Genomic DNA, 56,978 nt, shown 5'->3' on the forward strand with positions numbered 1-56,978 from the left:
CGACTGACCCTCGCCGCCAGCCCGCCCGGCGCCCCCACACCCCGCCACCCCCCCCCCCCCGACTCTGCGGTGCAGAAGTGCGAGACTGCGCGCATGCGTGACGACGAGTGGTCCCGGCAGCGCGCCGAGGCGGTCCGGGTGCAGGCGGAGCGCCTGGCGGCGCGGCAGGACGCCGAGCACACCCGCGCGGAGGCGATGCTGCGCGAGTTCGTGGCCGCCGCGCGCACCGCCGGGCTTGCCCCCGAGGACCTCCAGGTCCAGGGCTACGGCGGGCGCGGGACGGCGCGCACCGGGCTGCAGGGCTGGTACCTGCGCGTCGACCGGAGCGCGGGGGTCAGCACCGACGGCGACTTCTACGTGCTCACCGCGCCCATCGGCCTGCTCGACCGCCTGCGCGGGATCCACCCCGAGACGCGCCGTCCGCCCCTGGTCCTCGGCGCCGGCGGGAAGGACGGCGAGTCCATGCCCCTGGCCGACGTCCTGGAGCGCCTGCTGCCGGGCTGGCGCACGCGCTGACCGGCGCCGCCGTCAGCCCGCCGAACGCCCCAGGTCCTCCCAGCGCCGCCACGCGGCGACCCGCTCCTCGGTGATCGGCAGCACGGCGTCCACGGCGAGGTCGCCGACCAGGATGCGCAGCGGCGGCTCGTCGGCGTCGACCACGGCGAGGACCACGCGGGCGACGTCGGCCGGGGACGACGAACCCGGCGGGTGCCAGGCGGCCGCGCGCAGCGGGTCGTAGGCGGGCAGGTGCGCGGCGCGCACCGCCGACTCCTCGCGCCACCCGGTGTCCACGGGCCCCGGCTCGACGAGCGTCACGTGGATGCCGAACCCGGCGACCTCCTGGGCGAGCGCCTCCGAGAGCCCTTCGAGCGCCCACTTCGACGCGCTGTAGCCGCCGAGCCCCGGCCAGGCCGCGACCCCGCTGGAGCTGGAGACCTGCACCACGTGCCCGCTGCCCTGCGCACGGAGCACCGGCAGGGCCGCCTGGGTCACGTGCAGCACGCCGAAGAGGTTGACGTCGAGCTGGTCACGGAGCTGCTCGGGCGTGATCTCCTCGATGGTGCCGAACAGACCGTAGCCCGCGTTGTTCACCACCACGTCGATCCGGCCGAGCGCCCGCGCCGCCGTCCGCACCGCGTCCCGCGCCTGCTCCGGGTCCGTCACGTCCAGGTGCAGCGGCACGACGGCGTCGCCGTGCGCGTCCACGAGGTCGTCGAACGCGGCCAGGTCGCGTGCGGTGGCCGCCACGCGGTCGCCGCGCTCCAGGGCCGCGACCGCGATCGCCCGGCCGAGCCCGCGGCCCGCGCCGGTGACGAACCAGGTCCGGGTCATGACGCACCGGCCGGGGTGGACGCAGGGATGCGCAGCCGTGTGCGCACGGAGTCAGCCGCCATGCGCGTCATCGTGCCAGGTAAGCCCGCGGCGTGTCGCAGCGGTCTCCGCTCCCCTGCCCCAGGCAGGCTCCAGCCCCCGGAGTTGGCACTAGGCTCGCGGCATGCCCGTGGACGACGTCGACACCCGGCCCGCACCGCCGCGGACCCGGACCCGCCGCGAGCGCCTGCGGCGGCAGACCGTCGACGAGATCGTGGAGCGGGCGCTCGAGCTCGTCGACTCGGGCGGGGCGCACGGCCTGTCGATCGCGTCGGTCAGCAAGGCGATGGGCATGACGCCGCCCGCGCTGTACCACTACTTCGCCTCCCGGGACGCGCTGCTCGACGCGCTGGTCCTGGCCGGGTACACGGACCTCGGCACCGCGGTGGAGGACGCCGCGCGCGCGGCGTCGGACCGGCCGGCTCGGGAGCGGGTGGCGGCGATCGCCCACGCGTGGCGGCGCTGGGCGCTGGACCACCCGCGGCGCTACGCGATGCTCTTCACGGGCAGCCGGCGCGAGGCCGTGGACCCGCTGGAGCACGTCGGCCCGATCACCGCGAGCATGCTCGCGCTGGTCACGGCCCTCCAGGAGCTCGTCCGGGACGGCGGGGGCGTCCCGGACGAGGAACGCGCACCGGACGGCGGGGGCCGCGCCGGCGACGAACCCGGCGCGCGGCGAGAGTCCGGTCCGCGACAGGGCCTCGACGCGGAGCTGTCCCGGTGGGGCCGGTCGCTCGGTGCCCCGGCGGACACCGCGCCCGGCGCGCTGCGGCTGGCGCTGTCGACCTGGTACCGCGTGCACGGGCTGGTGTCGCTGGAGCTGGTCGGCGGTTTCGACATGATGGGACTCGACGGTGCGGACCTGCTGACGGCGGAGATCGAGGGCCTGATCCACGAGGCTGCCGGAGCCTGACCTTCAGGAGCGAAGCCGAGATTTCCCGCCCAGCCTGAACAAACCAGTAACTCAGCGAGTCCGTTTGTGGGTCAGCCGACCCCGACCGACTCACCGGACTTCGTACCGAAATGTCGTCTGAGAGCCGCCAGTCCAGTGGCCCAGTCTGCGACAAAACGCCTCATCATTTGCTCTGCGAATCAGGCTTTTCTGGCGACGAGAGTGCCAGCATTCGAGTGGCCGAGTCCAACAGCATTTCGTAGGTGATCACTTCAAGTCGGGCCAGGTGCGAGTTGTAGGTGCGGAGTGTGTCCGCGACTTCATCGCTCGAATAGTTCGCATGCAAATACTTTGGATGCCCGATCACCACGGTTGCAGAAGCACGCCGAGTCTCGATCCCGTGTTCCGCCAGGATCCGCCCATGGGCCTCGTCAAGTGTTCGTAGATAGTTCTCTGCCTGCGATACAGCGTGATGGACCGACGCACCAAGCATGACATGACCGCTACGACGAACGAGCAGGTCCTTGATATTGGCCCTCTTCAGTTCGATCACGTGCAAGGAGCCATCACCACGCAGGAGCGGGATGTCGAGGATGGCGTCAGGCGCGTACTGGCGACGCACAAGCTCACCAACATAGGCGCCGCCGAAAATCCAATCCTGGCTCTTCAGACAGGCATGCAGGGCACCTTCTGAACTGGTCGGTTCGTCGACCACGGCTCTTAATGCATCGAGGCTTACCCGTCGAGATCTCAGCTCAACAAGTTGGGCCAGTGCACCTGCCTCTGGGTTGGTTAGCAGGTCATCCAGGAGATCCGCCGTTTCCGAGGACACAGGAGATTGCAGGTCGCGCACCACCAGTTCCATGCGGCCGATCCACAACAGCCGATCGGCGTCCTGCGGTGAGAGTCTTACTCCTCCGTCACCGGATCCGATCGAGACGCTGTCCATCGACCGTGCGATTCCGCGAAAGAACTCACGGGCGTCCGATGCAGTAGCATCCGGATGTCCCTCGCAAAGCACATCCAATGCACTCACTGCTTGTTGCGCGCCCAGGCTCGCCATGGAGCGCATGAACTGCTCTTGCCGGGACCGCGCGCCATTGTCGTAGTGCATCTCAAGGATACTGAGCGGGAGTTCCCCCGCCGCGTAATCAGCGAAACGCTGGACACGGTCGACGATTTCCCATTCCTCGTGCCGGAATGCAATCCGACCGACCTGCTCAAGCGCCAGCACAAGCGGCTTGCCTCTGCCATAACGGACGCTGGATGGTTCGTCAATTATCTTCAGTGCCGCGTCGATTTGGTGCCCGACGTCCTCGTGCACAGTCAGCTCACGTGTCTCTTCGAGCAGCCGCCGAAGTGTGAAGCTCGACCGATACGTTGTCATGGCCAGAGCGTAGGGACGACCACTGACACTGCACTCGGCCCACGACGCGAAAGTCAGGAAGCCGCGACGGCAAACGCAACACTGGGGAACGAGCCGGAGGCCAACTCAGGCGAGACCCACTGCACACCCAGCGCGCTTCTACCCAGTGATCAGGCGCGTCCAGCACCACGTTTCCGGGCCCGATCGCAGGGTAGAAGTGCACTTCGCACGCCACACACGGCGAGCGGTCAGCGTTCAGCCGGCCTCGCGGTGTCCGTCAGGAACTCCCGGACCAGCGCCACCACCCGGTCCGGCTGGTCCAGCGTGGAGAGGTGGCCCGCGCCGGGCAGCACCGCCGTCCGCGCGCCGGGCGTGGCGGCGACCGCGGCGTCGAGCTCGGGCCGCAGCACCAGCGGGTCCTCCGAACCACGCACCCAGAGCGTCGGCACCGACAGCCGGTGCAGCTCCGGGAGAAAGTCGGTGCGCATCGCGAACGGCCCGAACGACAGGGCCTGCCAGTCGTCGAGGGCCGGCTCGCGGTGCCGGGCCTTCTGCTCGGCCTCCCGCTGCGCGAGCTCGACCGCCCGCTCGAAGCCCGGCGTGTCCGCGCCGTGCTGCAGGTTGTCGGCGAGCGAGCGGCGCACCGCGCGCGGGCTCCGCGCCAGCCACGCCGTCGTCGCGCGGAGCAGGCCGGGCGTGCGCGTGGACAGCCAGGTGACCAGCTGTGCCGGACGTCGCGCGCCCAGCCCGCCCGGCGCCAGCAGCACCGCGGCGCTGACCCGGTCCGGGTGGTCGAGCGCCGTGCCGATCGACACGCCGCTGCCCATCGACAGCCCGACGAGCGCCGTCCGTTCGATGCCGAGCTGGTCGAGCAGCCCGATCACGACCCGCTGGAGCAGGGGCTGGTCCACGGGCCCCCGCCAGGGTCGGCTGCCGCCGTGTCGCGGCAGGTCGATCGCCAGGACCCGGAAGTGTTCCGCGAGCGCCGGCGCCACGTGCATCCAGTCCAGCTCCGCCGTGTCCAGCATCGCGCCGTGCAGCAGCAGGACCGGCGGCGCGTCGGGGCGGCCGCTCGTGTAGAGGCGGACCGGTCCGCCCGCCACGGTGAGGTCGCGGACGTCGTCGAAGTTGGTGGTCGCCGTGGTCATGGCCGGGTTCCTTCGTCCGGGCCGACGTCGATGCCCTCGCGCACCAGCCCCTCGACCACCCCGAGCGCCGCCCGCAGCTGGTCCGCCGTCAGCGGCCCGATCAGCGCCGAGGCGGAGAGCAGCCCGATCGTGACGCTGGACAACGCGAGCGAGACCGCCTCGGGGTCGACGTCGGGCCGCACGCGGCCGGCGGCCCGCAGCTCCTCGACGTGCGCCGTGATCCAGCGGAACCGGGCACGGTACCGCTCGGGGTCGACGGCGCGCACGTGCTCGCCGAGCACCGCGCGGTCGTCGAGAAACGCGGCCGACATCAGCGGGTCCGCCAGCAGCGCCTCGACCCCGGCGCGGTAGAGCGCGCTCAGCGGGACCGGGGGCGGCAGGTACGCCGTCAGTGCATCGACGCGCTCGCCGAGCCGGGCGGTCGAGCGCAGCAGGACGGCGTCGAGCAGCTCGTGCTTGCCCGCGAACTCGCGGTAGACGCCGCCCTTGCTCACGCCGGCGGCCTCCGCCACGGACTGCATCGACATGGCGTCGAAGCCGCGGTCGAGCACGAGCCGTTCGGCGACGTCGAGCAGCGTCTCCCGGCGGTCCGGGATGGTCGGTCTGGGCATGCGCACCTCCGTAGTGACCCAAACTACCGCATCAGTCACTACGGGTGAACCACCCGATCAGGGCACGAGCACGACCTTGCCGCCGGGGTGCCCGCCGTCGACCAGGCCCTGCCCGCGTGCCGCCTCCGCGAGCGGCAGCACGTGCGCGACCGGCACCGACACCTCGCCACGCAGCACGAGGCCGATCAGATCGGCGAGCTCGGCGGCCGAGGGCGTGGACCGCTCGTCGAACTCCACCCCCAGGTCGTGGGCCGCCGGGTCGGTGAGGGTCAGCACGCGGTCGGTGCCGCCCCGCAGCTCGATGCTGTCCGGCAGCACACCGGCGCCGGACGTGTCCAGCACGGCGTCGACGACGGGCGTGAGCGCGCGGACCCGCTCGACGAGCCCGGCGCCGTACGTCGTGGGCGTCGCCCCGTACGCCGCGACCCGACCCTGGTTGGCGGGCGACGCCGTGCCGATCACGCGCACGCCCGCCGCGACGGCGAGCTGGGTCACCAGCCCGCCGATGCCGCCGCTGGCGCCGTGCACCAGCAGGGTCTCCCCCGGCTGCGGGCCGAGGAGGCGCAGCGACCGCCGGGCGGCCTCGCCCACCACGGGCAGCGCGGCCGCCTGCGTCACGGCGAGCCCGTAGGGCACCGGGGCCCAGCGTCTCAGGACGGCGAGCTCCGCGGCTCCGCGGCTCGTCCACCCGGTGACCCGGTCGCCCGGGGCGACCCCGGCGACGTCCGCCCCCACCTGGTCGACGACGCCCGCGACCTCCAGCCCCGGCACCGCCGGGAGGCGCGTGCGGAACGCGGACTCCATGGCCCCCGAACGGACCTTGCCGTCGAAGGCGTTGAGGCCCACCGCCTCGACGCGGACTCGGACCCGCCCCGGCCCGGCCTCCGGCTCCGGGACCTCACCGAGGTGCAGCACCTCGGGCCCGCCGAACTGGTCGTACACCACTGCGCGCATCATGCGTCCTCTCCCTCAGGGACAGTCTGCCCGCCGCGCACGACCCCGCAGTCCAGGACTCCGAAGTTCAGGCCTCCGAAGTTCAGGACTCCGCGGTTCAGGACTCCGACGCCCGGGCCTGCGCGGCCCATGCCTCCGACACGGGCGCCATCAGCTCCGGGTCCGACGACGGTTCGGGGCCGGCGTCGACCACGAGGTCCGTCGTCGGCCCCGGGACGGTGAGGGTCGCGATCGCCGTGGTCACGGGGATGGCGAGCACGAGGCCGATCGAGCCCACGAGGGTGCGCACCACCTCCTCGGCGATCTCGCCCGAGGTCAGGGCCGTGAGCGGCGACTGGTCCACGAGCCAGACGATCATGAGCAGCGGCAGGGCGGCGCCCACGTAGGCGAACGCGATCGTGTAGACGGTCGAGGCGATGTGGTCGCGACCGATCCGCATGGCGCTCGTGAACAGCTCGGCCCGGGTCGCCGTCGGCGCGACGGCGCGCAGCTCCCAGACCGCCGAGGCCTGCGTGATGGTCACGTCGTTCAGCACGCCCAGGCCCGCCAGGACGATGCCGCACAGCGCGATCCCGCGCAGGTCGGCGAGGGGCGCGCTGGACGGCAGGAAGGCCGAGGCCTCGTCGGAGGTGCCGGTGATCTGCGCGGCGCCCGACGCCCAGGCGGCGATCCCCGCCGTCAGCGCGAGGCCCACCAGCGTGCCCAGCAGCGCCGTCGAGGTGCGCGCCGACAGCCCGTGCGCCAGGTACAGGGTGACGAACATGATGAGCGACGACGTCACCAGCGCCACGCCGAACGCGTCCTGCCCCGCGAGCAGGGCCGGCATCGTGAACCCGAGGAGCACCACGAACGCGATCCCCAGCCCGGCCATCGCCGCCAGCCCCCGCCACCGCGCCACGAGCAGCACCACCAGCGCGTAGCCGACGGCAAGCAGCGCGATCGGCAGCTCACGCTGGAAGTCCATGAACACGAGCGGGTCGACGCCGGGCTGCGCGACCCCGGAGATGTCCACGGCGGTGATGCGGTCGCCCTCGGCGAGCGGGACCGACGGGCCGGGCGACTGCATCCGCGAGGTGCCGCCGTCGGCGAGCTCGACCGGGATGCTCCCCGTGGCCGGGTCCGCGGGGCCCGCGATCGTGACGTCCACGAAGGACGTGCCCTCGGCCCGGTTCGGCACCCGGTCGGGCACGTCGCCGGCGTTCGGCCACAGCAGCCACAGCCCGGCCAGCGTGGCGAGCAGCGCCGAGACCAGGATCATGACCAGGAAGAACGTGGTCTTCGGCGCGGCAGGGCCCGCCGAGCCGTGCGAGGGAGCGTGCGCCATGCCGACATCCTGGCTCACGAGTGCGCCGCGGGCACGGCGAGCCAGAGCAAGGTCCGAGATCGGCAGTTTGCACCGCCCGACCGGCGCGTGGGCCCCTCGGTCAGCCGCGCGGCCCAAAGGCCGCCAGGAACGTGTCGACGCCGGCGTTGACCGGCCCCACGGCCTCGGCCGGGTCGATCGGGCGGGCACCGTAGGCGCTTCGCGTGAGCACCTCGTCCTGGACCAGCGCCATGAAGTGCCGGGCGGCCCGCGCCGGGTTGTCGGTATGCAGCCGCCCCGTCGCGGCGAACTGGCCGAACTTGCCCGCCAGCCGGTCCAGGGTGCGGTCCCGCCCGGCGTCGCGGATGGAGTCCACGGCGTCGCCGAACCGTGGCGACTCGGCGAACTGCAGCCGGATCACCGCCGCCCCCTCGGCGTCCGTGACGCACGCGATGATCGACGCCCCGAGCCGCTCCAGCTCGGCGCGCAGGTCGTCGGTGTCGACGTCGATCGAGTCGACGATTCGCGACACCCGCTCCCCCGAACGCGCGGCGTACTCGGTGATCACCTCGAGGAAGAGCGTGCGCTTGTCGCCGAAGTGGTTGTAGACCGTCGGCTTGGCCACACCCGCGTCGCGGGCGATCTCGTCGACGGACGCGTCGGCGAAGCCGTCCCGGGCGAAGACCAGGAGCGCCGCGTCGAGGATCGCGCGGCGCTTGTCCGGCCGCGCCCCGCCGCGCCGCCGGGCGGCCCTCGTCTCGTCCAGGTGGGTGCTCATCACGACGATCCTACCTTGACCGCTGTACCGGCGGGGTGCATATAGTGAACTCGTGAGTTCAATTCAGCGAACTGCCGAGTCAACGTCCACGCCCGCACCCCGGCTGGGTGCCCTCGCGACGGCCCTCGTGGCGGGCGGCGTCCTCGCCCTGCTGTCCACCACGGTCGTGGGCGTCGCCGTGCCCGACCTCGCGGACGACCTGCGGGTCTCCGAGGCCGACGCGTCCTGGGTCGCCACGGTCGCGCTGCTCGCCGCGGGTGTAGCGATCCCCCTGTCCGGCTGGGCCACCATCCGGTTCGGGACGCGCGCCACCTGGCTGGTCGCGCTCGGCCTGTTCGCCGTGGGCCTGGCCGCCTCCGCGCTCGCCCCGACGTTCCCGGTGCTCGTGGTCGCCCGCGTCGTGCAGGGTCTGGGTGCCGGCGCCCTGGAGCCGATCATGCTGACGGCCCTGGCGCGCGCCGTCGACCCGGCCCGGATGGGCCGCGTCATGGGCTCGGCGGCAGCGGCCATGTCGATCGGGCCGCTGCTCGGCCCCGTGACCGGCGGCTTCCTGGTCGGAGCGGTCGGCTGGCGTGCGGTGTTCGGCGTGCTCGCCGTGGTCGCGGCGGTCCTGTGGGTCGTGTCGCTGCTCGTGGTCCGGGACGACGAGCGCGCCCCGGCCGCCCTGGACCTCGTGGGGCTCCTGCTGCTCTCGGCCGCCACCACGGCGCTGCTCGCCGGATTCTCCCGCGCGGCCGCGCCGGACGGCGTCGACCCGCTCGCGATCGCGCTCGTCGTGAGCGGCGCCGTCGCCCTGCTCGCCTTCGTGCGCTGGGCCCGACGCCGCGGCACGGCGGCGGTCGTCGACCTCGGCACGTTCTCCGCTCGGGGCTACGGCGCCGCCGTCGCCGTCATGGCCCTGCTCGGCGCAGCCGTGTACCCCGCGTTCTTCGGGCTGCCCCAGCTCTTCCAGTCGGTCGGCGACCTCTCGCCCGCGGCGGCGGGCCTGCTGGTGGCGCCGTACGGCCTCGGCACCCTGATCGCGATGCCGCTCACGGGCCGGCTCTCGGACTCGGTCAGCACCGGCCTGCTCGTGCGGGTCGGGGCCGGCGTGGCCGCCGTCGGCTTCGCGGGCTACCCGCTGGCGGGGCTGCTCGACGGCGGCGCCCGGCTCGCCCTCTACGCCCTGCTCGGCCTGGTCGTGGGGCTGGGCATCGGCTCGGTGGGCAGTCCGACCGTCTCGTCGATCTACCGCGCGCTGCCGCCCGAGCGCATCGCGCCGGGCACCACGATCCTGTTCGTCACCAACCAGCTCGGCGGCGCGCTCGGCGTGGCGGTCCTGGCCGGGATCGTCGGAATCCTGGGCGGCGGGCGCTGGGACGCCGACGTCGCGGGCTGGCCCCTGACCGTCCCTGTCGTGGCCTGCCTCGCGGTCGCGGGGCTCTCGGCCCGGCTGGCCAGCGCGGACGGTGCTCCGGCCAACCGCGCTACAGCAACAGCGTGACCGCCGCGAACACCAGGGCCGCCACCGCCACACCGACGGCGATCATGAGCAGCGGGGAGACGCGGGAGCCGCCCGCACCGCCGCCGGCGCCGGTGGTCCGGCCGGCGCGTGCTGCCGCCCGGTCGCCCTGGGCACCCCGGGGCAGGATGGACACCGGCTGCGCCGGGGCACCAGCGGCGGCGGTGCCTGTCGCGGCAGCACCGGCGGAGGCAGCGGTGTCGGCGGCAGTGGTGTCGGCGGCAGTGGTGTCGGCGTCGCCGCGCGGGACGTCCAGCCGGGCCGTGTCGAGCTGCTTCGTCAGCGCCGAGGTCTGGGCCGGGTCCGGCCCCACCCCCGGCGCGAGCCGCGCCGTCGGCTCCGCGGGGATCGCGGGCGCCAGCGGCGCCGACCGGCCCCGGCCCAGCACCGCCCACTGCGCGAGCTCGCCGGTCAGTCCGGCGGGCAGCACCCACGAACCCGCAGGCCCGGCCGCCAGCCGCCGGCGCAGCGCCGCGAGGGTGGGCCGCTCCCCGGGGTTGGCGCGGACGGCGGCGGCCACCGGCTCGACCAGGTCGTCCGGCAGGCCCGCGAGGTCGGGCTCGTCGTCCCGCACGCGGCGTGCCAGCTCCCCGGAGGCGCCGGAGCCGAACGGTCCGCGCCCCGTCGCGGCGTACGTGAGCACCGCGCCCAGGCCGAAGACGTCGGCGGGCGACCCGGGCTCCAGGCCGCGCGCCACCTCCGGGGCCAGGTAGGCGACGGCGTCCGGCACGAGGCGCGGGAGCGTGACCGTGACGGCCTCCAGGGCGCGGGCGAGACCCAGCCCGGTCGCCACCGGGCCGTCCGCGGTGAGGACCACCGTGGACGGGTCGAGGCCGCGGTGCACCTGGCCCGAGCTGTGGACGGCGTCCAGGGCGTCCGCGAGCGCCACGGCCAGGCGCCGCACGGCGGCGGGCGGGAGCGGGCCGTGCGCCTCGACGGCCTCGCGCAGGGAGGGCCCGGGGAGGAAGTCGGCGGCGATCCACGGTGTGCGCGCGGCCAGGTCGGCGTCGCGCACGCGCTGCACGTGGGCGGCGCGGAGCCGCCGCGCGCCGTCCGCGCCCTCGGTCAGGAGGGCGAGCACCTGCGGGTCCCACGCGATCTGCTCGCCGACCACGGTCACCTCGGCGAACAGCCCGTCCGGCGACCGGCCGAGGTGGACCGTGCCCAGCCGGCCCACCCGCAGGCGGCCCCGCAGGTGGTACGGGCCCAGCTCGCGGGGGTCACGGTCGCCCAGCGGTTCCAGTTCCATGGTCGGTGTCCTCTCGGTGGTCCGGAACGGCTGGGGTCTGGTCGGCGCCGCGTCAGAACAGCCCGTCCAGGATGTTCGACGTGTCGACCGGTACCCCGCACGCCACACCGCGGGAGTCGGTCGCCTCGGCGGCCGGCTCGCCGTCCAGCCCGATCCGGCAGGTGATGTCGTCCACGTCGTCGCCCTCGGCGGCGACGGTCAGGGACAGGAGCTGCGAGTCGACGGGGATGGTGCCCGTCCACGGCGTCACCACCGTGAAGCCGTCATCGTTGCCCTGCTGCCCCTGCTGGGTGCCCTCGCCGTCCGAGGTGACGACGGTGGCGTTGTAGGTCACGATGAGCACCTCACCCTCCCGGGGCGTCACGATCTCCAGCTCCACGCTGTGCGGCGCGTCCACGGGTCCGGCGCCCAGGTGCTCGCCCGACAGGCTGTAGGCGCCGCTCGCCACGGCGTCGGCCGGCGCGCCGCCCTGCGCCGCGAACCACCACGCACCGGCGGCGACCGCGACGGTCCCCGCCGCCGCCAACGCCCACCACTGCCACCGCCGGCCCGCGCCGCGCCCACCGGCTCGGGCACCGCCGGGCCCTGCCCCCGCGCTCGTGTCCGTGCGGTCGCGCTCGGCGACGGCGTCCTCGACGCCCTCGGGGACCGGCGCCCGCACCACCTCGGTGACCGCGGGCACGTCCCGCGCCTGCAGGTCCTTGAGCTCCTGCGCGCGCTCCGCGACCAGCGGGCCGACGCCGGGCGGCAGCCGCCACGGCACCACCGCCGCCCCGGCGCCCGCCGCCCCGGTATCGGAGGCGGGCCGGAGCCGGTCGAGCACCTGCGCCGTCGTCGGGCGGGCGGCCGCGTCCTTGGCGAGGCAGTCCGCGATCAGCCCGCGCAGCTCCTCGGGCACCTCGCCGAGGTCGACGTCCTCGTGCACCACGCGGTAGACGACGGCCTCGGTGGGGCCGCCGCCGAACGGCGAGCGCCCCGTGGCCGCGAAGTGCAGCACGCACCCCAGGGCGAACACGTCCGACGGCGGCTCGGCCTCCCGTCCGCGCACCTGCTCGGGCGACATGTAGGCGGCGGTGCCGAGCACGTCGCCCGCCGTCGTCACCGACGTCGCGTCGACGGCACGCGCGATGCCGAAGTCGATGACGCGCGGGCCGTCGGCCGTCAGGAGCACGTTGGCGGGCTTGAGGTCCCGGTGCACCAGGCCCGCGGCGTGGATCGCCTCCAGGCCGCCCACCAGCCCCGCGCCGAGCGCCCGGACCGCCTCGACGTCGAGCACGCCGCCGCGCTGCACCACCTCGTGGAGCGACGGGCCGGGCACGTAGGCGGTGGCCATCCAGGGCTGGTCGGCGTACGCGTCGGCGTCGACCACCTCGGCCGTGTGGTAGCCGCCGACCGCCCGGGCGGCCGCGACCTCCCGGGCGAACCGGACGCGGAACTCGTCGCCCTCGGCCAGGCCCGGGTGGATCACCTTGACCGCGACGACGCGCCCGCCGCGCGAGCGGCCCACGTACACCTGGCCCATGCCGCCGGCCGCCAGCCGGCCCAGGAGGCGGTACGGGCCCGCCTGGGCGGGGTCCTCCGCACGGAGTGCCTCCATCACGGGCGCACCCCGGATCGCCGTGCGACGCGAGGCATCAGCCGTTGCCGTCCTGGGCCTGGCCGGCCTTGTCCAGCAGGTTCTCCACGTACTCCTGGAACTCGGGGGTGCCCGGCTCCGGCAGGTTCTCCTGCTGCTCCTGCTGCTTCTCGGTCTGCTCCTGGGCCAGCTTCTCGCTCTCCTCGCGCATCTTGTCCATCTGTTCTTGCAGCTCCGGGGGCAGCAGCATGCAGCCCACGTTGACCTGCCCCGCCTCGTCCACGACCACCTTGCCGTCGATCAGGATGCGGCAGGAGACCGCGATGTCCGTGTCGCCGGTCAGCATGGCCATCCGGTCGCGCCAGCCGGCCTCGGCGGACAGCGTGATGTTCGCCCCGTCGACCGTGCCCTGGGCGGTGATCGTCCTGCTCCACGGGAGCTCGACCTCGGTGTACAGCTTGTCGGGGTCCATCTCCATGACGTCCTCGGCGCTGCGGAACGAGTCCGCGAGGCCGGACGGGCCGAGGCGCCCGTCGTAGCGCACGCCCACCTCCGTGGTGGCCGCGTCCTTGCCCGTGGCCGTCACCTCGAGCGTGACCTCGTGCGTCTCGTCCGGCACGGTGAGCTGCATGTTGCCGACCGACGGCGACGGACCCGCGTCCGGCGTCCCGCCGTCGGGGGTCAGCACTCCCGCGACGGCGACGGCGGCGACCGTGCCGACGGCGACGGCCGCGACGCCGATCCCGGCCCACCGGGCCGCCGGGGTCCGCCACCAGGGCCGAGCAGCCGCGTCGTCGGGACCGGCGGCCGGCACGCCGCCGGCGGCCGGCACGTCCCCGCGCCGCGTGCCCGGGTCGCCGACGCGCTCGGTGGCCGCGGGGTCGTGCCGGGACACCGACACCACGCCCGCCTCGGCCCCGCCCACCTCGGCGCTGCGTTCGGCGATCATCGCGACCACCCCGGCGGGCAGCTCCCAGCCGCCCGTACCGGTGGCGAGCCGGTCCACGACGTCGGACAGCGCGGGGCGCTCCCCCGGCTCCTTCGCGAGGCAGGACCCCACCAGGTCGCGGATGCCCGACGGCACACCGGTCAGGTCCGGCTCGTCGTGCACCACGCGCCGGGCGACGTCCTCGGCCGCGCCACCGCCGAACGGGCTGCGGCCCGTGCAGGCGAAGCCCAGCACCGAACCCAGCGCGAAGACGTCGGACGCCGGGGTCACGTCCAGGCCGCGCACCTGCTCCGGCGACATGTAGGGCGCCGTGCCGATCGAGCCCTGGCGGGTCAGCGAGGTCGCGTCCCGCTCCAGCGCGATGCCGAAGTCCACGACCCGGGGGCCGTCGTCGGCCAGGAGGATGTTGGACGGCTTGAGGTCGCGGTGCACCAGGCCCTGGGTGTGGATCGCGCTCAGCCCCTCGGCCAGCGTGGCGCCCAGGGTGCGGACCACCGACAGGGGCAGCGCCCCCTCCTGGTCCACCGCGTCCTGCAGCGAGGGGCCCGCCACGTAGGCGGTGGCCATCCACGGCAGCTCGGCGTCGGGGTCGGCGTCGACCACCTGCGCCGCCCAGAACCCGCCGACCCGCCGCGCCGCGGCGACCTCGCGCCGGAACCGCGTGCGAAACTCGGCGTCGCCCGCCAGGTCGGGGTGGACGATCTTGACCGCGACGGGCCGCCCGGTCCGCGGGCGGCCCAGGTACACGCTCCCCATGCCGCCCGCGCCGAGGCGCCCCTCGATCACGTACGGACCGACCTCGCGCGGATCCCCGCTGCTGAGCGCTGCGACTGGCACTGTGCCCCCGACTCCCCTGACCGCCCCGGACCGGCTTCCGTGCCGGGCTGCTGGCCTGATGGTAGAGGGCCTAACGTTTTGGTTCAATCGATCGCCGGACGGGCCGGGCCACCGACGGGTCGGCGTGGTGGTGCGCCGGGAAGATCCGGCCGTTCGGGCAGGTCAGGCCGTCGACAGCAGGAGCGCGTCGCGCAGGGCGGACGCCGCGCCGTCCTGCTCCAGGGTGCCCGTGACGCGGTGCGCGGCGGCGCGGACGCCGGCGGGCGCGTGCCCCATGGCGATCGACACGGCCGCCCAGGCGAACATCTCCAGGTCGTTCTCCCCGTCGCCGACCGCCAGGGTCCGCGACGGCGCGACGCCCAGCTCGACGCGGATGCTCTCCAGCGCGACCGCCGTGCTGACGCCGGGGGCGGTGACGTCCACCCAGTCCACGCGGGCGGGGATCGCGGTGACCCCGGTCGCGCGCAGCGCCGGGGCGAGGCGCTGGGCCCACTGCCCGTACACGACCAGGCGCGGCGTCGGCCGCGCCCAGAGGTCCTCGACCTGGCGCAGCACCTCCTGGTGCCCGTGGAGCTGCCGCTCGGGGAACCGCCTGGTGACGCGGTAGCCGGTGCCGACCACCTCGGCGGCGAGCCGCAGGTCCGGCCGGGTGCGCGTGACCAGCCGGACCACGGGCTCGGCCGCCACGGCCCGCACCTCGACCACCGAGTAGCCGTCCGGGTCCAGGCGCGCCGTCACGGCCCCGTTCGCCGCGACCACCCAGCCGTCACGGACCCCGAGCTGCCGCACCACCTGCACCGCGCCCGACAGCGACCGGCCGGTGGCGATCACCAGGTGGTGCCCGGCGGCACGCACCGCCGCGAGCGCCTCGACGACGGCGGGGGTGGCGCGGCGGCCGGCACGGACAAGGGTCCCGTCGACGTCGCAGGCGACGAGGACGGGCGTGGACGTGGGTACGTCGGGCGGTGCTGCGGTGGCCCCGGAGGCGGTCGCGGTCACGGTATTCCCCTGGTGATAGGCGGCGGGCCCATCATCCCTCATAATAGGACATTTTGGAACTCGCGTTCTTGCGGCGAGATCGGTGTCGTCCCAGGTCAGAAGCCTGCGGCGGCCGAAACGATACACGCCGGGGCGGGTGAATGACGCACCCGTCCGGTCAGCGCTCGCGGACGGCGATGCCCGGGTACTCCAGCACCAGCCCGGAGGCGTCGCAGGTGAGCACGCAGGCGAAGTCGAAGGTCGCCGCGGTGTAGTCGAGGCTGAGCACGTCGGGGGTGTGCTCCCGGAGTCGGTACTCCTGCTCGATCGGCTCGACGGAGAGGTCGCCGGCCCGGACGAACAGCGCGGGCGCGGCGCAGGCCCGCCCGGGCCGCAGGTCGAGCCGGTGGACCGGCAGCGTGTTGGTCACGGCGGACGACTCGAGGTCCACGTCGACGCAGTCGTCGAACCGGTCGTCGGGCTCTCCGTCGACCAGCCAGCGCGTGCCACCGGGGTCGTCGACCCGTTCGAGGGTGACGCGAAGGGTCTCGGCGGCCGTCAACGCCTCGACCCGGACCTCGCGGGTGCGCCACCGGTGGTCGACGTCGATCCGGTACCCGACCGACCACGCCTCGGCGCCCTCGGCGGCGGTGGTGTGCCCGCGCAGCACCAGCCCGTCCGCCGTCGGCCCGGCGAACAGCACCTCGAAGCCGGCCCGGACCCCGGTGTGGGTCCAGGCCGACACCGGGGGCATCGGTCGAAACCCCATGGTTCGACCCTAGCCACAGCCGCCCCGCCCGCACGCCGCACAGCACCGCACCGCGCCGCGCCGCGCCGTCTACAGGTTGAAGCCGCCGGTCACCTCGATGTCCTGCGCGGTGATCCAGCGCGCGCCGTCGGACAGGAGGAACGCGATGGCGGAGCCGGCGTCGTCCGGCTCGCCGAGCCGGCCCAGCACGGTGCGGCCGACGAGCTCGGCCGTGATCTCGGGGTACTCCTCGAACGCGCCGCCGGCGAACGGGGTGCGCGTAGGCCCCGGGGACACCGAGTTGACGCGGATGCCGCGTGCGCCCAGCTCCTTGGCGAGGTACCGGGTCAGCACCACGACGGCGCCCTTCAGGGACCCGTAGGCCGAGTACCCCTCGGACAGCCCGGCGGTGCCCGCGGAGCTGCTGGCCGTGTTGACGATCGCGCCGCCGTCCTCGATCAGCGGCAGCAGGGCCTGGGTCACCAGGTAGGGACCCTTGAAGATGACCCGGTAGAAGTCGTCGAGCTGCTTCTCGGTGGTGTCCGCGAACAGGGTGCCGCCGCCGTAGCCCGCGTTGTTGACCAGGCCGGTGATGGTCCGCGCGCCCCAGGTCTCGGCGAGCGCCTGCTCGACGGCGGCTCGGAACGCGGGGAACGTGGCGCTGTCGCCCACGTCGAGCGGGAGCGCGACGGCGGTGCCGCCGGCCTCCTCGATGCGTGCGACGGTCTCCAGGGCCCCGTCCCGGTTCGCGTTGTAGGTGACGACGACGCCGGAGCCGCCCTCCGCGGCGCGGATCGCGGCGGCCTGCCCGATGCCGGAGCTGGCCCCGACGACGATGGTGATCGACATGTCTTCCTCGTTCTCTGGTTGTCTCGACTGCTTGCCGGATAGTGCTTGCGGTGGAAGCCTCGGAGGCGGGACCGTGAGGCCCCGGCTCCTCGACAAGTCAAGGCGATGACCGGCCGCGACGGTGAGAGCGTTCCTCGCGCGTTCTTGCCTGATCCTGCTCGCAGGGGCGTTGCGCGGGGACGGACCGGAGCCGGAGGAGGAAGGTGGGCGGCATGGACCTCGACGGGCTGCGCGCGCTCATGGACCGGCGGGCGCCCGCGGGCACGAGCGAGCCACTGCCCGGGGTGTTCCTGTCGCGCGAGACGCGGCCGGGCGACCCGGAGGCCGCCACGACCGGCACCACCTTCGCGCTCATCACCCAGGGCACCAAGGAGCTGCGGCTGGGCGCCGAGACCGTCGTGTACGGACCCGGCGAGTACCTGGTCACCTCGATCGACCTGCCGGTCATCGGCCGGTTCACGGAGGCGAGCGACCGGGCCCCGGCGCTGGGCTTCGGGATGACGTTGACCGCCCCCGCCATCGCCGAGCTGCTGCTGTCGGCGGAGTCCCGGCCGACGGGGTCCTCGCCGGCGGGAAGCGCGCCGGCCGACTCCCCGTCGACGGGGACCGCGTCGGCCGGAACCGCGCGCGGGGCGAGCGCGCCGGGCCCGGGGCACGGCCCCGCCGTCCCCGCCCTGGCGACGAACCGGGCGCCGGCCGAGCTGCTGGACGCCGTCGGGCGGCTGATCCGCCTGCTCGACCGGCCGCGCGACCTGCCGGTGCTCGGGCCGATGGTGCGGCGGGAGATCCTGTGGCTGCTGGTCACGGGACCGCAGGGCGACACCGTGCGGCAGCTCGGGCTGGCCGGCAGCAAGCTCACCCGGGTCAGCGCGGTGGTGCAGTGGATCCGGGACAACGCCGCCGAGCCGCTCCGCGTCGAGGACCTCGCCCGGCGCGCAGGCCTGAGCGTCTCTGCGTTCCACCGCACGTTCCGCGCGGTGACCGGGTCGAGCCCGCTCCAGTTCCAGAAGCAGCTCCGGCTGGCCACCGCGCGCCAGATGCTCGCGTCGCGAGACACCAGCGTCACACGGGTCGCGTTCGACGTCGGCTACGAGAGCGCGGCCCAGTTCAACCGGGAGTACCGCCGCCTGTTCGGCGCCCCGCCGGGCCGCGACCGCAGCAGACCGGCGGGCGCCGCGGTCGTCGGCTGATCGCCGCTGCCGGAGGGGGCCTCTTCGCCGGACGGCCCGCTGTCAGACGACCAGGCAGTTGCTGCCGGGCGGGCGACCCTGCCGGCAGCAGGTGCATGGTCCTCGGCGACGCCCGGCGCACTCGGCGCCCGCGTCGTCCCGCGCCCCTCAGGCGTCCGGGACCAGCCGGCGCAGCACGGGTTCGGCGGCCGCGACGACGTCGGGCCCCTCGAGGGCGCCGGAGAGCCAGAGGCTCGCGAAGCCGTGGGCGACGGACCAGGCCGCGCGCGCCCCGTCGGCGTCGGGCGCCAGGCCCGCGAGCGCCCCGGAGGCCGTCTGCTCGGCGGCGCGCAGGTCCGCGTCGTCGCCGTGCAGCAGGCTGCGGTCGAACATGACGGCGAAGTGCCCGGGGTGGTCCACCGCGAACCGTACGTAGGCGACGCCGGCGGCGAGCAGGTCGTCCCCGACCTCGTCCAGGGCCGCAGCGAGCAGCGTGAAGCCCTCGGTCGCGACGGCCGTGAGCACGCCCGCCTTGTCGCCGAAGTGGTGGGCCGGCGCCGCGTGCGACACCCCCGCGAGCCGGGCCAGCTCGCGCAGGCTCAGGCCGGCGGGCCCGTGCTCGGCGACGGCGGTCGCGGCGGCGGCGGTCATCGTCCTGCGCAGGTCTCCGTGGTGGTAGCTCATGGAGCTCCGTCTCTCGCGGTGTTCTCGTGCTCGGTGTTCTCGTCCTCGGCGCCGATCTTGCCATTGACAAGATAGCACCGCGAGTGGTGAGGTGTCGCTCGAACTTGTCGCCGTCAAGATTGGACACGGTCATGCCCGTCCCCCTTCCCGTGCTGCTGCTCGCGGTCACGGCGCTCGCGCGCCTGCTCGGCCTGCTCGCGGTACCGGCCCTCGACTCCTGGCACGACGCCGCGCGGGTCGGCGTCGCCGCCGTCTACCTGCTGGCGTCGTCCGGACGGCTCATCCCGCACGTCCGCCAGGACCTCGTACGGATGGTGCCGCCGGGCCTGCCCCGCCCCGACCTGCTCGTCGCCGGCACGGGGGTGCTGGAGCTGGCGGGCGCGATCGGCCTGCTGGTGCCCGCGACGGCGTCCGCCGCGGCGATCTGCCTCGGGCTGCTCACCCTGGCCATGACCCCGGCGAACATCTCCGCGGCGCGCCGCCGCGTCCTGTTCGGCGGCAAGCCGGCCACCCCGGTCGGACGCCGCCTCGCGGAGCAGGCCCTGTACCTGACGGCCCTGGCGTCGATCGTCTGGCTCCCCTTCTGACACCGCCGGCCGCGCCCGCGACGCCGCCCGCCAGCCGCCCGCCGCCCGCCGCCCGCCAACCCACCGGCCGGTGTTGACCACAGCAGTTGCTGCCAAGAATGGCGATCTCGTGGCAGCAACCGCTGTGATCGACACCGTGGGGTCGACGTCAACACCGTGGGGGTCGACGTCGACGGCCGGGCGTGGTCAGCGGGTCTTGCGGGGGACTCGCTCCTGGCGGGTCCAGCCCGACCAGCCGCGCTCCTCCAGCAGCTCCTCCAGACGGCGGCCCGCCGGGATGGAGTCGAGGGCGAGCGAGTCGAACTGCTCGACGAGCCCCCGCTCCACCCCGCGCCCGCCGTCGCCGGTCCACCCGGCGTGCCGGTCCAGGACGGCCGCCACCTTGTCGGCCAGGCCGGGCAGCCGCGGGTCGTCCGGGTCCCAGCCGATCCCCTCGCCGATCGACCGCAGCACACCGACGAACTCGGCGTCCTCCAGAAGGCGGCCCTTGTTCACCATCGCCGCGGCGATCTGCTCGCGCGAGTACACGGCCAGCGACAGGATCCAGCTGTCCCGCTCGATCTCGACGACCCGCTCGGGCACACCCAGCTCGCGCCACCGGTCGAGGTAGGCCGCACCCTCCGGCGGCAGGGCCAGGCTGTCCCCCGCGGCGAGCCGCGCGATGCGCTCGCGGTGCCGCTCCCGCTCCTCGATCTCCGACCTGAGGCGCGCGTCGATCTCGGCGACGGCCGCCGCGAGCTCCTCCTCGTCGGCGCGCAGGAGCTCCTGGACCCGGGCCAGCGGCACGCCGGCCTCGGCCAGCGTCCGGATCCGGATGAGGTCCACCACGGCCTGCGCGCCGTACCGGCGGTACCCGGAGTGGTCGCGCTCCGGCTCCGGCAGCAGCCCCACGGCGTGGTAGTGCCGCACGGTGCGCGCCGTCACCCCCGCGTAGGACGCCACCTGCCCGATCGTCAACATGAAACCATCCTCCCGTCTTGTCGTCGGAGTGCCGGGTCAGCGGGCCGGCGCCGTCGTCCTGCCGAAGGCGTGGCGGGACCAGGCGAGGCCCACACCGGCGATCAGCACGCACCAGCCGACGGCGAGCCAGCCGTCCGACCCCACGGGCGTGCCGGACGTCAGGGCCCGCAGGGTCTCGATCACCGGCGTGAACGGCTGGTGCTCGGCGAACTGCCGCAGCCCGGCCGGCATCTGCTCGGTGGGCACGAACCCGCTGCTCACGACCGGCAGCACCATCAGCACCAGCGGCGTGTTGCTCGCTGTCTCGACGCTGCCCGCGGCCAGCCCCATGGCGACGGTCAGCCAGGTGAACGAGAACGCCAGGAGCAGCACCAGACCGGCGGCCCCGAGCCAGCCCACGACCCCGGCCTCCGAACGGAACCCGAGCAGCACCGCGAACCCGACCATCACCGTCAGGGCGAGCACGGTCCGGACCACCGCGCCGAGCACGTGCCCGGTCAGCACCGAGACGCGTGCGATGTCCATGGTCCGGAACCGGTCGAACATCCCGCCGGTGCGGTCGATCGCGACGGCGACGGCGGTCCCGTTCGCCACGCTGGACACGGTCATGACCCAGATGCCGGGGACCAGGTAGTTCAGGTAGTCGGCGCGGCTGCCGCCGCCGTCGACCGGGAGGCCCGCGCCCAGCGTGCCGCCGAACACGTACACGAACAGCAGCAGGAACACGACGGGGATGGCGATCAGCATGACCGCCAGGGACGGGTAGCGGCTGAGGTGCCGCAGGTTGCGGCGCAGCATGGTGATCGAGTCGCGGACGGCGTAGGTCGTGCTCATCGTGCGGTCACCTCCGGGGTGTCGGCGGGCGCGGCAGGGTCGGCAGGGTCGGCAGGGTCGGCGGGGTCGGCGGCGTGCCCCGTCAGCGCCAGGAACACGTCGTCGAGGCTGGTGGCGCCGCCGGGCACCTGCGCCTTGAGCTCGCCCGGCGTCCCCTCGGCCACCAGCGTGCCGGCGTCGAGCACGCCGACCCGGTCGGCCAGGGCGTCGGCCTCCTCGAGGTACTGGGTGGTCAGCAGCACGGTGACGCCGTCGGCCACCTGCTCCCGGACCACCTGCCAGACGGCGCGGCGGCTGCGCGGGTCGAGCCCCGTCGTCGGCTCGTCCAGGAAGATCAGGCGCGGCCGGGTGATCAGCGTCATCGCCAGGTCGAGGCGGCGCCGCATGCCGCCCGACCAGGTCAGGGCGCGGCGGTCGGCGGCGTCGGCCAGGTCGAACCGGTCGAGCAGCGCCGCGACGTCCCGGACGGCGGTCGGCCGGTCGAGATGGGTCAGGTCGGCCATGAGGCGCAGGTTCTCGCGGCCGGTCAGGAACATGTCGATCGCCGAGAACTGCCCGGTCACGCCGATCGCCGCCCGCACCCGCGCCGGCTCGCGGCGCACGTCGTGGCCCGCGACGCGCACCTCGCCGGCGTCGGCCGTCAGCAGCGTGGACAGGATGTTCACCATGGTGGTCTTGCCCGCGCCGTTCGGCCCCAGCAGGGCGTAGACGGAGCCGGCGGGGACGGTGAGGTCCACGCCGTCGAGCACGTGGTGGTCGCCGTAGGACTTGTGCAGGCCGGCGACCTCGATCGCGGTGCCTGGTGCGGCCGCGGCCGCACTGTCTGGTGTGGTCATGACCGCAGCGTGCAGGGTTGCCGCTACGGCAAGGTCAAGCCCGTCAGTCGGTGTAGCCCCCGCCGGGCACGTCGAAGACCTCCTCCAGCGTCGTGACGCCAACGTCCCGCATGTACGCCGCCAGGTCGCGGCCCACCCAGCGCAGGTGCCAGGCCTCGGGGGCATACCCCGTCACCGCGCTGTTCTCGGGCGTGTACCGCACCAGGAAGCCGTACGTCGCGGCGTGCTCCGCGACCCACCGCCCCTCGGCGGTCTCCCCGAAGCACGGCTCGAAGTCGCACCCCGGCTGTGTCGTGCCACCCACGTCCACCGCCAGGCCCGTCTGGTGCTCGCTGTGCCCCGGGCGCGCCGAGACGGCGTCCGCCTGCTGCGCGCCGAGCTGCGCCACCCAGCCCCCGTAGACCGCGGCCTGCTTCGGGTACCCGCGGTAGGCGCTGCGGAGCGTCAGCCGCACGCCGTCGGCGTCGGCCGCCGCCAAGAGGGCCGTGAGGTCCGGCGCGACGTCGGGCCGCACGAGGTAGCCGCGCACCGTGGTGAGGTCGGGCTCGTGGTCGACCGGGTCGAGCGGCGTGTGCTTGTTGACCACGACCCAGGGGCTCGCCGGGTCGGTGGTCGACCGGGCGGTCAGGTCGATGCCCGGGTCGTCCCCGGGGCCGCCGTCCGGGCCGCCGTCCGGTTCCTCGCCCGGCTCGGCATCGACGGGCGCTCCCTTCGGCCCGACGGCGCTCGCGGCGCTCGTCCCGCCGCCGGCTCGCGGCGGCCCGACCGGACCGGCGACCGACCCCGCCGCGGGCCCGGCCGCGCAGCCGGCGAGCAGCAGCGCGGCGGCGAGCAGCGCCGCGGGGACGGCCCCGGTGCGCGGCACGGACAAACGGTTCGAAAAGGTAGGCACACCGGGGTCGTGTGCGGCGCGCGGCCCCCGATGTCAGCGGCGCGCTGTGACGTGGGCAACACCGGGGTCGTGTCATGGGCGGTTCCCTGCCGGACACACTGTGTCGGAAGCACTCACCCCCGGAACGTTCACCCCGGAGACCGACGGAGACCCCGGAGACCGCCCTGACCACGAACACCGAGCCGCACCGCGTCGCGCCGGGCCCGCTCACGGCCGCGCGTACGGAGGAGCTCTTCGCGACGCACGCGCGTGCCGTCCACCGCTATGCCCGCGCGCGGCTCCCGGCCGCCGAGGCGGAGGACGTCGTGGCCGAGGTCTTCGCGATCGTGTGGCGCAAGGGCGAGCTGCCCGACAACCCGCGGGCGTGGCTCCTGGCCGTCGCCCGCCGGGTGATGGCCAACCAGGCGCGCGCCCGGCAGCGGCGCACGGCCCTGGTCGAGCGGGTGCGCACGCACCCGGCCCCGGCGGGCGCCGACGACGTCCGCCTGGTCGGCGAGCTCGACGAGCTCCGCCGCGCGATGGACCTGCTGCGCCCCGCCGACCGGGAGGTCATCGCGCTGCTCGCGGCCGCGGAGCTCTCCACGGCGGAGGTGGCCCAGGTGCTGGGCTGCACGACGGCGGTCGCCGCCACCCGGGTGCACCGCGCCCGACGCCGCCTGCGCGCGGCGTACGAACGGCTGACCGACGAACGGCTGACCGAGGAAGGTGCCTGACGTGGACGACGACGAGCTGACCCGCGCCCGCCGTGCGTTGCGCGGTGCCGATCCCGAGCTCGACCTGGCGCGCGCGTACGCCGAGTCCCGCGCACGGGCGGAGTCAGACCCGCGCGACACCGGCCCCGGCGACTGGGCCGCCCCCTGGTCCGACAGCGGCTCCGACGACCGGGCCGACACCGGTAACAACGACTGGGCCGACACCGGCGACGTCGAGGTGCTGCTCCGCGGCCCCGACACACCCGGGCTCGTCCCGGCCGCGCTCCGGCGCGCGCCGTCGGGCCGCCGCGGGCCGGTGCTCGCGTGGGCGGGTGCGGCAGCCGCGGCAGCGGCCGCCGTCCTCGTGCTGAGCCTCACCGGCGCTCCGGGACCGGGCGCCCTCCCGGGCTCGGCCCCGGGCACCGGCGCGTCGGCGGCCGGGACCCCCCGTCCGGGCGCGTCGCCGTCCCCCACGACCTGGCACACGCCGGGCGAGGTCGTCACCCTCGCGGGCAAGGCGATGTCCGGCGCGAGCTGCGGCGTGAAGATCCGCTCGACGCTCGGGGACGAGCCGATCATGCGCTTCGACCAGGTCGACGAGCCGGACGTGGCCGTGCCGAAGCCCCTGCTGGACCAGCAGCCTCTCCAGGTGCTGCAGGCGGCGTCGGCCCGCGTGCTGCTCGGCCTGCCGGGCTACGACGGCACGAACCAGCGGCTCGACGACGACCTTGCGGTCGAGGAGCTGGCCGGGCAGACGGTCGCGCGGATCCGGGTCATCCCGTCGGACGACCAGGTCCAGGGCGGCGACGTGACCCGCGTCGAGGTACTGGTCGACACCACGACCTGGCTGCCGCGGGCCCAGGAGATCTGGGCCACGTCCGACGGCGGCAAGCAGTTCCGCGTGCACAGCGACCTGAGCTGGTCGGGGTGCGACGAGCCCAGCATGGCCCCGACGAACGGCGCCGACCGGCCCTGACCCGGCCCCGCCGACCCGCCGACCCGTCGACCCGCCACGATAGGCTCCCCGGCGTGCTCCACCCCGCCGCCTCCGCCGACCTCGACGACCTGGCCGCGTTCCTCCGCACGGCCGACCTGACGGTCGCCGCCCTCGCGGAGCCCGCCGTCCGCCTCTGGCTCGAGCGCGACGAGGCCGGGGCGGTCACCGCGACCACGGGGTTCGAGCTCGGCGCGGACGGCGAGCACGCGCTGATCCGCAGCGTCGCCGTCCGGCCCGACCTGCGCGGCGCCGGGGACGGCCTGCGCCTGGCCCGCTTCGCCCTGGACCGCGCCGCCGACGCCGGGGCGCGCGAGGCCTGGCTGTTCTCCCGCCGGTCGGGCGGCTTCTGGCAGAAGCTCGGCTTCGGCCCGACGACGACGCGGGCGCTCGCCGCCGCCCTGCCCGACGCCCACCAGGTGGAGCTCTTCCGCTCGACGGGCCAGCTCGACCACGAGGTCGCGTGGCGCCGTCCGCTGCCGGAGCCCGCGCCGGCGCCGCCGCGTGCTAGCTTCACCGCATGAGGTCTCCAGAAGCATCCAGGTCAGGGCTGCCGGTACTCCGGTAGCCCGAGATGCCCCTGTAGAGAACACCCGCATCCGAAGGGCCCGTAGTGCCGTCCCGGCCTACCCGTCTCCCTCCACCCTTCGGAGTTCCTCATGCCTGTCCTGCTCTACGTGCTCGCTGTCGCGGTCTTCGCGCAAGGCACGTCGGAATTCGTCCTCGCCGGGCTCGTGCCCGGCATCTCTCTCGGCCTCGGCGTCTCGATCGCCCAGGCCGGCTACCTGACCTCGGGCTTCGCGGTCGGGATGGTCGTCGGCGCGCCGCTCACCGCCGCCGTCGGACGCCGCCTGCCGCCCCGCTGGACCCTGTCCGCCTGCCTGCTGGTGTTCGTCGCCACGCACGTCGCGGGGGCACTGACCGACAGCTTCGCCGTGCTGCTCGGCACGAGATTCGTCGCCGCGGTGGCGAACGCCGGGTTCCTGGCGGTCGCGCTGTCGACGGTGCAGCACGTCGTCCCCGCCGGACGGCGGGCCCGGGCGCTGGCCATGATCCTCGGCGGCACGACGCTCGCCCTGGTGGCCGGCGTCCCCGCCGGCGCCCTGCTGGGCGAGCTCTGGGGCTGGCGCTCCGCCCTGTGGGCGATCGCCGGGGTCTCGGCCGCGGCCCTGGTCGCCGTGGCCTGCCTGACGCCGGTCCGGCTCGACGGCGGTACGCCGCGCGCCCGCCTGGACCTGCGCACCGAGCTCGGCGCGCTGCGCTCACCGCGCCTGCTGCACCACCTCGTGCTCGGGGTGCTGGTCAACGGCGCGACATTCTGCGCGTTCACCTACCTGGCGGTCGTCGCCACCGACGGTGCGGGCCTCGGGTCCGCGCTGGTGCCGGTGGTACTGGCCCTGTTCGGTCTCGGCGCCTTCGCCGGGGTCTCGGCCGCGGGCCGGCTCGCCGACGCCCACGGCGGGCGCCTGCTCGCAGTCGCCGGCCCCGCCCTGCTCACGGGATGGGTCCTGTGGGCCGCGCTCGCCCCGAGCCCCGCGGCGGTGTGGGTGCTCGCGCCGGTGCAGGGCGCGCTGTCGTTCGCCATGGGCGGCACACTGATCGCCCGCACCATGGCGGCGGCCCACGGCGCGCCGACCATGGGCGGCGCGTTCTCGACGGTCGCCCTCAACCTCGGCGCGCTCGCCGGCCCGGTGCTCGGCGGGAGCGCCGTCGCGGCGCTCGGGCCCGCCGGGCCCCTGGCGGTGAGCGCGGCGCTGACAGCGGTGGCCGTCACGCTCCGGGCGGTACGGCGCGCACACCCGGGACGGCGCCCGGGAGACGTCACGCGTCGGGGGACGTAACGCTGGGGTAGCAGTGCTATCTGAGCGTTACCTCCTCGGCGGTGCAGCCCTTTCCCGGAGGGCGCCGGGAGACGTCCCGCGCCCGAGCACTTCACGCCGAGATCTCGACCACGCCGCCGTCGTGCCTGGTAGCGTCCCCGGCACGACGGCGGCGAGCACGAGCGAGGAGACGGATGCGGTCCCTGTTCCCAGCACTGGCACGGTTCCCGGCACGGACACGGTTCCCGGCACGGGCGCGGTTCCCCGCACGGGCGCGGTTCCCCGCACGGGCGCGACGGACCCGCGGCGCGGCCGGGCTGGCCCTCGCCGTGCTGATCCCGGGCGTGCTGACGTCCTGCTCCGCGGGCCCCGCCGACACCCCGGCCGGACCCGCGGAGCCGGCCCCCGCGCGTGAGGCCGCGACGGAGCAGTACGCGGCGGTGCTGGACGACGTCCTCGTCGCGCTCGACCGATCCGTCCCGGACGTGGGGTGGACCGCCAAGGACCGCTTCCCGTTCGTCACCGAGCAGCCGGACGGCGAGTGCGTGCTCTTCCTCGCCGAGAGCCTGGGCGAGGGCGACCTGTACGAGCCCAGCGGCGGCCTCGCCGACCTCGCCGCCGGGCTCGACCCGGTGCTCGAGGAGCACGGGTTCGACCCGCTGTCGGACGTGACCCACGCCGAGCACGGCGGCGACGCGTACGTGACGGCCACCGACCCCGCCGGCTGGGAGCTCCGGGTCTCGGCGTACCCGCCGCTCGTGGGCATCTCGGGTCCGGTGGCGGACGACGGGTGCGCCGGGTCGTGACCGGAACCCGGCAGTCGGCCGGGTAGCGGCACGCCTCAGAGGCTCCCCCACTCCGCGGCGGCCCCGGTCAGCCGCGCCCGGACGGCGGAGACCGCCGGCCCGTGCGGCACGCCGCGGCGCCCCGCGAGGTACAGCGTGTTCAGCGGCGGCGCCTCGGGGTGGTGGAGCTCGACCACCTGCCCGGACTCCAGCGCGGGCGCAACCAGGTACCGCGGCAGGACGGAGACGCCCGCGCCGCCGGTGACGGAGGCGAGCACGGCCCGCAGGTCGGGCACCACGAGCGCCGTCGCGTTGGGCGGCCGCCGGCCGAACTCGCTGCGCCAGTACCGGCGCACGATCGGGAGGTCCTCCGCGTACGCGACCAGCGGCAGGTGCGCGAGGGCAGCCACGGGGTCGGCCGCCAGGCGCACCTGGTCGACGGTGTGGGCCAGGGCCGGCGGCCCGACGAGCAGGAACTCCTCGTCGACCAGCGGCGTCGCCACCACGGCGTCCTGCCGCGGGCGCACCGAGGACACGACGAGGTCGAGGTGGCCGGCCGCCAGCGCGGCCAGCAGCTCGTCGCCGAGCCCGAGCGTCGCACGGAGCTGGAGCCCCTGCGCGACGAGCGGCGCGAGCGCGGGCAGCACACGCACCGTCATGAGCTCGGCGGCTCCGCCGATCCGGACGAGCCCGCGCACCGCCGGCTCGACGTCGCGAGGACCGAGGGCCGACCGGAGCCCGTCCACGTGGAGCCCCACCTCGGCGGCCAGCGCCACGGCGCGCTCCGTGGGCTCGGCGCCCCGGCGGGACCGCACGAACAGGCGGGTGCCGAGCTGCTCCTCCAGGCGGGCGAGCTGCCCGGTGACGGCGGGCTGGCTCACGCCCAGCCGCTCGGCCGCCGCCGACAGCGACCCGGTGCGGTAGACCTCCAGGAACGTGGCGAGGAGGTCGAGGCCCGGCACCGGCACCACCCTCCGTCGTCGTCCTGCCCACAGGCTAGCCCGGCTCAGCGCGCCGCGAGCGCCTTGAGCACCGCCTCGGCGGCGGCCGCGCTGGACTGCGGGTTCTGGCCGGTGATCAGGTTGCCGTCCTGGACCACGGTGCTGCTCCAGGGCGCGCCGACCTGGACGACGGCGCCGCGCTCGCGCAGCCGCGACTCGACGAGGTACGGCGCGGCGTCGCCGAGGCCGCCCTGGCGCTCCTCCTCGTCGGTGAACGACGTGAGCGCCCGGCCCGCGTAGGCGAAGGTGCCGTCCGGCTCCTGGGCGCTGAGCAACGCGGCGACGCCGTGGCACAGCGCGCCCACGGTCGTGCCCCGGTCGTTCGCGTCGAGCAGCAGGCGGCCGAGGTCGGCATCGTGCGCGAGGTCGGCCATCGGGGCGTGGCCACCCGGGATGTAGACGGCGTCGTAGTCGTCGGCGCGCACGTCGGCCAGCGTGAGCGGGTGGGCGAGCTGGTCGGCGATGCCGTCGAGGTAGGCGCGGAACTCCGCCGCGTCGGCGGCGGGCACCCCGCCGCGCTCGTCGAGGCTGACCGCGTCGACCGTCGGCGCCACGCCGCCCGGCGTCGCGACGTCGACCTGCGCGCCGGCCGCGGTGAGCACCCGGTGGGAGGCGGCGACCTCCTCGGCCCAGTAACCGGTGGGGTGCTCGGTGCCGTCGGCCAGGCGCAGGCTGTTCGCGGCGGAGACGACCATCAGGATCTTCGACATGGTGTGGTTCCGATCTGTTCGGGGAGCTTCCCGCTGAGGTGCGGTCCTCGGGGAACGTCAGAATCCATCACCGGATGCCGAGACAGACAGTCGGAGCCATAACCAGACTTATGGCTCGGATTTGTCCGAGGCGTGGACGGTTTGCCGACCACATCCCGGGCATGCCTACGATCAAGTCTCATCATCCAGAGCGGTCGAGAGTCCTGGCTCCACGACACCGCAGCAACCTACCTCCGAGGCGCCAATCTCGGGGCAAGGTGCTAACGCCAGGTCCGATGGAGCTGATACGCATGGCAGTCACGAACCCGCACCTTTCCACCGCCACGATCCTGGGCTACCCCCGCATCGGCCGGAGGCGCGAGCTCAAGCGCGCCGTCGAGTCCTTCTGGGCCGGCCGCACCACCGCCGACGAGCTGGAGGCGACCGCCCGCGACCTGCGGCAGACCACCGCGCGCCGCCTCGTCGACCTGGGCCTGGACGCCGGCAACGCTGCCGTCCCCGGCTCGTTCTCGTACTACGACCAGGTGCTCGACGCCGTCGCCCTGCTGGGCGCCGTGCCCGACCGGTTCGCCGGGCTCACCACGGACGGGGGCCGCCTGCCCCTGGAGGCCTACTTCACGGTGGCCCGCGGCGAGGGCGACAACGCGCCGCTCGAGATGACCAAGTGGTTCGACACGAACTACCACTACCTGGTCCCGGAGATCGGGCCGGACACCCCGATCGGCTTCGTCGACGACCGCGCGGTGCGCGAGTTCACCGAGCTGGCACACCCGGCCGACGGCGGCCAGGCGGTCGTGACCCGCCCCGCGTTCGTGGGCCCGGTGACGTTCCTGCTGCTGAGCAAGGCCGCCGACGGCGCAGTACCCGCTGCCGCGGCTCTGCGGGGCTCGCAAGCTCACTCCTCAGCCGCAGGCGACGGCTTCCGCCCCCTGGACCGGCTGGACGACGTCGTCGCCGCCTACGCCGACCTGCTGCGCGCGCTGGCCGCCGCGGGCGCGCCCTGGGTGCAGCTCGACGAGCCCGCCCTGGTCACCGACCTGCTGGACGTCCCGTTCGACGAGGTGGCCGACGCCGTCCGCCGGGCCTACGCCGCGCTCGCGACCGAGCTCTCCCCCGCGGCCGCGGGCGACGCCCCGGCGCAGCGCCCCGCGATCCTGGTCACCGCGCCGTACGGCGACCTGCGCAGCGAGGCCGGCGACGGGCTCGCCCTGCTGGCCGGCACCGACGTCGAGGCGATCGCGATCGACCTGGTGCGCGGCGCCGTACCGACCGGACCGGTCCCCGGCCTGGAGACCAAGACCCTGGTCGCGGGCGCGATCGACGGCCACAACATCTGGCGCGCCGACCTCGACGCCCGTCTGACCACCCTGGAGGGTCTGGCGGCGACCGGCACCGGGCTCGGCGCCGGGACCGTCGCCGTCGGCACCTCGACGTCGCTGCTGCACGTGCCGCACGACGTCGCCGACGAGCCCCGCCTGGACGCGGACCTGAAGTCGTGGCTCGCGTTCGCCGACCAGAAGGTCGCCGAGGTCGTCACGCTGGCCACCGCGCTGACCGACGGCCGCGGGGCGGTCGCCGACCGGCTCGCCGAGTCGACGGCGGCGGTGCGCTCCCGCGCCGCGGCACCCGGCGTCGTCGTCCCGGTGGTGCGCGAGCGGACCGCCGCGCTGACCGCCGCCGACGTCGAGCGCGCGCCGTACGCGGAGCGGGCGGCCGCGCAGCAGGCGCGGCTGAACCTGCCACCGCTGCCGACCACGACCATCGGGTCGTTCCCGCAGACCGCCGAGATCCGCAGCACGCGCGCCGCGTGGGTGCGGGGCGAGCTGTCGGACGCCGACTACACGGCGGCGATGCGCGCCGAGATCGCGAGCACGGTCGCGCTCCAGGAGGAGCTGGGCCTGGACGTGCTGGTGCACGGCGAGCCCGAGCGCAACGACATGGTGCAGTACTTCGCGGAGCAGCTCGACGGCTTCGCGACGACCGTCAACGGCTGGGTCCAGTCGTACGGCTCGCGCTGTGTGCGGCCGCCGATCCTGTGGGGCGACGTGTCCCGGCCCGCGCCCCTGACGGTCGAGTGGACGGCGTACGCGGCGTCCCTGACCGACAAGCCGGTCAAGGGCATGCTCACGGGTCCGGTCACGATCCTGGCCTGGTCGTTCGTGCGCGACGACCTGCCGCTGGGCGACACCGCCGACCAGGTGGCCCTGGCGCTGCGCGACGAGGTGACCGACCTGGAGGCGGCCGGCATCGGCGTCGTCCAGGTGGACGAGCCGGCGCTGCGCGAGCTGCTGCCGCTGCGCCGCTCGGCGCACCCGGGCTACCTCGACTGGTCGGTGCGCTCCTTCCGGCTGTCGACCGCCGGGGCGGAGACCGCCACGCAGGTGCACACGCACCTGTGCTACTCGGAGTTCGGGCAGGTCATCGGCGCGATCGACGGCCTGGACGCCGACGTCACGTCGGTGGAGGCGGCCCGGTCCCGCATGGAGATCGTGCCCGAGCTGGCCGACGCCGGGTACGGGCGCGGCATCGGGCCGGGCGTCTACGACATCCACAGCCCGCGCGTGCCGTCGGTGCAGGAGGTGACCGACCTGGTCGAGCTCGCCGCCAAGTCGATCGACCCGCGGCTCGTCTGGGTCAACCCGGACTGCGGCCTGAAGACCCGCGCCTACGCGGAGACCAAGGAGTCCCTGGCCCACCTGGTGACGGCCGCCAAGGCGGTCCGCGCCACCCTCTGACGCCCGCCCCACGTCCATCCTTTTCGAGGCCCGAGTTTCTTCGCTCTGACGCCTGTCAAAGCGAAGAAACTCGGGCCACGAAAGGGAGTGGGCTCATCAACGGGGAACGGTCAGCCCACGCGCCACTTCTGGGCCGACGTGCCGTTGCAGGTCCAGATCTGGAGCTGCGTGCCGTTCGCGCTGTTGCTGTTCGGCACGTCCACGCACTTGTTCGCGAGGATCGAGACCAGGTCCCCCGCCCCGCTCAGCGTGAACTGCTGGGCCGGGTTGCCGCTGCAGTTGGCGAGCTGCACGGGCGTGCCGTCGCCGGTGTTGGCCCCGGCCACGTCCATGCACAGGCCGCCGGCCCGCAGCGTGCCGTCGGCCTGGAACGTCCAGTTCTGCGCGCCCGTGCCGTTGCAGGTCCACAGCTGCAGGCGCTTGCCGTCCGTGAACTCGGAGTTCGGCACGTCGATGCACTTGCCGGCGAGGCCGACGAGCGGCCGGCCCCCGCTGCCACCGCCGGTGGTGGTGAGCTGCAGCCCGTACGCGCTCAGGATCGGGTTGACCGGCTGGTAGATGAACCGGCCGTTCGTGGAGCAGTCGCCGATCCGGCCCGAGGTGACGCCCTGCGCCTGGTTGCCCGAGAGCACCGAGCCGCCCGAGTCGCCGCCCTCGGCGCAGGCCGAGCCGGTCGCCATGCCGGGGATGTCACCGGAGCCGTAGTTGATGGTGACGTTCTTCTCCTGGATGACGCCGCAGCGCCAGCCCGTCGTGCGGCCCGACCGGCACACCGCCGCGCCGATGCCCTGCTCCGCCGAACCCGCGACCGCCGTGGTGCCGCCCGCGTAGTTGTTCACGGCCGGAGTGGGCGTCCAGTTGCCGTTGGTGCCCACCCAGGCCCAGTCGTGGCCCGGGAAGGTGGAGCCGCGGTAGGTGCCGAGCGCGGCACCGTCGGGGGCGTTGACCGGGTCGCCGGTCGAGCCGCAGTGCCCGGCCGTGACGAACCCGCCGGAGACCGCGAAGCCGATCGAGCACAGCGTCACGTACCCGTTGCCGAGCGGCTTGTGGAACTCGTCGCCGCCCCGGATGTCGCGCGCCGTCCGGGGCGCGACCTTCGACTTCTCCACCCGCACGGCGCCGGACGGCACGTCGGAGGCGGCGATCATCGCCTGGGCCGCCGCGACGTCGGCCGCCTCGATCACCACCTCGTTGGTGGCCGGGTCCGCGTACCAGGCGTGCACCGAGGCGGGGGCGCCCACCTCGTCGAGGGCCTCCTTCCACCCGGTCAGCTCGTCCAGGCTGTGGTCGACGACGACGGCGTCGGCGCCCGCGCGCTCGGCCACCTTGGCCGCCGCCGCACTGGTGACGGCGACGCGCGGCGCGTCCGCGCCGTCGGGCAGCCAGGTGCCCGCGTACCGGTCGCCGAGCGCCGCGGTCAGGTGCGCCTCGACGATCGCGGCGTCGGCGTCGCGGGCCAGGCGGGCGGGGATCTCGGCCCGGGTCAGGCCCAGGTCGCGCTCCATCGCGCCGACCTGGCCCTCGGGCAGGGCGTCGGGGGCGTCGGCGCCCCGGACGTCCGCAGCGCCCTGCGGGTTCAGCGGCGCCGGGACAGCGCCCGCCGTGCTCGCGCCGGTCAGCGCCGTGCCGACCATCAGCACCGTCGCTGACAGCGCTATCAGGGAACGTGACGTTCTCAGGGATCGTGACATGGTCTTGTGCTCCTCATCAGGCCTGGGGAACCTCGTGTGCCTGGGAGCGTATTGACGCCGCGCCGCGACCAGAACGGGTGGGACGGCGCTGTGTGGAAAGTACCTATCCGCCCCGTATGCGCCCTGTAGGCGCGGATACCGCTGCGCCGCGGGGTGAACGTACGTGCGCGGGGTGTGTTGCTGTGCGTGGACGTTGTCGACGCACAGCAACACACCCCGCGGAGGTGGCGTCGCCCCGAGGAGCGACACCACCGAACCCGGCGCCAGGGCCGAGCGGCGTTCCGGGTCAGCTGCAGGCGGCCGCCTGGTACGGCACGGTCACCGTCTCGGTCGCCTTCTGACCGTCGACGGTCGCCGTCACGACCGCGGTCACCGCACCCGTGCCGACCCGGGCCGAGCCCGCGTCGAACGTGTGCTCGCCCGGACCGCGCAGCGTCGTGCTCCCGAAGTCGGACGTGACCCTGACGGTCGCGCCCTCTGCGCCGTCCACCAGGACCCGCAGCGTCGAGTCGCCGTCGACACAGGCCGGGGCGGCCCACACCGTGACGCCGTTCGCCGTGTCCTCCGCCTTGTCCGCGGCCCGGGTCTCGGCCCGCGTCTCGGCGTCCGGCGTCGCGGCCGCCTCGAGCGGCAGCACGTCGGAGCCGGCGCCCTGGTCCGCCAGGAGCTGCACCTCGGCCAGCGACAGGTCGCCGTCCGTCGAACCGCCGGACGAGTCCTCGACCACGATCCGCAGGTGCCCGTACTCCGCCGGGTCGTCGACCTGGAACGTCCGGGTCTGCAGCGCCCAGCGGAACGCCTCCCCGTCCCGCTCGTCGAGCACGGTCCAGCTCTCGCCGTCGTCCGACCCCTCCAGCCGCCAGGCCGACGGCGCCGCCGTGCCCGCGACACCCGAGGTCAGCGTGTACGTACCGACCGTCGCCCGCGTGCCGGACCCGTCCCAGGTGATCGTCGGGGTCGGCGTGGCGAACGCGGTGCGCGTGGTCGACGTGTCGTCGACGAGCGCGTCGGCGTCGGCAGCAGAGCCGCCGGCGACCGTCACGGTGCCCGCCCCGGTCGCGTCCCGGTCCGGCGTCGGCGGCTCGTCGCCCTCGGTGAGCGACGGCGGGGCGTCGTCCGCCCCGGTGCCCCACGAGGACGGCTCGGCGCCCATGACGAAGTCCAGCCGGGCGCCGCCCGACAGGTCCGCCTGGGACAGCGACGTCGACGTGCGCGACCGCCCGTCCACGCGCAGCGACTGCACGTAGACGTTCTCCACGGAGTTGTTCCGCGCGCTGATCACCAGGTCGCCGTCCGGCAGGTGCACCGTCGCCCGGTCGAACAGGGGCGAGCCGATCGCGTACTGGTCGGACCCGACCTGCAGCGGGTAGAGGCCGAGCGCGGCGAAGATCCACCACGACGACATCTCACCGTTGTCCTCGTCGCCCGGGTAGCCCTGGCCGATCTCGCTGCCCACGAACAGCCGGCGTGTCACCTCCCGCACGATCTCCTGCGTCTTGTGCGGGGCGCCCGCGGCGTCGTACAGCCACGGGATGTGGTGCGAGACCTGGTTGCTCATGCCCCACTGGCCCAGGCGGATGTCCCGCGCCTCGCGCATCTCGTGGATGACGCCGCCGTAGCCGCCGGTGTGCGTGGCGTCCTCGGGGGTGGCGAAGAAGGTGTCGAGCTTGGCCTCCAGACCGTCCTGGCCGCCGTAGAGGTTGCCGAGGCCGCGCGGGTCCTGCGGCGCGTGGAACGAGAAGTTCCAGCCGCTGGTCTCGGTGTAGCCCCCGCCCCAGGTGCGCGGGTCGTAGTCCTCGGGCGCGTTGAGGAACGAACCGTCGGCGTGCCGCGGCTGGAAGAAGTCGATCGCCGGGTCGAAGAGCTCGCCGTAGTGCGTGGCGCGCTCCAGGAAGTAGGCCGACTCCTCCCGCAGCGTCGCGCGCCGCTCCCGCGGCGTGTGCCGGTCTTCCGCGAGCGCCGCGGCCATGTTGCCGATGCCGAAGTCGTTGATCAGACCCTCCAGGCCCCAGGAGACGGACTCGTGGGTGCTCTCCGGCGTGAAGCCGAGGAACGGCGAGGACTCCAGGCCCTTGCGGCCCACCGCGTTGTTCGGCGGGGCCACGGTGCCGTTCCTCAGCGCGGCGTCGTACGCGTCCAGCGCCTGGTCCGTGGGCAGGGAACCCTTGAGGTAGGCATCGGCGAACGCGACGTCGGACGACGTGCCCGTCATCAGGTCCGCGTAGCCCGGCGAGGACCAGCGGGCGATCCAGCCGCCGTCGCGGTACTGCTGCGTGAACCCGTCGACCAGCTCCGCGGCGACGTCCGGGTACAGGAACGAGTACGCGGGCCAGGCCGTGCGGTAGGTGTCCCAGAACCCGTTGTTGACGTAGATCTTGCCGTCGACGAGCTTCGCGTTCGTCGTGGTGTCGGTCGCCTCGCCGGACGGCGCGGTGACGGGGCTCGCGTACTTGTACACAGGCCGCTTGGCGGTGCCCGTGTTCTCGAACTGCGAGTTCGGGTACAGGTTGAGCCGGTACAGGTTGGAGTACAGCGTGACGAGCTCGTCCTCGCTGCCGCCCTCCGTCTCGATCACGCCGAGCCGGCCGTTCCACTCCCGCTCGGCCGCACGCTGCACCTTGTCGAACGACCGGCCGGTGACCTCCAGGCCGAGGTTGGCCCGGGCCTGGTCCAGCCCGATGAACGACGTGGCCACGCGCAGCTCGACCGTGCGGTCCTCGCTCGTGTCGAACGTCGCGTACCGGGCGCCGGCGCGGTCGCCCGCGGCCTCGCCCACGGCCGACGGCGCCCGGTCGAACGTGCCCGCGACGTACATGCGGGTGCGGCCGACCGACAGGCCGCTGCCGTTCTCGACCCAGCCGGTCAGCTCGCCGGTGGCGGCGTCGAACAACAGCTTCGAGGAGCCGGCGACGCGGTCGACCAGCACGTGGCCGGTGCCGGCCCCGGCGTCGGCCCCGGCATCCGCCGGGAAGGTGTACCGCAGCACCGCGGCGTGGTCCGTCGGCGTCACCTCGGCCGTGATCCCGTCGGCGAAGGTCACGCCGTAGTAGTCGGGCCGGGCGGTCTCGTCGGCGTGGTCGAACGCCAGGCCGCGCGCGTCCAGCCCCGCGTCGGGCACGCCCGCGCCGGTGGCGGGCTGGAAGGCGAGCTGGTTGCGGTCGCCCATCCAGGGGCTCGGCTCGTGCGAGATGCCGATGCCCTGCAGCACCGGGCGGTTCTGCTCGTCGTTGGCGGCCTGGTACTCGTACAGCCAGCTCTGCGACGACGCGTTGGTCAGCGGCGTCCAGAAGTTGAAGCCGTTCGGCACGGCCGTGGCCGGCACGTTGTTGCCGCGCGAGAACGACCCGCTGGACAGCGTGCCGCGGCGCGTGTCGACGTAGCTGGTCAGGCTGTCCCCGTCGATCCGCTCGGGCTTCGCCTCCAGCGCCACGTCGTCCAGCCAGCCGGCGAACTTCGTGGCGGCCGAGCCGCCGTCGTTGTCGTAGCCGAGCAGCACCTGGTCGACCGTCTTGCCCTTCGCGACCGACCCGAGGTCGACCCGCACGGAGTTCCACTGGTCGGCGTACAGGATCTTGCCCGCGCCCTGCCCGGCGGCCGTCGCGGCCGTCCCGTGCGCGTCGCGCGCGTCCAGGTCGGACAGGTAGGTGCCGTCCGTGAACCTGAGGTCCACGCTCGCGAAGGTGGACGGGTACTCCAGGTCGCCCAGCAGCTCGGGGAAGATCTTCCAGCTCAGCCGGGTGTCGCGGCCCACGCGGACGTCGACGTCGTCGTACAGCACGTTGGTCGCGTGCGCCGGGCCGTCGGCCTGGTGGCCGCCGTCGTACCGCAGCGAGCGGGTACCGGTGAAGCCGACGCCCTTCTTGTTCGTGAAGTCCACGGTGGTGGGCCCGGAGCCGACGGCGGTGGTCATCGGCCGGTCCGCGGGCTGCTCGGAGAGGTCGGCGGACAGGTCCCAGTCGGCGAGCTGCACGATGCCCGCGCCCGCGTTCTGCGTCACGTCCAGGCGGAACCAGGTGTACGCGGCGGTCGGCGCGTCCAGCTCGAAGACCCGCTGCTGGAACCGGTCCTCGAAGGCCTCGCCGCTGCGCTCGTCGATGGTCTCCCAGGTCTCGCCGTCGGTCGACCCCTGCAGCGTCCAGGCGCGCGGGTCGCGGTCGGCGAAGTCGTTCGCGGAGGTCAGCGCGTAGGCCGTGACCACGGTGGGCTCGGTCGTCTCGTAGGTGGCCCAGCCCGTGCGCGCGAACGTGAGCCACTTGGTGGCCGACGACGCGTCCGCCAGGTTGGCCGCGCCCTCGTTCGGCAGGTTCTCCGCGCTCGCCGCGACGGCGGAGACACGGTCCAGCACGCTGCCCGGCAGGCCCACGACGAACTCGCCGACGTTCTCCTGCCACGGCGCCCCGCCGCGCTCGGCCGGCGTGGACTCCAGCGGCGCGGCGTCGTCGTCCTCGAAGGAGGTGGCGAAGTCGCCGCCGGCTCCCTCGCCCGACGTCGCCGCGGTGGTGCCGGTGCCCACGGAGCCGGTGCCGACGGGTGCTGCGAGCGCGACGCCCGAGGGCACCGCGAGCAGCAGGGCGAGTGCTCCCGAGAGAGCGGCGGCCGCCTGCCGGGATCTGGCTCGGCCGGTGACTATGGACATGGGTGGTCTCCCTCGTCGGCTGACAGCGCTGTCGCGTGCCGAACGTAGGTGCAGGCCAGGCCCGGTGTCAACGGGTGGGTCAGCGGGCCGCCGAACGGGGCGGTCGCTCGCCGCTGCCGCGGGTGACGACCCGCGTGGGCAGCACCACCTGCTCGACCGTCCGGTCGGGGTCGGCGGACCGCGCGACCGCGAGCTCGGCGGCCCGCCGCCCCATCTCCACGGCGTCGTACGCCACCACGGTGATGCCCAGCAGGTCGGCGAGCTCGAAGTCGTCGAAGCCGACCACGGCGACGTCCGCGCCGCCCGGGGTGTCGCGCAGCGCCTGGAGCGTGCCGACGGTGGCCCGGTTGTTCGCGGCGAGGATCGCGGTGGGCGGCTCGGGCGCCGCGAGCAGCTCCAGCGCCAGGTCCCGGGCGGCCGCGGCGTCGTGGGCGCCGGAGCGGACCCAGCGGTCGGCGTCGGCCACCCCGGCGTCGCGCATCGCGGCGAGGAACTCGTCGCTGCGCTCCTGGTAGGTCCACAGGTGGGGCTCGTCGCCCACGAACCCGATGCGGCGGTGGCCGTGCGCGAGCAGGTGGCCGACGGCGGCGCGCGTGCCACCCCGGTTGTCGATGACCACGGTGTCGACGTCCATCCCGGCCGCCGGCCGGTCCACGACCACCACGGGCAGCCCGGCGGCGATCTCGCCGCGCAGCGCCGAGTGGTCGGCCCCGGCGGGCGTGACGATCAGGGCGCCGACCCGCCGTTCGAGCAGCTCGCCCGTCAGGGAGGCCTCGCGCTCGGGGTCCTCGTCGGACGACGCCGTCAGGAGCTGCAGCCCGTGCTCGCGCAGCTCGCGCTCGATGCCGCTGGCCAGGGCGGAGTAGAACTCGTTGGCCAGGTCGCCGGTGATGAACCCGACCAGCCGCGAGAGGCCGCCCCGGGCGAGGTCGGCGGCCACGGCGTTGCGGCGGAAGCCCAGGGACGCCGCGGCGTCCTGCACGCGCTCGCGCGTCGCGGACGCCACGTTGGGCTCCCCGTTCAGCACCCGGGAGGCGGTCTTCAGGCTCACCCCGGCGGCCTGCGCCACCACCGCCAGCGTCGGACGACGCATCACCTCAGGCCTCCCGTCGCTTGCGCATCAGCATGTCGATGATGATCGCCAGCAGCAGCACCGCGCCGGTCACCATGTATCGCGCGGCCTGGTCCACGTTCATCAGCGTGAGCCCGTTGGCGATGGACTGGATCACCAGCACGCCCAGCACGGCCGACCAGGCGCTGCCGCGCCCGCCGAACAGGCTGGTGCCGCCGATCACGGCCGCGGCGATCGCCACGAGGTACGTGTCCGCTCCCCCGGTCCCCTGGTTCGCGGCCCCGAGCCGCCCCGCAGCGAGCACGCCGCCGAGCGCTGCCAGCGTCGAGCAGGCGACGAAGCACAGCACCACCGTGCGCTGCACGGGCACCCCGGCGAGCATCGCCGCCCGCCGGTCGCCGCCCACCGCGCGCACCGACCGCCCCCACCGCGTGCGGCGCAGCAGCACGTCCGTGACCACGACCAGCGCGGCGAACAGCACCACGGAGTACCCGATGCCCCGGGCGGTGCCCAGGTAGGCCACGATCGCCGACAGCACGGCGGCCAGCACCAGGGTGCGCACCACGATCTGGGGCACGCTCGCGCAGGCGAGGTCCGCCCGGCGGCGTCGGACCCGGGCCACGACCTGCACCGTCGCCGTGGTGGCGACCACGGCCACCACGAGCGCCCAGGCCACGGCGGGCGAGAGGAAGCCCTGCTGCACCGACCGGACGAACCACGACTCGAACGGCAGGTTGATCGAGCCGTACGGCCCGAGCACGCGCAGCTGCACCCCGGCGAGGAACAGCAGGCCGGCCAGGGTGAAGACGAAGCTCGGCAGCCCCAGCCGCGTGGAGAGCGCGCCGTACGCCAGCCCGACCACCACCCCGCACGCGAGCGCGGCGAGGATCGCGAGCGCCACGGGCCACCCGAGCGTCACGGAGCCGACGGCGACGACGGCCGCGGCGAGCCCGCTCACCGAGCCGACGGACAGGTCGATCTGGCCGACCAGCAGCACGAGCACGACGCCGAGCGCGATGACGCCGACGGGGGCGCTCTGCAGCGTGAGGTTGACCAGGTTCTCGGGGGCGAGGAACGCGGGGTTGACGGCGCCCATCACCAGCCAGATCACCACGAGCGCCCCGACGATGGGGAGCAGGCTGCTGCCGCCCCGCACGCGCTGCCAGACGGCGCCGGTCAGACCGCCCGTCGCGGCCAGTCCCGTGCCGGTCAGCCCGGCCCCGGTGGCGCCCTGCTGCGCGCTCATCGGCGCACCGCCCGACCGGACTCCGCGCCCGACGGTGCGCCGGAGCGGGCCCCGGGGTGCTTGGCCCCCGGCCGGACCGCGCCGGTCATGGCGGCGAGCAGGTCCTCGTAGGACGCGTCGCCGTCGAACACGTCGTGCACGCGGCCGAGCCGCAGCACGAGGATGCGGTCGGCGACGGCCTGCAGGTCGCCCGCCTGGTGGCTGACCAGCACGACGGCGTGGCCGCGCTCGCGCAGCCGGACGATGAGGTTGAGCACCTCGGCGGTCTGGCGCACGCCGAGCGACGCCGTCGGCTCGTCCAGGACGACGACGCGCGGGGAGCCGAGCAGCGCACGGGCCACGGCGACGGTCTGGCGCTGCCCGCCGGACAGGGTACGGACGGGGTCGCGCACGCTGGGCACGCTGGCGGCGAGCTGGTCGAGCAGCCGCCACGCCTCGCGCTCCATGGCCACCTCGTCGAGCAGGGGCCCGCGCCGGGTCTCGTGCCCGAGGAACAGGTTCTCCACGACGTCCAGGTCGTCCACGAGCGCGAGCTCCTGGAACACCGCGGCGATGCCGAGCGCCCGCGCGGCGGCGGGCGAGTCGAGCACCACGGGGCGCGCGTCGAGCAGCACCTGGCCGGCGTCGGGCCGGTGCGCCCCGGCGAGCACGCCCGCGAGCGTGGACTTGCCGGCCCCGTTGTCGCCGACGACGGCGAGCACCTCGTGCTCGTGCACGTCGGCGTCGACGTCCACCAGGGCGCGGACGCCGCCGAACCGCTTGGAGACGCCGCGCAGCGAGAGCACCGGGTCGCTCATCGGGTGGCCTCCCCGAGGTGCGCGGGCGCGGCGTCGGCGTCCGGGCCGATCAGGCCCGCGCGCTCGCACGCGTCCCGGTAGGCCGGCACGCAGATCTCGTCGGTGCTGTACACGTGCCCGTCGACGATCACGTGCTGGACGTCGGCGGCCGCCACGGCGCGCGGCGCCAGGAGCTGCGTGGGCACCCCCTGGGTGACCGCCGTGGTGCGGGGCTCCTCGCCGCGCAGCACGCGCACCGCGAGCTCCGCGGCGGTCTGCGCCTGCTGGTCGGTCGCCTTGTAGACCGTCATGTACTGGTCGCCCGCGATGATCCGCTGCACCGCGGCCAGCTCGCCGTCCTGCCCGGTGGTGACCGGCACGGGGTCCAGGCCCGCGGCCTTGGCCGCGGCGATCGCGCCGCCCGCTATGCCGTCGTTGGCGGCGAGCACGCCGTCGACCTGCCCGGGGAACCGGGTGAGCATGGCCTCGGTCCACTCGGTGGCCTTGTCCGGGCTCCAGTCGGGCGTGTAGTACTCGGCGAGCACGTCGATGTCCTCTCCTTCGAGGGCGCGGCGGGTACCGGCGGCGATGGCGAGCGCGTTGGGCTCGGTCGCCGATCCGTGCACCAGGAGCACCCCCGGCCGGTCCTCGGCGTCCGGTCCGGCGTCTGCGTCTGGTTCAGCTTCTGTCTCAGCGTCTCGTTCCGTGACGGCACCAGCAAGTGCCGAGCCCAGGAGGAAGCCGATGAACTCGTAGTCGTACGACACGTAGTAGTCCGCGCCGTCCACGAACCGATCGTAGGCGATCACCTGGGCTCCCAGCCGCTTGGCCTGCGCGACGATCCCGGCCGCGGCCACGGTGTCCACGGCGTCGAGCACCAGCACGTCGGCCCCCTGGGCGAGCATGGACTCCGCCTGCTGGAGCTGCGCGGCGGCGTCCTGCCCCGCGTTGGCGTACAGCACGGTGCAGCCCGGGCACCGGCGGCCCGTGACGGCGACGAACGTCGGGTGGTCGGACGCCTCGTACCGCGCCGTCTGGGCCTCGGGCAGGAGCAGCCCGATCGTCCCCTCGTGCGGCACGCCGGCGGCGCCCGCGGGCTCGGACGGCGCGCACCCGCCCAGCCCGGCCGCGAGCGCCAGGCCGGCGACGGCGGCCACGGCCGTCCGCCTCGTCCGCCACGTCCGCCACCGCTGAGTGCGTGGTCGACGGGTCATGAGCTCACCCCCAGGGAGCCGAACATCCGGGCCTGGTCGAGGGCCGCGGCAAGGGCGCCGCGGACGCCGGCGTCGGCCCCCAGCGCGGACGGGACCACCTCGACCGGGCCTCGTGAGGTGGCGACGACGCGCTGGCCGAGCGAGGTGCGCAACGGTTCGAGCAGCAGGTCCCCGGCCTCGGCGAGCTTGCCGCCGATGACCACGACGTCGGGGTCCACGAGGTTGCAGAGGTTGGCGAGGGCCACGCCGAGGTGGCGTCCGGCGTCGAACACGACCCGGCGGGAGCCGGCGTCGCCCTCGCGGGCGCGGGCGACCAGGTCGGCGAGGGTGAGGTGCCCCGCCTCGGGCGGGAGCATGGCGAGCAGGCTGGAGGCGCCCACGAGCATCTCGAGGCAGCCGCGGTTGCCGCAGCGGCACACGGGACCGTGCTCGTCGACGGACACGTGCCCGATCTCGCCGGCGACGCCGGACCGGCCGTGCACGGCGCGGCCGCCCAGCACGAGCCCGCCGCCCACGCCGTGGGAGACGCGGATGTAGGCGACCGAGTCGTGCCCGGCGCCCGCGCCGAACCGGGCCTCCGCGATCGCGGCGAGCGTCGAGTCGTTGTCGGCGGTCACGGGCACGTCGAGCTCGGCGGCGAGGATGTCGTCGACGTGCACGCCGTCCCAGCCGCGCATCATGCCGACGGTGACGACCTGGCCGGTGCGGATGTCGACGGGTGCGGGCACCCCGACGCCGACGGCGAGCAGCTCGGACGGGTCGGCGTCGACGGACTCCAGCATCTCCCGGATCAGCATCGCGGTGCGCTGCAGGCCGGCGTCGGCGCGGTGGTCGGGCGCGAGCGGCATGCGCTGCTCCGCCAGGACCCGCATGGAGGCGTCCGCGAGCGCGACGCTGAGGGACCGCATGCCGAACCGGATGCCGGCGACGACGCCAAGGTTGCGCGCGAGGGTGACCTGGAGGGCGCGGCGGCCGTTGCGCACCGACTGCGACGTGTGCAGGACGCCCGCGACGGTGAGCTCCTTGACGATGTTCGAGATCGTGGCCGGGGACAGCCCTGTGACGCCGGCCAGCTCGATCTGCGTGAGAGAGCCACGCTGCTGGACGGCGCTCACGATCCGGGCTCGGTTGGCCTCACGCAGTGAGGTCTGCGAACCCGGTGTTACCCGATCCGCGCGCACAGCGCCCAGGGTAACCGCCTTCCGGCGTGCTCCGGCCTGGAATGACGGGTTTGGATACACGAACTGAACGTTCAGGTCACGATCGAGCGACGCTTGCGTTCATTTCTTGACACCAAGGCTCAGCGGCCGTTCGATAGGACCCGGGTTCACGGGCGTACAGGCGCGCCCGGCCGGTCCACAGGTACGACGCCGTCCTGGCCGCGAGGAGAATTCACCCTCGCCAGGTACGACGACGCCGTCCCGGGTCGGTGCTCCAGCGACCGAGGAAGGTTGAGGGACCCCAGATGCGAGTGAACCGGAGGATGACCGCAACGGTGGCGACAGCCGCTGTGCTCGGTCTCACGCTGGCCGCGTGCGGCGGCGGCGGTGACGGTGGCGAAGGCAGCGGCGAGAGCGGCAGCGCCGACCAGGTCGAGGTGTTCACCTGGTGGGCTGCCGGATCCGAGAAGGCCGGCCTCGACGCCCTGGTGGGCGTGTTCAACGAGCAGCACCCCGACACCGAGTTCGTCAACGGCGCCGTCGCCGGTGGTGCGGGCTCCGCGGCGAAGGACCTGCTGCAGACCCGTCTGCAGGCGCAGGACCCGCCGGACACGTTCCAGGCCCACGCGGGCGCCGAGCTGCAGGACTACATCGACGCCGCGCAGATCGAGGACGTCTCCGACCTCTACGACGAGTTCGGCCTGACGGACGTCTTCCCGGCCGACCTGGTCGACCGGCTCTCCACGGAGGACGGCGCGATCTACTCGATCCCGTCGAACATCCACCGCGCGAACGTCGTCTGGGCCAACCCGACGGTGCTCGAGGACAACGACATCGACCCCGCGGCCGAGTACGCGGACCTCGACGCCTGGATGGCCGACCTGGAGAAGCTCGACAAGGCCGGTGTCACGCCGCTGTCGGTGGGCACCACGTGGACCCAGGTCCACCTGCTCGAGACCGTGCTGCTCGCCGACCTGGGCGCGGACGGGTACAGCGGCCTGTGGGACGGCTCGACCGACTGGGAGGGCCCCGAGGTCACGGCGGCGCTCGAGGACTTCGAGACGCTGATGAGCTACACCAACGACGACCGTGACGGTCTCGACTGGCCCGAGGCGACCCAGATGGTCATCGACGGCAGCGCGGCGTTCAACGTCATGGGCGACTGGGCCGTGGCGGCGTTCGAGGAGCAGGACAAGGTGCTCGGCACGGACTTCACGGCGGCCCCGGTCCCGGGCACCGACGGGACGTTCGACTTCCTGGCCGACTCCTTCACCCTGCCGGTCGGCGCGCCCCACCCGGACGGCGCGAAGGCGTGGCTGGAGACCGTGGGCTCGCTCGAGGGCCAGGTCGCGTTCAACAAGGCCAAGGGCTCCATCCCGGCCCGGACCGACGCGGACCCCGCCGAGTTCTCGGAGTACCAGCAGACCGCCATCGAGTCGTTCGCGAACGACACGATCGTGTCCTCGCTGGCGCACGGTGCGGCCGCCCCGGTCGCGACGCTGAACGCGATCTCGGACGCCACGAGCAAGTTCACGACCGGTGCGTCCGACCTCGCCGGCTTCCAGTCCGAGCTGGCCTCGGCCACGCAGAGCTGACACCCGGGTGCGAACAGCTCCCGTGTAACGCACACCGCCGTACGTCGCGCGCCGTCGGGGATCGATCCCGACGGCGCGCGGCTGCGCCCACTCATCCGAGGTACCTACATGCTGAACAAACTGCGGCGAGTCGGGCCACCGCTGCTCATGCTCGCCCCGTCCCTGATCCTCGTCGGCGTCTTCGTCTACGGGCTGATCGTCGCCAACTTCACGACGTCCCTGACGGACAACCACACGGCGGCCCAGGCCACCGGGCAGAAGCCGGCGGTCTTCGTGTGGTTCACCAACTACCTCGACCTGCTGGCCAGCGAGGACTTCCAGCACTCGCTGATGAACCTCGTCCTGTACACGGTCGTGTTCCTGGTCGGCACCATGATCATGGGCTTCCTGTGGGCCTGGATGCTCGAGAAGCCCATGAAGGGCGAGGGGATCTTCCGCTCGGTCTACCTCTTCCCGATGGCGGTCTCGTTCGTCGCCTCGGGTGTGGTGTGGCGCTGGTTGCTCAACTCCAACCAGGACGAGCAGGCCTCCGGCCTGAACCGGCTGTTCCAGATCGTCGGGCTCGACGCGCTGCAGAACAACTGGTGGAACAACGTCACCTTCGGCATCATCGCCATCGCCATCCCCGCGATCTGGCAGCTCTCGGGCTACGTGATGGCGCTGTTCCTCGCCGGGTTCCGCGGTATCCCCGAGGAGCTGCGCGAGGCCGCCCGGATGGACGGCGCCTCCGAGTGGAAGCTCTACCGGCACGTCCTGTTCCCGCAGCTCTCCCCCGTCGCGCTGTCCGCGCTGATCATCATCGGCCACATGTCGCTCAAGGCGTTCGACCTCATCATGTCGATCTCCAAGCCCGCGAACTACCAGACCAAGGTCCCGGCCGTCGACATGTTCGTGTTCAAGTCGAGCTTCGACTACGCGAACGCCGCCGCCGTCGGCTCGATCCTGCTGATCATCGTCGCGATCGTCATCGTGCCCTACCTGATCCGCACGAACCGTGAGGAGAAGCGATGACCGCCGAGGCCGAACAGCTCACCGCCCACCGCCCGGCGCCTGCCCCGCCGCGCGTCCACAAGGGCCGGTACTCGCTCGCGCGCACGCTCAAGTACGTGGGCCTGATCTTCTTCCTGATCGTCGTCCTGATCCCGGTGTACGTGCTGCTGGTGACCAGCTTCAAGGGCACCGGCGACGCCGACCCGAGCCGCGCCTGGGCGCTGCCCCAGATCTGGACCACGGAGAACTGGGTCGCGGCATGGACCACGCTGGCGCCCGCGATCGGGCGCACGCTGGCGATCGTCGTGCCGAGCTCGATCATCTCGGCGTTCCTCGGCTCGCTGAACGGGTTCGTGCTCTCGCGCTGGAGCTTCCGGGGTGCGGACATCGTCTTCACGGTGATCCTGTTCGGGATGTTCATCCCGTACCAGGCCGTGATGATCCCCCTGACCCAGCTCGTGCTGAACCTCGGCATACCCACGGGTGTGCCCACGCTGATCCTGCTGCACGTGGTCTACGGCATCCCGATCACCACGCTGATCTTCCGCAACTACTACTCGACGGTGCCGCACGAGCTCATCGAGGCCGGGCGCGTCGACGGCGCGGGCATGCTGCGCACCTACTGGTCGATCGTGCTGCCGATCTCGATCCCCAGCTTCGTCGTGGTGCTCATCTGGCAGTTCACGTCGGCGTGGAACGACTTCCTGTTCGCAGTGTTCTTCTCGTCGTCCCAGAACGGTCCCGTCACCGTGGCGCTGAACAACCTCGCCAACGGCGCGCTGCTGCAGAACTACGGCGTCTCCATGGCGGGTGCGCTGTTCGCGTCGCTGCCGACGCTGATCGTGTACATCATCCTCGGCAAGTACTTCGTGGGCGGCCTGATGTCGGGCTCGGTCAAGGGCTGAGCCCACCCGCCCCGGGACGTGTCAGACGTACAGGTCACTCGCGTGACCTGTACGTCTGGCACGTTCAGTCGTTCCGGGGGGCTGCGGCCGGCGGGACGGCCTGGGCCACCGGCGCCGTCGTCTCCAGCGCGTGGATCAGCGACTGCGCGTCGTACGGGCCGGTGTGCCGGCGGCCGTTGACGAAGAACGTCGGCACGGCACTGACCTCCATGGCCTCGGCGTCGAGCACGTCGTCCCGCACCCGGCCGGCGACCTCCGGGGACACCAGGTCCCGCTCGAACCGTTCGACGTCGAGCCCGAGCTCCTCCGCCCGCCGCACGATGTCCGAGGGGAGCTGGTTCTCCTGGTCGAGCAGCAGGCTGCGCTCCATGTCGAAGAACTTGTCCTGCAGGGCGGCGGCCTCCGACGCCTCGGCGGCCGCGACGGCGTTCGGGTGGTACCGGTCCAACGGGGCGTGCCGCCAGACGTACCGCAGGCGGTCGCCGAGCTCGCGGTGCACCTCCTGGATGGCGCCCGACGCCTTGGAGCAGAACCCGCACTGGAAGTCGCCGTACTCCACCAGCGTGTACGGCGCGTCGGCCGGGCCGTACACGTGGTCCCGGGCCGGGTCGACCGGGCGCAGCAGCGTGGCACCCGCCTCCTTCGACGGGTGCACCCGGTCCGAGATCTTGAAGATCACTGCGGCGAGCAGGAACGCGACCACCGACGCCGTGAGCACGCCCACCCGGGCCTCGTTCTGCACCCCGGGGTCCTCGATCGCGAGGTCCACGATGAACAGCGAGATCGTGAAGCCGATTCCGCACAGCGCGCCGCCCCCGGCGAGCCGGTCGAGCGTCAGCCCGGGCCCGAGGTCCCCGAGGCGGAACACCTTCATGACCGTGCCGGTGCCCAGCACCCCGATGAACTTGCCGACCACGAGGCCCACGATGATGCCCCACGTGATCGCGGAGCCGGCCGCCGCGGCCAGGATCTCGGCGTTGATCTGCACGCCCGCGTTCGCCAGCGCGAACAGGGGCAGGATCACGTACGCCACGTACGGGGCGTAGGCCGACTGGAGCCGTTCGTTGATCGAGATCGACTCGCGCAGGCTGTTGGCCGCGGCCCGCGCGTAGTCGCTGTTCGGCGACTGCCGGAACGTGCGCGCCAGCGTCAGCGCGTGCTCGACGTCGCGCCGGCTGGGCCGGTAGACCGGCACCAGCAGCGCGATGGCGACGCCCGCCAGCGTCGGGTGCACGCCCGAGGCCAGGAACGCGCCCCACACGACGATCGAGAGCGTGGCGTAGATGGGCCCGCGGCCGCTGGGCACGTACCGCGTGAGGTAGACGCCGACCAGGCCCACGGCGGCGATCACCAGCGGCAGCGGGTCGAAGTTCTCGGTGTAGACGAGCGCGATGATGCTCAGGGCGCCGATGTCGTCGACCACCGCGAGCGCCAGCAGGAACACTCTCAGCCGGCCGGGCGCGCGTGGCCCGATGAGGGCGAGCGCGCCGACGACGAACGCGGTGTCCGTCGAGATGACGACCCCCCAGGCGTGCTCCCAGCCGGAGCCGCGTGCGATGAGCACGTAGAGCACGGCGGGCACCACGAGCCCGGCGACGGCGGCGGCCACGGGCACCATGGCCCGGGACCAGCTCGTGAGCTCGCCGATCGCGAACTCGCGGCGCACCTCCAGGCCGACGGTGAAGAAGAAGATGGCCATGAGCGCGTCGTTGACCAGGGCGTGCAGCGTGAACTCGAGCTGGAAGTCGCCCACCCCGACGTTGAGGTGTGTCTCCCAGAACTCGTTGTACGACTCGTAGGAGACGTTCGCCCAGACGATCGCCATGACGGTCGCGAGCAGGAGCAGGAGTGCACCCAGGCGGCTCTGGCCGAGCGAGCGGATCCATACGGCGATGGAGGGCCAGCGTGGCCCGGGTTGGTGCGTCTCGGGGTCGGGCGACCGCTCGATAATGGTCAGGTTCGCCATCATTTCTCCTGTTTCTGCGGTCGCCACAGCCTGTCAGCATGAAAAGTGGTGATTCTTGTCGCTCAGATTAGTGGGCGACGCGCCACGCTCCGGGTAATTTCACCCGCGCCCAGGCCGACTTCGGGCAGGCCCGTCGAGCCCGCCCGGCCGACCATCGGCCGGGCCCGCACACCTGACCTACGCTGACCCCCATGGCCCCGGAACCCGCACACGATCTCGACAGCGACTTCGAGGCCGTCGGCATCGACGACGACACCCGGCTGGTCTACCGGTACGTGCTGGCCCAGGGCACCGTCCGGGTGGACGACGTCGCGCAGGACGTGCCGCTGGAGGGCACCGACCCCGCCGGGTTGCTCGCGCGGCTGCGCACGGCCGGGCTGATCAACCGCACGAGCGGGGGCGACGGCGAGTACACGGCGGTCGACCCACGCGTGGCGCTGCGGGCGCTCACGGACCGCACCGCCGCGCAGCTCGACCGCGTCCGGGCGACCATCCCGGACCTGGCCGGCCTGTTCGAGCAGGCGTCCGACGCCGCGGGCTCGGGCGCGGGGGTACACGTGATCGACGACCCCGCGCTGATCGGCGCCTGGTACACGCGCATGGAGCACGAGGTGACGGGCGAGTTCATGGCCTTCGACCGGCCGCCGTACGTGCTCGCGGACGAGAACCCCGTGGAGCCGCTCGCGCTGGCCCGCGGCGTCCAGTGGCGGGCCGTGTACGCGGCGGAGGTGCTGGACATCCCCGGTGCGTGGGCGGAGCTGCGCCACGCGGCGTCGGTGGGCGAGCAGGCCCGGATCGCGCGGACCCTGCCCACCAAGCTGGCCATCGCCGACCGGCGCACCGCGCTGGTCAGCACGGACCTCGACCCGCAGCACCCGGCGGCCGTGGTGGTCGAGGGCGGCCCGCTCGTGGACCTGCTGTGCGCCGCGTTCGAGGCCGTGTGGGCCGACGCGGTGGAGATCCCCGCGGCCGACAGCCTGGAGGGCACCGCTCCCCCGGACCGCGGGCCGAACAAGGACGACCGGGCACTGCTCGCGCTGCTGGGCTCGGGGGCCAAGGACGAGGCGATCGCACGCGAGCTCGGGCTGTCCGAGCGGACGCTGCGGCGGCGCAGCGCGGACCTCCTGCGCCGGCTGGGCGCGGCCAACCGCTTCCAGGCAGGGGTCCAGGCGGTCCGCAAGGGCTGGCTCTGACGACGGTCAGGCGGGGTGAAAAATGCCCTGCCGCGTGACGCCCGTGTAAAACCTTGCGGCCGGTACCGGCCAGTGGCCAGATACGGCCATTACGCCCATTGCTCGCAGAGGGTAGCGCGGACTAGACAGCCCTCATGCAACCTCTGCCCTCCGGCCGCCGCCGGGGTCTCCTTATCGGGAGCACCCTCGTCTCGGCCTCCCTGGTCCTGTCACCCGGAGCCGCCGTCGCGGCCCCGGACGCCGCACCCGACGCCGATCCGGTGCGCGTCATCATCGAGCTCGACTCCCCCACGGCCGCCGACGTCGTCGGCCAGGAGGCGGTCGCCGCCGCACGTACCGCCACGGGCGCCGGTGCCGCCCGGGCACGCAGCGCCTTCGCCGCCGACTACCGTGCCGCCGTCGACGAGGTCGAGGAGGCACAGGAGGGCGTCACGTCCTGGGCCGAGCACCAGGGCGTCGAGCTCGACAAGCCCGAGTCCGTCACCGGACTGCTGTCCGCCGTCGTCGCCACGGTCGACCCCGCGGACCTGGCCGAGCTGCGCTCCGCCCCCGGCGTCGCGCGCGTCACCGAGAGCGCCGCGGTGCGCATCCTCGGCGACGAGGCGAACATCCCCGCCACCGGCGCCCCGCAGGTCTGGGACCGCACCGACGCGGACGGCGCGTCCGTCACGGGCGAGGGCCGCACCGTGGCGATCATCGACACGGGCATCGACTACACGCTCGACGACCTCGGCGGCGGGTTCGGCCCCGGCCACCGCGTGGCCGACGGGTACGACTTCGCCAATGATGACGACGACCCGATGGACGACCACATGCACGGCACGCACGTGGCCGGCATCGTCGGCGCCGGCGGGGACAACCTGACCGGCATGGCGCCCGACGTGACGTTCACGGCGTGGAAGGCCTTGGACGCCAACGGCGGCGGCACCACCGAGGACCTGCTGCTCGCGCTGGAGGCCGCGACGGACCCGCTGGGCGACTACCCGGCCGACGTCGTGAACATGAGCCTCGGCACGCCCGGCGACGGCACCGACCCGCTGGGCCGCGCCTCGACCGCCGCCGTGCGGCAGGGCGTCGTGGTCGTGGCCGCGGCCGGCAACGCCGGGCCGTACGACCAGAGCGTCAGCTCGCCGGCCGCCGCCGAGGGCGTCATCGCCGTCGGCGCGCAGGTGACCGGCGTCGCCGACCCGACGCTCACACTGGACGGCGCCGCACCGGGCGACGACCCGCGGCCGCTGGACGTGACCCGCTTCCCGATGTCGGCCAACCCGCCGGCCGAGGGCATCACGGGCCGCCTGGTCGACGTCGGCGACGGCTTCGACGAGGAGGACTACGAGCAGGCGGGCGACGTGCGCGGCGCGATCGTCGTCATGCAGAGCATGACCACGACCTCCCTGGGCGGGGTGGAAGGCCTGCACCTGCTGCAGGCCCAGCTCGCCGAGGAGCACGGCGCGATCGGCGCCCTGCTGTACATGCCGAGCCCGACCGACCCCGCCGGCGACGGCGGCGCGGGCCCCCAGGGATCCGCGAACATCCTGGCCGGCAGCGGCTTCGACCTGCGCCGCGAGTCGCTGGTCATGATGAACATCGCCTCGGCCCAGTACCAGACCTTCAAGTCCGAGGTCGCGGCCGGCACCGTGTCGGGCACCATCGGCTCGGTCGACCAGACCGACACGATCACCGACTTCAGCTCCCGCGGCCCGAGCGACGCCATGACGCTCAAGCCCGAGATCGTGGCGCCAGGCTTCGAGATCATGTCCGACATCCCGGCCATGTACGGGGTGCCCGGCGACCAGTACCGGATGTCCGGCACCTCGATGGCCGCGCCGCACGTCGCCGGGGCGGCCGCCCTGCTGGCCCAGGCACGTCCCGAGCAGACCGCCGAGCAGCTCCGCGCGACCCTCATCGGCAGCGCACAGGAACTCGAGTCCGACGACGCCGAGGTGTCGCCGTCCGCCCAGGGCGCCGGCAAGCTCGACGTCGCCGCCGCCGTGGACCAGCGGGTCACGGCCTCGCCCGACGCCGTCTCCCTGGGGCTGGCCGACATGGGCGGCAAGCCGGCCCGGACCAGCACCGTCGTGCTGCGCAACTCCGGCACCAAGGCCGTGACGGTCAAGCTGTCGGCGAAGCCGTCCGCGACGAGCACCGGCGAGGCCGAGCTCTCCGCGCGTCAGGTCAAGATCCCGGCCGGCCGCAGCGCCTCGGTCGACCTCACGGTCACCCCGGACACCACCACCCCGGAGGCGGGCGGCACCGAGACCTCCGGCGTCCTGACCGGCGCCGTCTCGGACGGCACCACCGTGCGCATCCCGTACGCGGCGTACGTGCGGCCGCTGCAGGTGCAGTCCTCGCCGACCCTGGCGACCGGCAGCACCGACGTCTTCGTCTACGCGCCGATGACCCCCGAGGCGACGCCGACCGCCACGGCGACCGCACCGTCCGGCGAGAAGTACACCGCCGCGCTCACCGCCGTCGGCACCAGCCCCGGCTGGTACCGCGGCACCGTGCCGCTCGACGAGCCCGGCACCTACCAGCTCGACGCCCGCGCGACCGTGACCGGCCGCACCCTGACCGGCACCGGCGGCGTGCAGTCCGAGGGCGCCGACCAGCCGGGCGCGTGGGAGCAGGTCGGCCTGTCCGGCGCTGCCCGCGAGCTCGCCACCTCCCCCACCACCCCGGGGACCGGCCTGGCGATGGCCGGGTCCGGCGTGCACCCGTTCGTCACCACCGACTACGGCGTCACCTGGCAGCGGGTGCGTAGCATGCCCGTCGCCGACGGCTGGGGCATCCCCGTGGCCGACACGACCACGCCCGGCGGGTTCTACGTGGCCCTCAACGGCGCCGCCGGCAGGGTCACCCTCGATCCCAGCTACTCCGGCCGCATCGTGCACACGCCCGACGCCGGGGCCACCTGGACGGTCCTGCCCTTCCCCGACGTCGCGATCAGCGAGCTCGTCGCCCACGGTGACGCGCTGGCCGCGGTCACCGACGACGGCCTCTACCTGAGCAAGGACGGCGGGCAGCGCTGGAGCCGCGTCGCCCCGGAGTGGGGCGGGCTCGTCTACGGCGCCGCGTTCGCGGACGACGACCTGCTCATCGCCACCTACGACGGCGTCTACCGGATCGCCGACGTGCTGTCCGGCGGCCAGGAGGTCACCCAGCCCTACGTGACGACCGACTACGTCGACCGCCCGCAGGGCGTCGTGGCCGACGGGTCCACCGCGGTCCTGGTCCGCGGGGACGGCGTCTCGCTCACCTCGGCGGACGGCGGGGCCACCTGGACGGAGGGTGCCGACACCGAGCAGTCCTACGTCACCGTCACCACCCTGACGAACGGCACCGTGTACGCGTCGGGCCTGTCGTCCTTCAGCACCAGCAACGACCTGGGCAAGACCTGGCAGGTCCACCCGCTGCCCGTGCGCGGACCGCTCGCCACCGACGTCGACCACTGGCCCGGCACGCCGGACGAGCAGATCGTCATGTCGATGGAGGGCGCCGGGATCTACACGACCGACGACGGCGAGGAGTGGGTCAAGGCCGGGGTCTCCGGCTCCGACGTCTCCGGCGTGCACGCCGGCTTCGACGCCGACGGCGAGCCCGTGCTGCGCGCCGTCGACTTCGAGGGCCTGCACCAGCAGCCCCTGGCCGACCTCGGCCCCGACACGCAGGACTGGGGCTCGATCGGCCACGAGGGCATCATCGGCCGTCAGGTGTCCGAGGTGACCCAGTCGCCGCTGAGTGACCACGACGTCTGGGCGATCGGCACCAACGCGCTCGGCGAGGGCCGCATCCTCACCGCGGGGGCCGGCGGGTCCGACGCCGACCTCACGCGGGTGGGCCCGACGGGCGGGTTCAGCCCGACGGCGCTGGCCGTCTCCCCGCACGCCGAGGACACGGTGGCGGTGGGCTACACCTCGCTCGTGGACACCGGCCTCATGGTCTCGACCGACGGGTTCGAGACGTGGACCAGCTACGCCCACGAGGTGCTGGTCCAGCAGATCGTGGTCGACCCGGTCGACGAGCACCGGCTGTGGCTGGCGACGTCGTCCGGCCTGTACCGGTCGGACGACCTGGGCCGGACGATCACCCGCCTGACCAAGGACGAGGCGCGGTCCGTGTGGGTCGACCCGGCCGACACCGACCACGTGGTGGTCGGTGAGACGCCGGGCATCCGGGTCAGCACCGACGGCGGCGAGACCTTCGCCGACGCCGAGGTGCCGAACACGTCCGCCGCGGTGGGCACGTTCGTGGCCGTCGAGGTGCCGGACGGTCCGGCCGCGGGCACGGAGCTCCTGGTCGCGGGCGCCGCCCGCTGGCGCCCGTACGGCCTGGCGGCCAACGGCGCCGGCGTGCTCGTCTCGGCCGACGGCGGCGCCACGTGGGCGTCGGCGTCCAAGGACCTCACGGCGATGTCGGTGCGGTCCCTGACCGTGAGCCCGGACGGCGCCTGGGTCTACGCGGGCACCGACGAGGGCGGCGTGCACCGCACCACGGTCAGCGCGCTCGTGCCCGCCGACCTGCTGCCCGCGGCGACCACGACACAGATCAAGGCCCCGGCCTCGGTCCGCCCGCTGGAGCCGTTCCTGGTCAAGGTCACCGTCTCCACCGACGACGAGACCCCGTCGGGCCGGGTCACCGTCACGGTGGGCCGCGAGGGCGACCGGCACCCGTACGAGCGCACCGTGAAACTGCGGGGCGGGAAGGCCGACGTGCTGGTGCCGCCGCTCCTGCGGGCCGGCGACTACACGATCACGGCGGAGTACGCCGGGACCGACGAGCTCGCGGGCTCCGAGGCCACGGCGGACCTGGAGGTGAAGCGGCGCTGAGGTGAAGCGCGCTGACCGACCGGGTGGTCGGTAGAACGTCAGGTGATCGGTACCCCGGGGTGGGCCGATCACCTGACGTTCTGCCGATCACCCGTTTCCGTGGGGCTCGCCGCGCTCCACCACGGCGGCGATGGCATCGTGAGCGCATGACGACTACTCCTGCGGTGAGCGGCACGGTCCCCGACGTCGGCACGGTCCCCGACGTCGACGCGGTCCTGGCGCCGCTTCCCGGGCTGCTGCCGGGTCTGCGCGAGACCTACGTGGACCTGCACGAGCACCCGGAGCTGTCCTACCAGGAGACGCGCACGGCGGCCCTGGCCGCGGAGCAGCTCGCGGCGGCCGGGTACGTGGTGCACACGGGCATCGGCGGGACCGGCGTCGCCGGGGTGCTGACCAACGGCGACGGTCCGTGCGTGCTGCTGCGCGCCGACATGGACGCCCTGCCCGTCACGGAGGACACCGGGCTGCCGTATGCCAGCACCGTCCGCACCACGACGGCGGACGGTGTCGAGTCGGGCGTCATGCACGCGTGCGGGCACGACGTGCACGTGACCGCCCTGCTCGGCGCGGCCGACGTGCTGGCGCAGGGCCGGTCGGCGTGGTCGGGCACGCTGGTGGTCGTCTTCCAGCCCGCGGAGGAGCTCGGCACGGGCGCCCGCGCCATGGTGGACGACGGGCTGTACGACCTCGTGCCGCGCCCCGACATCGTGCTGGGCCAGCACGTGGCGCCCGTCGCGGCGGGTCTGCTCGGGGTGCACGGCGGCCCGGCCTTCGCCGGCACGGACATCCTGGGCATCCGGCTCGTCGGGCGCGGTGGGCACGGCTCGCGGCCGGAGGCCACCGTGGACCCGGTCGTGATGGCGGCCGCCACGGTGATGCGGCTGCAGACCATCGTGTCGCGTGAGGTGGCGGCCGGGGAGGCCGCCGTCGTCACCGTGGGCACGCTCCAGGCCGGCACCAAGGAGAACATCATCGCGGACGACGCCCGCCTCGGGGTGAACATCCGCTCCTTCGACGAGGCGGTGCGGGTGCGGGTCCTGGCCGCCGTCGAGCGGATCGTGCGGGCCGAGGCCGACGCCGCGGGCGCGCCGCAACCCCCGGAGATCACGCCCGGCGAGTCGTTCCCGCCGCTGGTCAACGACCCGGCGGAGACCGAGCGCACCCGTGGGGCTCTGGCCGCCCATTTCGGCGCCGAGCGCGTCATCGACCCCGGCCCCGTGTCGGGCAGCGAGGACGTCGGCATTCTCGCCACCGCCGCCGGCGTGCCGATCGTCTACTGGCTGCTCGGCGGCTGGGACCCGGCCGCGTTCTTCGCCGCGCAGCAGACGGGCACGACCGACCGGGACATCCCGTCCAACCACTCCCCCCGGTTCGCGCCGGTGCCGCACCCGACCCTGGAGACGGGCGTGACGGCGCTGGTCGTCGCGGCCCTGGACCGGCTGGACGCGCCGTTCAGCGGGTAGCCAGGGCCTCGACCAGCGCCGTCATCCGCTCCGCGGTGCCCTCGTGCTCCCCGAAGTGCACGGCGAGCTGGGCGGCCCCCGCCTCGCGGTAGGCGACGACGGCGTCGGCGACCCGCCCGACCTGTGTGCGCCCGTCCCAGCCGATCCGGAGGGCGGGCGCGACGGCGCGGTCCCCCGCCAGGCCGGCGAGCACCGCGGCCCGCTCGGCGAACGCGGCCGGACTGGCCGGCAGTCCCTGCCAGACGTCGCCGTACCGGGCCGCGCGGCGCAGCGCGGCGTCGCTGTTCCCGCCGACCATGATCGGCACGGACCCGTCGGGCACCGGCTCGAACACGCCCTGCTCGTAGGAGAAGCGCCGGCCCCGGTACGGCGCCGGCCCGCCCGCGAACAGGTGCCAGAGCAGTGCCAGGGCATCGTCGGTGACGGCGCCGCGACG

General features: G+C 74.1%; 46 protein-coding genes and 1 riboswitch (1 of these 47 cut by a window edge). Of the genes, 17 read left to right on the forward strand and 29 right to left on the reverse strand.

Going from position 1 to position 56,978, the window contains the following annotated elements; translation table 11 throughout:
- Positions 1 to 93 precede the first annotated feature (93 nt).
- Positions 94 to 516 (forward strand): hypothetical protein, encoded by a 423-nt coding sequence (locus tag ACIPN7_RS10025; RefSeq protein WP_400540632.1) that lies wholly within the window; start codon positions 94 to 96, stop codon positions 514 to 516.
- 12 nt (positions 517 to 528) lie between these two features.
- Here ACIPN7_RS10025 and ACIPN7_RS10030 read toward each other — a convergent pair whose 3' ends face one another.
- Positions 529 to 1,332 carry an SDR family NAD(P)-dependent oxidoreductase gene (locus ACIPN7_RS10030; RefSeq protein ID WP_400540635.1) on the reverse strand — a complete coding sequence of 268 codons (804 nt, stop codon included), beginning with the start codon at positions 1,330 to 1,332 and terminating at the stop codon, positions 529 to 531.
- Between the two features lie 163 nt (positions 1,333 to 1,495).
- Here ACIPN7_RS10030 and ACIPN7_RS10035 point away from each other — a divergent pair, with 163 nt between their 5' ends.
- A complete protein-coding gene (locus ACIPN7_RS10035; protein ID WP_400540638.1) occupies positions 1,496 to 2,284 on the forward strand; it encodes a TetR/AcrR family transcriptional regulator in 789 nt (262 codons plus the stop codon).
- Positions 2,285 to 2,447: 163 nt separating this feature from the next.
- Here the strand turns inward: ACIPN7_RS10035 and ACIPN7_RS10040 are convergent, their stop codons facing one another.
- The 6 genes from ACIPN7_RS10040 to ACIPN7_RS10065 all read right to left on the reverse strand — a co-directional run bounded on the left by ACIPN7_RS10040 (position 2,448) and on the right by ACIPN7_RS10065 (position 8,423).
- Positions 2,448 to 3,650, reverse strand: a complete 1,203-nt coding sequence (locus ACIPN7_RS10040) for a Shedu anti-phage system protein SduA domain-containing protein (RefSeq protein ID WP_400540641.1) — start codon at positions 3,648 to 3,650, stop codon at positions 2,448 to 2,450.
- 227 nt (positions 3,651 to 3,877) lie between these two features.
- Entirely contained in the window at positions 3,878 to 4,777 is a 900-nt protein-coding gene (locus ACIPN7_RS10045; RefSeq protein WP_400540644.1) for an alpha/beta fold hydrolase, read from the reverse strand.
- Positions 4,774 to 5,388: a TetR/AcrR family transcriptional regulator gene (locus tag ACIPN7_RS10050; RefSeq protein WP_400540647.1), complete on the reverse strand. Its 615-nt coding sequence runs from the start codon at positions 5,386 to 5,388 to the stop codon at positions 4,774 to 4,776. Before ACIPN7_RS10050 ends, ACIPN7_RS10045 begins: the two co-directional genes overlap by 4 nt.
- Positions 5,389 to 5,445: 57 nt before the next feature.
- Entirely contained in the window at positions 5,446 to 6,345 is a 900-nt protein-coding gene (locus tag ACIPN7_RS10055; RefSeq protein WP_400540650.1) for an NADP-dependent oxidoreductase, read from the reverse strand.
- A 94-nt stretch (positions 6,346 to 6,439) separates the two neighbouring features.
- Positions 6,440 to 7,666 (reverse strand): YibE/F family protein, encoded by a 1,227-nt coding sequence (locus tag ACIPN7_RS10060; RefSeq protein WP_400540653.1) that lies wholly within the window; start codon positions 7,664 to 7,666, stop codon positions 6,440 to 6,442.
- Positions 7,667 to 7,766: 100 nt separating this feature from the next.
- Positions 7,767 to 8,423: a TetR/AcrR family transcriptional regulator gene (locus ACIPN7_RS10065; protein WP_400540656.1), complete on the reverse strand. Its 657-nt coding sequence runs from the start codon at positions 8,421 to 8,423 to the stop codon at positions 7,767 to 7,769.
- A gap of 52 nt (positions 8,424 to 8,475) precedes the next feature.
- Here ACIPN7_RS10065 and ACIPN7_RS10070 point away from each other — a divergent pair, with 52 nt between their 5' ends.
- Positions 8,476 to 9,906: a DHA2 family efflux MFS transporter permease subunit gene (locus tag ACIPN7_RS10070; protein WP_400540659.1), complete on the forward strand. Its 1,431-nt coding sequence runs from the start codon at positions 8,476 to 8,478 to the stop codon at positions 9,904 to 9,906.
- On the opposite strand, the gene ACIPN7_RS10075 is transcribed toward ACIPN7_RS10070, so the two are convergent.
- The 6 genes from ACIPN7_RS10075 to ACIPN7_RS10100 form a co-directional block, all read right to left on the reverse strand.
- Positions 9,890 to 11,173 (reverse strand): protein kinase, encoded by a 1,284-nt coding sequence (locus ACIPN7_RS10075; RefSeq protein ID WP_400540662.1) that lies wholly within the window; start codon positions 11,171 to 11,173, stop codon positions 9,890 to 9,892. The two genes, ACIPN7_RS10070 and ACIPN7_RS10075, sit on opposite strands and share 17 nt — an antisense overlap.
- A gap of 52 nt (positions 11,174 to 11,225) precedes the next feature.
- On the reverse strand, positions 11,226 to 12,770 hold the full coding sequence (locus ACIPN7_RS10080) for a serine/threonine-protein kinase (RefSeq protein WP_400540665.1): 1,545 nt from the start codon (positions 12,768 to 12,770) through the stop codon (positions 11,226 to 11,228).
- A 37-nt stretch (positions 12,771 to 12,807) separates the two neighbouring features.
- The gene (locus ACIPN7_RS10085) at positions 12,808 to 14,535 is read right to left on the reverse strand and encodes a serine/threonine-protein kinase (RefSeq protein WP_400540668.1); all 1,728 of its coding nucleotides are present in this window, start codon (positions 14,533 to 14,535) and stop codon (positions 12,808 to 12,810) included.
- Between the two features lie 162 nt (positions 14,536 to 14,697).
- Entirely contained in the window at positions 14,698 to 15,534 is an 837-nt protein-coding gene (locus ACIPN7_RS10090; protein WP_400540671.1) for an HAD family hydrolase, read from the reverse strand.
- Between the two features lie 157 nt (positions 15,535 to 15,691).
- Entirely contained in the window at positions 15,692 to 16,282 is a 591-nt protein-coding gene (locus tag ACIPN7_RS10095; protein ID WP_400540674.1) for a putative glycolipid-binding domain-containing protein, read from the reverse strand.
- Between the two features lie 69 nt (positions 16,283 to 16,351).
- Entirely contained in the window at positions 16,352 to 17,110 is a 759-nt protein-coding gene (locus ACIPN7_RS10100) for an SDR family NAD(P)-dependent oxidoreductase (RefSeq protein WP_400540677.1), read from the reverse strand.
- A gap of 212 nt (positions 17,111 to 17,322) precedes the next feature.
- Between ACIPN7_RS10100 and ACIPN7_RS10105 the strand changes: the two genes are divergently transcribed.
- Entirely contained in the window at positions 17,323 to 18,300 is a 978-nt protein-coding gene (locus tag ACIPN7_RS10105; protein ID WP_400540680.1) for an AraC family transcriptional regulator N-terminal domain-containing protein, read from the forward strand.
- Between the two features lie 147 nt (positions 18,301 to 18,447).
- On the opposite strand, the gene ACIPN7_RS10110 is transcribed toward ACIPN7_RS10105, so the two are convergent.
- The gene (locus ACIPN7_RS10110; protein WP_400540683.1) at positions 18,448 to 18,963 is read right to left on the reverse strand and encodes a TetR/AcrR family transcriptional regulator; all 516 of its coding nucleotides are present in this window, start codon (positions 18,961 to 18,963) and stop codon (positions 18,448 to 18,450) included.
- Between the two features lie 131 nt (positions 18,964 to 19,094).
- On the opposite strand from ACIPN7_RS10110, the gene ACIPN7_RS10115 reads away from it, so the two are divergent.
- Positions 19,095 to 19,550 carry a DoxX family protein gene (locus tag ACIPN7_RS10115; RefSeq protein WP_400540686.1) on the forward strand — a complete coding sequence of 152 codons (456 nt, stop codon included), beginning with the start codon at positions 19,095 to 19,097 and terminating at the stop codon, positions 19,548 to 19,550.
- Positions 19,551 to 19,736: 186 nt separating this feature from the next.
- Here ACIPN7_RS10115 and ACIPN7_RS10120 read toward each other — a convergent pair whose 3' ends face one another.
- From ACIPN7_RS10120 to ACIPN7_RS10135, 4 genes are read right to left on the reverse strand one after another with little or no spacing between them, the layout of a single operon-like run.
- Positions 19,737 to 20,510 carry a MerR family transcriptional regulator gene (locus ACIPN7_RS10120; RefSeq protein ID WP_400540689.1) on the reverse strand — a complete coding sequence of 258 codons (774 nt, stop codon included), beginning with the start codon at positions 20,508 to 20,510 and terminating at the stop codon, positions 19,737 to 19,739.
- A 36-nt stretch (positions 20,511 to 20,546) separates the two neighbouring features.
- The gene (locus tag ACIPN7_RS10125) at positions 20,547 to 21,344 is read right to left on the reverse strand and encodes an ABC transporter permease (protein ID WP_400540692.1); all 798 of its coding nucleotides are present in this window, start codon (positions 21,342 to 21,344) and stop codon (positions 20,547 to 20,549) included.
- Positions 21,341 to 22,180, reverse strand: a complete 840-nt coding sequence (locus ACIPN7_RS10130) for an ABC transporter ATP-binding protein (protein ID WP_400540695.1) — start codon at positions 22,178 to 22,180, stop codon at positions 21,341 to 21,343. Before ACIPN7_RS10130 ends, ACIPN7_RS10125 begins: the two co-directional genes overlap by 4 nt.
- A 43-nt stretch (positions 22,181 to 22,223) precedes the next feature.
- Positions 22,224 to 23,045 carry a M15 family metallopeptidase gene (locus tag ACIPN7_RS10135; RefSeq protein WP_400540698.1) on the reverse strand — a complete coding sequence of 274 codons (822 nt, stop codon included), beginning with the start codon at positions 23,043 to 23,045 and terminating at the stop codon, positions 22,224 to 22,226.
- Positions 23,046 to 23,146: 101 nt separating this feature from the next.
- Between ACIPN7_RS10135 and ACIPN7_RS10140 the strand changes: the two genes are divergently transcribed.
- From ACIPN7_RS10140 to ACIPN7_RS10160, 5 genes are all read left to right on the forward strand, one after another.
- On the forward strand, positions 23,147 to 23,785 hold the full coding sequence (locus ACIPN7_RS10140; protein WP_400540701.1) for an RNA polymerase sigma factor: 639 nt from the start codon (positions 23,147 to 23,149) through the stop codon (positions 23,783 to 23,785).
- A gap of 1 nt (position 23,786) precedes the next feature.
- Positions 23,787 to 24,740, forward strand: coding sequence for a hypothetical protein (locus ACIPN7_RS10145; protein ID WP_400540704.1), 954 nt, complete (start codon positions 23,787 to 23,789; stop codon positions 24,738 to 24,740).
- Positions 24,741 to 24,793: 53 nt separating this feature from the next.
- A complete protein-coding gene (locus tag ACIPN7_RS10150; protein ID WP_400540707.1) occupies positions 24,794 to 25,282 on the forward strand; it encodes a GNAT family N-acetyltransferase in 489 nt (162 codons plus the stop codon).
- A 135-nt stretch (positions 25,283 to 25,417) separates the two neighbouring features.
- Complete coding sequence (locus ACIPN7_RS10155; protein WP_400540710.1) at positions 25,418 to 26,599, forward strand: Cmx/CmrA family chloramphenicol efflux MFS transporter; 1,182 nt, start codon at positions 25,418 to 25,420, stop codon at positions 26,597 to 26,599.
- Between the two features lie 173 nt (positions 26,600 to 26,772).
- Complete coding sequence (locus ACIPN7_RS10160) at positions 26,773 to 27,384, forward strand: hypothetical protein (RefSeq protein WP_400540713.1); 612 nt, start codon at positions 26,773 to 26,775, stop codon at positions 27,382 to 27,384.
- A 35-nt stretch (positions 27,385 to 27,419) separates the two neighbouring features.
- Here the strand turns inward: ACIPN7_RS10160 and ACIPN7_RS10165 are convergent, their stop codons facing one another.
- Together ACIPN7_RS10165 and ACIPN7_RS10170 are read right to left on the reverse strand one after the other, a co-directional pair.
- Positions 27,420 to 28,325 (reverse strand): LysR family transcriptional regulator, encoded by a 906-nt coding sequence (locus ACIPN7_RS10165; protein WP_400540716.1) that lies wholly within the window; start codon positions 28,323 to 28,325, stop codon positions 27,420 to 27,422.
- A 44-nt stretch (positions 28,326 to 28,369) separates the two neighbouring features.
- Positions 28,370 to 29,074, reverse strand: a complete 705-nt coding sequence (locus ACIPN7_RS10170) for a type 1 glutamine amidotransferase domain-containing protein (RefSeq protein ID WP_400540719.1) — start codon at positions 29,072 to 29,074, stop codon at positions 28,370 to 28,372.
- Positions 29,075 to 29,252: 178 nt separating this feature from the next.
- A riboswitch (SAM riboswitch) is annotated at positions 29,253 to 29,356 on the forward strand.
- Positions 29,357 to 29,364: 8 nt separating this feature from the next.
- On the opposite strand from ACIPN7_RS10170, the gene metE reads away from it, so the two are divergent.
- Positions 29,365 to 31,809, forward strand: coding sequence for a 5-methyltetrahydropteroyltriglutamate--homocysteine S-methyltransferase (metE, locus tag ACIPN7_RS10175; RefSeq protein ID WP_400540721.1), 2,445 nt, complete (start codon positions 29,365 to 29,367; stop codon positions 31,807 to 31,809).
- A 110-nt stretch (positions 31,810 to 31,919) separates the two neighbouring features.
- Here the strand turns inward: metE and ACIPN7_RS10180 are convergent, their stop codons facing one another.
- The 7 genes from ACIPN7_RS10180 to ACIPN7_RS10210 form a co-directional block, all read right to left on the reverse strand.
- Complete coding sequence (locus ACIPN7_RS10180; protein ID WP_400540724.1) at positions 31,920 to 33,500, reverse strand: ricin-type beta-trefoil lectin domain protein; 1,581 nt, start codon at positions 33,498 to 33,500, stop codon at positions 31,920 to 31,922.
- A gap of 286 nt (positions 33,501 to 33,786) precedes the next feature.
- Complete coding sequence (locus ACIPN7_RS10185; protein ID WP_400540727.1) at positions 33,787 to 38,136, reverse strand: GH92 family glycosyl hydrolase; 4,350 nt, start codon at positions 38,134 to 38,136, stop codon at positions 33,787 to 33,789.
- A gap of 79 nt (positions 38,137 to 38,215) precedes the next feature.
- Positions 38,216 to 39,229, reverse strand: a complete 1,014-nt coding sequence (locus ACIPN7_RS10190) for a LacI family DNA-binding transcriptional regulator (RefSeq protein WP_400540730.1) — start codon at positions 39,227 to 39,229, stop codon at positions 38,216 to 38,218.
- 4 nt (positions 39,230 to 39,233) lie between these two features.
- Positions 39,234 to 40,454, reverse strand: coding sequence for a sugar ABC transporter permease (locus ACIPN7_RS10195; protein ID WP_400540733.1), 1,221 nt, complete (start codon positions 40,452 to 40,454; stop codon positions 39,234 to 39,236).
- Positions 40,451 to 41,251, reverse strand: a complete 801-nt coding sequence (locus ACIPN7_RS10200; protein WP_400540736.1) for an ATP-binding cassette domain-containing protein — start codon at positions 41,249 to 41,251, stop codon at positions 40,451 to 40,453. The genes ACIPN7_RS10195 and ACIPN7_RS10200 overlap by 4 nt, the downstream gene beginning before the upstream one ends.
- Positions 41,248 to 42,387 (reverse strand): substrate-binding domain-containing protein, encoded by a 1,140-nt coding sequence (locus ACIPN7_RS10205; protein ID WP_400540739.1) that lies wholly within the window; start codon positions 42,385 to 42,387, stop codon positions 41,248 to 41,250. The genes ACIPN7_RS10200 and ACIPN7_RS10205 overlap by 4 nt, the downstream gene beginning before the upstream one ends.
- Before the next feature lie 53 nt (positions 42,388 to 42,440).
- Positions 42,441 to 43,559: an ROK family transcriptional regulator gene (locus ACIPN7_RS10210; protein WP_400540742.1), complete on the reverse strand. Its 1,119-nt coding sequence runs from the start codon at positions 43,557 to 43,559 to the stop codon at positions 42,441 to 42,443.
- A gap of 350 nt (positions 43,560 to 43,909) precedes the next feature.
- On the opposite strand from ACIPN7_RS10210, the gene ACIPN7_RS10215 reads away from it, so the two are divergent.
- The 3 genes from ACIPN7_RS10215 to ACIPN7_RS10225 all read left to right on the forward strand — a co-directional run bounded on the left by ACIPN7_RS10215 (position 43,910) and on the right by ACIPN7_RS10225 (position 47,094).
- Positions 43,910 to 45,199 (forward strand): ABC transporter substrate-binding protein, encoded by a 1,290-nt coding sequence (locus ACIPN7_RS10215; RefSeq protein ID WP_400540745.1) that lies wholly within the window; start codon positions 43,910 to 43,912, stop codon positions 45,197 to 45,199.
- 108 nt (positions 45,200 to 45,307) lie between these two features.
- Entirely contained in the window at positions 45,308 to 46,210 is a 903-nt protein-coding gene (locus ACIPN7_RS10220; RefSeq protein ID WP_400540748.1) for a carbohydrate ABC transporter permease, read from the forward strand.
- Positions 46,207 to 47,094, forward strand: a complete 888-nt coding sequence (locus ACIPN7_RS10225; RefSeq protein WP_400540751.1) for a carbohydrate ABC transporter permease — start codon at positions 46,207 to 46,209, stop codon at positions 47,092 to 47,094. Before ACIPN7_RS10220 ends, ACIPN7_RS10225 begins: the two co-directional genes overlap by 4 nt.
- A gap of 64 nt (positions 47,095 to 47,158) precedes the next feature.
- On the opposite strand, the gene nhaA is transcribed toward ACIPN7_RS10225, so the two are convergent.
- Entirely contained in the window at positions 47,159 to 49,060 is a 1,902-nt protein-coding gene (gene nhaA, locus ACIPN7_RS10230; RefSeq protein ID WP_400540754.1) for a Na+/H+ antiporter NhaA, read from the reverse strand.
- A 191-nt stretch (positions 49,061 to 49,251) separates the two neighbouring features.
- Here nhaA and ACIPN7_RS10235 point away from each other — a divergent pair, with 191 nt between their 5' ends.
- The 3 genes from ACIPN7_RS10235 to ACIPN7_RS10245 all read left to right on the forward strand — a co-directional run bounded on the left by ACIPN7_RS10235 (position 49,252) and on the right by ACIPN7_RS10245 (position 56,542).
- Complete coding sequence (locus tag ACIPN7_RS10235; RefSeq protein ID WP_400540757.1) at positions 49,252 to 50,253, forward strand: hypothetical protein; 1,002 nt, start codon at positions 49,252 to 49,254, stop codon at positions 50,251 to 50,253.
- Positions 50,254 to 50,387: 134 nt separating this feature from the next.
- Complete coding sequence (locus ACIPN7_RS10240; protein ID WP_400540760.1) at positions 50,388 to 55,079, forward strand: S8 family serine peptidase; 4,692 nt, start codon at positions 50,388 to 50,390, stop codon at positions 55,077 to 55,079.
- A gap of 233 nt (positions 55,080 to 55,312) precedes the next feature.
- Positions 55,313 to 56,542 (forward strand): amidohydrolase, encoded by a 1,230-nt coding sequence (locus ACIPN7_RS10245; protein WP_400541967.1) that lies wholly within the window; start codon positions 55,313 to 55,315, stop codon positions 56,540 to 56,542.
- On the opposite strand, the gene ACIPN7_RS10250 is transcribed toward ACIPN7_RS10245, so the two are convergent.
- Positions 56,532 to 56,978, reverse strand: partial view of a TIGR03619 family F420-dependent LLM class oxidoreductase gene (locus tag ACIPN7_RS10250; RefSeq protein WP_400540763.1) — the 3' portion only. It continues 369 nt past the right edge of the window; the window shows 447 of its 816 coding nt (coding positions 370–816); the start codon falls outside the window, past its right edge; its stop codon occupies positions 56,532 to 56,534. The genes ACIPN7_RS10245 and ACIPN7_RS10250 overlap by 11 nt on opposite strands.

The sequence above is a fragment of the Promicromonospora sp. NPDC090134 genome, assembly GCF_044746965.1.
Taxonomy (GTDB): Bacteria; Actinomycetota; Actinomycetes; order Actinomycetales; family Cellulomonadaceae; genus Promicromonospora.

Bases quoted from the DNA above. Each gene is read 5' to 3' on its own strand.
- ACIPN7_RS10025 (WP_400540632.1), top strand. From the start codon at position 94: ATGCGTGACGACGAGTGGTCCCGGCAGCGCGCCGAGGCGGTCCGGGTG.
- ACIPN7_RS10030 (WP_400540635.1), bottom strand. From the start codon at position 1,332: ATGACCCGGACCTGGTTCGTCACCGGCGCGGGCCGCGGGCTCGGCCGG.
- ACIPN7_RS10035 (WP_400540638.1), top strand. From the start codon at position 1,496: ATGCCCGTGGACGACGTCGACACCCGGCCCGCACCGCCGCGGACCCGG.
- ACIPN7_RS10040 (WP_400540641.1), bottom strand. From the start codon at position 3,650: ATGACAACGTATCGGTCGAGCTTCACACTTCGGCGGCTGCTCGAAGAG.
- ACIPN7_RS10045 (WP_400540644.1), bottom strand. From the start codon at position 4,777: ATGACCACGGCGACCACCAACTTCGACGACGTCCGCGACCTCACCGTG.
- ACIPN7_RS10050 (WP_400540647.1), bottom strand. From the start codon at position 5,388: ATGCCCAGACCGACCATCCCGGACCGCCGGGAGACGCTGCTCGACGTC.
- ACIPN7_RS10055 (WP_400540650.1), bottom strand. From the start codon at position 6,345: ATGATGCGCGCAGTGGTGTACGACCAGTTCGGCGGGCCCGAGGTGCTG.
- ACIPN7_RS10060 (WP_400540653.1), bottom strand. From the start codon at position 7,666: ATGGCGCACGCTCCCTCGCACGGCTCGGCGGGCCCTGCCGCGCCGAAG.
- ACIPN7_RS10065 (WP_400540656.1), bottom strand. From the start codon at position 8,423: ATGAGCACCCACCTGGACGAGACGAGGGCCGCCCGGCGGCGCGGCGGG.
- ACIPN7_RS10075 (WP_400540662.1), bottom strand. From the start codon at position 11,173: ATGGAACTGGAACCGCTGGGCGACCGTGACCCCCGCGAGCTGGGCCCG.
- ACIPN7_RS10080 (WP_400540665.1), bottom strand. From the start codon at position 12,770: ATGGAGGCACTCCGTGCGGAGGACCCCGCCCAGGCGGGCCCGTACCGC.
- ACIPN7_RS10095 (WP_400540674.1), bottom strand. From the start codon at position 16,282: ATGGGGTTTCGACCGATGCCCCCGGTGTCGGCCTGGACCCACACCGGG.
- ACIPN7_RS10100 (WP_400540677.1), bottom strand. From the start codon at position 17,110: ATGTCGATCACCATCGTCGTCGGGGCCAGCTCCGGCATCGGGCAGGCC.
- ACIPN7_RS10105 (WP_400540680.1), top strand. From the start codon at position 17,323: ATGGACCTCGACGGGCTGCGCGCGCTCATGGACCGGCGGGCGCCCGCG.
- ACIPN7_RS10110 (WP_400540683.1), bottom strand. From the start codon at position 18,963: ATGAGCTACCACCACGGAGACCTGCGCAGGACGATGACCGCCGCCGCC.
- ACIPN7_RS10115 (WP_400540686.1), top strand. From the start codon at position 19,095: ATGCCCGTCCCCCTTCCCGTGCTGCTGCTCGCGGTCACGGCGCTCGCG.
- ACIPN7_RS10120 (WP_400540689.1), bottom strand. From the start codon at position 20,510: ATGTTGACGATCGGGCAGGTGGCGTCCTACGCGGGGGTGACGGCGCGC.
- ACIPN7_RS10125 (WP_400540692.1), bottom strand. From the start codon at position 21,344: ATGAGCACGACCTACGCCGTCCGCGACTCGATCACCATGCTGCGCCGC.
- ACIPN7_RS10130 (WP_400540695.1), bottom strand. From the start codon at position 22,180: ATGACCACACCAGACAGTGCGGCCGCGGCCGCACCAGGCACCGCGATC.
- ACIPN7_RS10140 (WP_400540701.1), top strand. From the start codon at position 23,147: ATGGGCGGTTCCCTGCCGGACACACTGTGTCGGAAGCACTCACCCCCG.
- ACIPN7_RS10155 (WP_400540710.1), top strand. From the start codon at position 25,418: ATGCCTGTCCTGCTCTACGTGCTCGCTGTCGCGGTCTTCGCGCAAGGC.
- ACIPN7_RS10160 (WP_400540713.1), top strand. From the start codon at position 26,773: ATGCGGTCCCTGTTCCCAGCACTGGCACGGTTCCCGGCACGGACACGG.
- ACIPN7_RS10170 (WP_400540719.1), bottom strand. From the start codon at position 29,074: ATGTCGAAGATCCTGATGGTCGTCTCCGCCGCGAACAGCCTGCGCCTG.
- metE (WP_400540721.1), top strand. From the start codon at position 29,365: ATGGCAGTCACGAACCCGCACCTTTCCACCGCCACGATCCTGGGCTAC.
- ACIPN7_RS10180 (WP_400540724.1), bottom strand. From the start codon at position 33,500: ATGTCACGATCCCTGAGAACGTCACGTTCCCTGATAGCGCTGTCAGCG.
- ACIPN7_RS10185 (WP_400540727.1), bottom strand. From the start codon at position 38,136: ATGTCCATAGTCACCGGCCGAGCCAGATCCCGGCAGGCGGCCGCCGCT.
- ACIPN7_RS10190 (WP_400540730.1), bottom strand. From the start codon at position 39,229: ATGCGTCGTCCGACGCTGGCGGTGGTGGCGCAGGCCGCCGGGGTGAGC.
- ACIPN7_RS10195 (WP_400540733.1), bottom strand. From the start codon at position 40,454: ATGAGCGCGCAGCAGGGCGCCACCGGGGCCGGGCTGACCGGCACGGGA.
- ACIPN7_RS10200 (WP_400540736.1), bottom strand. From the start codon at position 41,251: ATGAGCGACCCGGTGCTCTCGCTGCGCGGCGTCTCCAAGCGGTTCGGC.
- ACIPN7_RS10215 (WP_400540745.1), top strand. From the start codon at position 43,910: ATGCGAGTGAACCGGAGGATGACCGCAACGGTGGCGACAGCCGCTGTG.
- ACIPN7_RS10220 (WP_400540748.1), top strand. From the start codon at position 45,308: ATGCTGAACAAACTGCGGCGAGTCGGGCCACCGCTGCTCATGCTCGCC.
- ACIPN7_RS10225 (WP_400540751.1), top strand. From the start codon at position 46,207: ATGACCGCCGAGGCCGAACAGCTCACCGCCCACCGCCCGGCGCCTGCC.
- nhaA (WP_400540754.1), bottom strand. From the start codon at position 49,060: ATGGCGAACCTGACCATTATCGAGCGGTCGCCCGACCCCGAGACGCAC.
- ACIPN7_RS10235 (WP_400540757.1), top strand. From the start codon at position 49,252: ATGGCCCCGGAACCCGCACACGATCTCGACAGCGACTTCGAGGCCGTC.
- ACIPN7_RS10240 (WP_400540760.1), top strand. From the start codon at position 50,388: ATGCAACCTCTGCCCTCCGGCCGCCGCCGGGGTCTCCTTATCGGGAGC.